We start from the raw sequence: 57,671 nt of genomic DNA, 5'->3' as shown, positions 1-57,671 counted from the left end.
CGGCACCGTGGCTCCCACGCTGACCATCTTCAGCGCCGGCGCAGGGCTGCCCGCCAACGGCGCGTTCAGCGTGCGGGAGCTGATCGCCGGCACGCGGCAGCGCGTGGACGCCAGCGGCGGTCAACTCACCTGGACGCCCACCCTGCCGGCCGCCGGCGTCGCCCTCTTTCGCCTCTGTCCGCTCGGCGATGTGGACGACACCTGCGCCGTAGATGTAGTGGATGTGCAGGCCGTCGCCAGCTTCTTCGGTCAGACCGTCCCGCCCGCGCCCCTCGCCTACGATTTCGATCAGGATGGCACCGTTGACCTGGACGATGTGATGTTAGCGGCCGGGCAGTGGGGCTGGTGAAAATATTCTCTCACGAATCGTAACTGCTCACCCTGCAGGCCGATTTGGACAGGATGAACAGGATGTACAGGATTCTTGCTCTGTGGTGTGCAAAACTATCGGCACGAGAGTTCGAATATCCTGTCAATCCTGTGAATCCTGTCTGAATTCCAGGCAGACCCAGCAGTTACCACGAATCGCTAAATTGGGGCGGTCGCTTCTCCACGAACGCGCTGAAGCCCTCCCGCGCGTCGCTGCTGCCCAACAGCGCCACCATCTCGTCCACTTCCAGCTTGAGACCGTCGGCCAGCGGCATTTTCAGCCCTTCGCAGATGGCCTTGACGCTGGCCCGGATCGCCAGGCCGCCTTTGGATGCAATTTTGACCGCCAGCGCCAGCGCCTCGTCCAGCACCTTGCCCGGTTCCACCACCTTGTTGACCAAGCCCAGCCGCTGCGCCTCGGCCGCGTCCAGCAGATCGCCCGTCAGGATGATCTCCATCGCCCTGGCTACGCCGATCTGCCGCGTCAGGCGCTGCGTGCCGCCCCAGCCGGGGATGATACCCAGGTTGATCTCCGGCTGGCCCAGCCGCGCCGCGCTGCTGACGATGCGCATGTGACAGGAGAGGAAAAGCTCCATCCCGCCGCCCAGACACACGCCGTTGACGGCCGCGATGACCGGCTTGCGGCTGGCTTCGATCATGGCAAAGGTCGCCTGCCCGAATTCGATCATCGCCCGGCCCTGCCCCTGCGCGCCGGCCGCGGCCAGCTACTTGATGTCCGCGCCGGCCACGAAAAAGCGCGTCCCCGCGCCGGTGATGATGATGACCTTTACCGCCGCATCCTCATGCACCTCCCAAAACGCCGCGTTCAAATCGCTCATCGTCTGCCCATTGAACGCATTCGCCGGCGGATGGTCAATCGTCAAAATCGCAATTCGCTCATGGATGTCTGTTTTTACAAATTGTCGCTCTGTCATGCACATTCCCCTTCTTTACAAACGCTGCTGAATGCTCAGAGATCAGAGATCACCACTTGCCACTCCTCACTTCGCGCCTTCGTGCCTTCGTGCCTTCGTGCCTTCGTGCCTTCGTGCCTTCGTGCCTTCGTGCCTTCGTGCCTTCGTGCCTTCGTGCCTTCGTGCTTCGCGCCCTTCGTAACCTTCGCGCCTTCGTGCCTTCGTGCCTTCGTGCTTCGCGCCCTTCGTAACCTTCGCGCCTTCGCGCTCCAAACGCCCTCACTCCCCCTACCTCCACGCCGGCCAGCGATCATCCCCCGGTCGTTTGACCACCACGCGCGGGGCGCGATCGCCGTCCACCTCCAGCGCGTAGAGATCATAATCGCCCAGGCTGTCGGGCTGCGCGGTGTACACCAGCCAGGCCCCGTCGGGCGACCAAGCCGGCAGTTCATCCGGGAAGCTGTTGCGCGTCAACCGGTACTGCTCGCGCCCGTTCGCGGCCATCACGTACAGCTCGAACTCCCCATCGTCCCGATCCGACATGAACGCGATGCGCCCACCGTCAGGACTCCACGCCGGCTCGATATTGCGCGCCCGGATCGTGGTCAGCGGTCGGGCTTCACCGCCCTCCGCGTCAACGACAAAGATGTTGGCGTACGGTTCGCCGCTGGCGAAGCGATGAAATACAATCTGTCTGCCATCCGGCGACCAGTCGGGGCCGCCTTCGTCCTGGGCCGCCGCGGCGTTGCCGGTCAACAGGCCGCGCAATCCACTCCCATCGCGGTTGATGACAAAGATCGTGCGGCTGCCCGTGCGGTCCGACACGAAGGCCAGGCGGGCGCCGTCGGGACTCCAGGTTGGTTCGCTGTCTGACTGATCGAGGCTGGCGCCTGAATCAATGGCCTGCGGCTCGGCAAGAGCGTCTGTGACCTCCAGCAGATAAAGCGCCGCGCCGCTCTGGCGAAAACCCTGCACCGCCAGCCGCCTGTGCTCAGGCGACCAGGCTGGCGCGCCTTCCAGCAGGTCGGTCGTGGCCGTGAGTTGACGCGGCGCGGCGCCGGCATCCTCCAGCAGCCAGATGTCATAGTTTTGACCGGTGCTCGCCATCCAGGCGATGGCGCCCAACCCGTCGGGTAGTGCCTTGGCGCAAGCCGTGAGGAAGAGGGCGGAAGAAGCGACCAGCAGAAGAACGAGCAGACGCGAGAGGCGCCGCGTCCACAACCGGCCCAAACGTGCAGGGTCCATGAAAGCGGCGCCTCCTTCGGAAATTGTTACCTGCCCATCTTGAACATCGTGAACAGCCGCGTGGCCAGCATGATGTCACCATCGAGCTGCAGCTTGCCGCTCATGAACGCGCTCATGCCGTTCAGGCGACCGGCGATCATATCCACATAGTCCTGGCTGTCCATCGTCAGCGTCAACGTCGGGTTCTCCAGCAGGCCCTCATTGACGGTACACGCGCCATCCGCGATGTGAATGCCCCAATCGCTGGCGCCCTCGCCGGTCAGGTGATACTGAATGGTCGCCTCAACCCCCTCAGCGGCCTCCGGAATGAATGCCGTCGGCATCGAAGCCATCATGCCACGTAGTTTTTCTTCCATGGTTGTTTTTCCCTCGTTTTCGTATTTCGACTCACGTCGTGACCGCTCACTGGGAGCGGCTCGCTATCTTACTGAAGATTCTCGAAAATGCCGGCTGCGCCCATGCCGCCGCCGATGCACATCGTCACCATGCCATAGCGGCTGCCGCGGCGCTGCATCTCGTGGATGATCTGCACCGTCAGCTTGGCGCCGCTGCAGCCCAGGGGATGCCCCAGCGCAATCGCACCGCCGTTGACATTGACCTTGTTCTCGTCAATGCCCAGCTCCCGCACCACTGCCAGCGACTGCGCGGCAAAGGCTTCGTTCAGTTCGATGAGATCCATGTCCTCCAGGTTGAGTCCGGTCAACTTCAGCACCTTGGGAATGGCCGCGATGGGACCGATGCCCATCACCTCCGGCGGCACGCCGCCCACTGCAAAGCCCACAAAGCGCACCAGCGGCTTCAGGCCCAGGCGCTCCGCCTCCTCCCGTTCCATCACCAGCACCACCGCCGCGCCGTCGCTCGTCTGGCTGGAGTTGCCCGCCGTCACCGTCCCCTTGACATGGAAAACCGGCCTGAGCTTGGCCAACGCCTCCAACGTGCTGTCGCCGCGCGGCCCCTCATCCGTGTCGAAAACAAAGCTGCGTGTCAGGCGCTTGCACGTTCCCATCTCGACCTCGACGATCTCGACCGGCACCGGCGTGATTTCATCCCTGAACCTGCCGCCCTGAATCGCGGCCGTCGCCCGTTGATGCGAGCGCAGCGCGAACGCATCCTGATCCGCGCGCGTGATCTTGAACTGGCGCGCCACGTTTTCCGCGGTAATGCCCATGCTGGTGTAGGCCGCGGGATGATTGCTCGCCAGCCACGGGTTCGCCATGAACTTGTTGCTGCTCATCGGCACCATGCTCATGCTCTCCACGCCGCCGGCCAGAATGGCCTTGCCCATACCGGTCATGATCTGCTGACTGGCGAGGGCAATGGTCTGCAAACCCGACGAGCAGAAGCGGTTGACGGTCTGTCCGGCCACATCGTGCGGCAGTCCGGCCCGCATCGCCGCGATGCGCGCCACGTTCATGCCCTGCTCCGCTTCTGGCATCGCGCAGCCCAGGATCACATCCTCAATCTGCGACGCTTCGACGGCCGGCGCCTGTCTCAGCACGTCCTGGATCACCCGCGCGGCCAGGTCGTCCGGTCGTGTGGTGCGTAGCGACCCTTTGCCCGATTTTCCCACTGCCGTGCGCGCGGCCGCCACAATGACTGCTTCTTTCATCATCATCATCATTCTATTCCCCTCGTTCGGCCTAGTTGCGCAGCGGCTTGCCCGTCTGCAACATATGGAAAATGCGCTCCAGCGTCTTCGGTTCACCCAACAGGGACAAGAACGCTTCACGTTCCAGGTCCAGGAAGTATTTCTCATCCACCCACTGCGGCTGGCTGATGTCGCCGCCGCACAGGACATAGGCCAACTTGCGCCCCACATGCGCATCGTACGCGCTGATGAAACCGCCCTCCTGCATCAGGTGGATGCCGATCATCAGGTTAGCCAGCGCGTCGCGCCCTGCCGCATAGCAGTTGCGCACGGGATGGTCCGCCTTGTAACCGGCCGACGCCATCGCCAGCACTTCGCGCTTGGCTTCGGCCAGCAGATAATCCTTGTTCATCACCACCACATCGTCCGGGCTGAGGAAGCCAATGCTGCGCGCTTCTTCGGCGCTCGTGCTCACGCGCGCCTGCCCAATGGTCATGAACGCGTTCTGCAGCCAGGGGCCGGGGAACGGATTGTCCACCTTCATGTGTGGCGATATCAGTCGTCGCACGATCTCTTTGCAGCCGCCGCCGGCCGGGACCAGGCCCACACCCACTTCCACCAGGCCCATGTAGGTCTCGGCCGCGGCCACCACGCGGTCGCCGGCCATGGCGACTTCCGCGCCGCCGCCCAACGCCAGCCCAAAAGGCACCGTCACCACCGGCTTGTTGGCTCGGCGTATTCGTTGCAGCGTCTCTTGCAGCCGGCTGACGGCCAGCTCCAGTTGCCCCCACTGCTTCATCTGCGCGCCCATGCCGATCGCGGCCAGGTTGGCGCCCACACAGAACTGCTCGCCCTGGTTGCCGATCACCATGCCTTCATAGTCGGTGCGCAGGCGGTCCATGCCCAGCTCAATCATCTTGGTGACGTCGTCGTCCAGCGCATTCATCTTGGAGTGAAACTCCACCAGCAGCACCCCGTCGCCCATATCCAGCAGACTGGCGCTTGGGTTGCGCTCGATCAGGCGGTGATGCCGGCGCTCCTTCCACATCGCCAGCGAAACCAGGTTCTCGTCCAGGTCATCCGCCTCGAACTGGCGCCGCAGGGGCCGGTAGTGGAACAGATAGTCGCCTTCGCGTGAGTAGAAGTGGCGATGCCCGCGCGCCACCATCTGCTTGACCCACGGCGCCACCTTCAGCCCGTCCGCCTCCATGCGCTTGACGGTCTCTGGCACCCCCAGGGCGTCCCAAATCTCGAACGGCCCCAGTTCCCAGTTGAAACCCCAGCGCAGCGCCTGGTCCACCGCTTCTACCGTCTCGCTGATCTCCGGCACCTGGTTGGCCGCGTAGGCCAACGTGCGGCTGAGAACGAACCAGATGAGCTGGCCGGCGCGGTCGTCCGCCGCGGCCAGGGCGCGCAGGCGTTCCGCCAGCGGTTTCGAGCGCTGTTCGCCCACACTCTTCCAGCGCGGCTTCTGCGGCTGCAGGTACTCAAAGGTTGTCGGATCGAGGTGCCAGAACTCCTTCACGCCCCCCGCGCCCGTCACCTGCTTGTAGAAGCCCTGGTTGGTCTTGTTGCCCAGCCAGTTGCGGCTCAACATCCCCTCGAACAGCGTCACCAGGCGCGTCGAAGCCAGCACCTCTCGCTCCGGATCGTCCGGCAGCAGCCCGTATAAATTCTTGCTCACATAATAGGCCACATCAATGCCGGCCAGGTCCGCCAGGCGAAACGTCCCCATCTTCGGCCGGCCGATCAGTTCACCCGTCAGCGCGTCCACTTCTTCCACCGTGTAGCCGTTGGCCAGCCCGTAGTCAATGGTGTAGGACGCCGCGATCTGCCCGATGCGGTTGGCAATGAAGTTGGGCGTGTCTTTGCACACCACCACCCCTTTGCCCAGGGTGCGCGCGCAAAAGTGCGTGATGAACTCCACCGCGCCGGGCAGGGAATCGGGCGTCGGAATCACTTCGATCAGTTTCATGTAGCGCGGCGGATTGAAGAAGTGCGTGCCCATGAAGTGCTGGCGGAAGTCCAGGCTGCACCCTTCGGCAATGGCATGGATGGGCAAGCCAGAGGTGTTGCTGGTCACCAGGCTGCCGGCGCGATTGTCCTCGCCCGGCTTACGGCGCACGGCATCAATGCGCGCCATCAAGGCCCGCTTCATCTCCAGCTTTTCTACGATCACCTCGATGATCCAGTCGGCCGTGGAGACCGCGGCCTCGAAGTCATCTTCCAGGTTGCCCAACTTGATCAGGTTGGCGGTTTCAGACGAAAACAGGTTATCGGGTTTTGTTTTCACCAGGCGGTCGAAGCCGGCCTGCACAATCCGGTTACGTGCTTTGGGGTTGGTCATCTCCGCCGGCTTCAGGTCCGGCGGCACAATGTCCAACAGCGTGACAGGAATGCCCGCGTTCGCCAGGTGGCCGGCGATGGCGGCGCCCATGGTGCCGGCGCCAATGACGACCGCGCGGTTGATTTCATAAGACATGCGTCAATCTCTCCTCTGCGCGCCTGCGCTACTTCAGTTCGCGCCGCGTGTAGCCCAGGATGCGCCGCGCCACAATCAGCGTGTTGATCTGGCCCGTGCCTTCGAAGATGTCGTTGATCTTCGCGTCGCGCATCCACTTTTCCACCAGGAACTCGTGCGAATAGCCCAGCGGCCCCAACAGTTCCACCGCCTTCTGCGTCACCCGCGTCACCACCAGGCCGGCCTTGGCCTTGGCCATCGCCGCCTCCAGGCTGTTCGACTGCCCCTGATCCATGTACGCGGCTGAGCGCACCGTCAGCAGCCAACCGGCCTGAATGTCCATTTCCATTTCCAGCAGGTCGCGCTGCACACTGGTGAGCTTGTACTTCGGCACGCCATAGGGCATGCTGATGCCCTCTTTCTTCAGGGTGTCGCGGGTAAACTCGAACGCCGCGCGCGCAATGCCGATCGCACTGGCGGCCACCCAGGGCCGTGACGAATCGAAAGTCTTCATGGCGCCCTTGAAGCCCTTGTCCTGCCCGTTGCCGTTGCCCTCGCCTGCTTTGGGCGCGTCCAGCGCCCCCAGGATGTTGTCATACGGGATGCGGCAGTCTTCGAAGACCAGGCTGACGGTGTCGCTGGCGCGGATGCCCAACTTGCGCTCTTTCTTCGCCACCGTCATGCCGGGCGTCCCGGCTTCCACCACGAACGGCTTCATCGTCGCGCGCCCGGCCGTTCGCCCAGCCGTCGCCCATACCACCACCAGGCCGTTGCTCTCCTGGGTCGCCAGCGCGCCGCTCGTGCAATAGATCTTTTCGCCGTTGAGCACCCACTCGTGGGTGGCCTCGTCCAGCCGTGCTGTGGTCTGAATGTTCGAAGTGTCCGAGCCGGCGTGTGGCTCGGTCATGGCCATGGCGCCCCATTTGGGCGCGCCCTCGGTGAAACGGCGCAAGAAGCGTTCTTTCTGCTCCGGCGTGCCCACCGCGTTGATCGCCGCGCCGCCCAGCGCGCTCGACGGTGTACACAGGTAGATGCCGGCATCGCCCCAGGACAGCGCCTCGATCATGTGGATCATCCTGACGTTGTCGTTTGACGCCTTTTTGGGCTTGTCTTCGGCCTTTGGCTGGCTGTCGCCGTTCTTGGCCGGGCGCGGCAAATAGCTGCGCTCGATTTGCTGCATGAACGGCCAGATGAACTGGATGTATTCGATCGGTCGCTCATGCTCATGTTCATCGAAGTAGCGCGACAAGCGACGCATGACTTGCTCGGCCGCCATCTGAGCCAACTTCGTCTGTTGGGCCACCTCTACTGGAACTGAGAATTCAATTGGCATTGGAGTCCTCCGTATCGTACTTGACGTGGGGTGAATGACGACGCGTCGTCGTTCACCTGTCTCAGATCATGGCTAAACCGGTCAGCGTTCCGAAGCCGCGGCCATTGCGCAGCCACATTTCCACCGGATGTTCTTTGACGTAGCCGTGTCCACCCAGCACCTGGACCGCGCCGTCGGTGACATTCATCACCATCTGATCGGCCTGCATGCGCGCCAGGTAAGCCTCACGTGTCGCATCCCGCCCCTGGTCGAGTTTCCAGGCCGCTTCCCAGGTCATCAGCCGGGTGGCATCAATCTCAATCGCCATGTTAGCCAGGATGAAGGCGATGGCCTGGCGCGAGGCAATCGGTTCGCCGAAAGCTTCGCGCTCTTTGGCATACTCACGCGCATAGTCGTAAGCGGCGCGTGCCTGCCCCACGGCCAGGGCGGACATCGCCACGTTGGTGTGGTTGAGCAGGTTGCCGAACTGGCACCCCTGCTCACCGCCCAGGCGGTTACTGGCCGGCACCCGCACACCTCTGAGCGTGACCCGGTACAGGGAAAGCGCGCTGAAACCCATGGTTTTCTCGCGCGCGCCGATGGTCAGCCCGGCGATCGGTGCATCCACCAGGAAGGCCTGCGTCTTGCCATCTTGCGCGGCGTAGACCAGCAGCAGGTCGGCGCGGTCGGCCAGCGGTACGAAGGCCTTGACGCCATCGAGGACATAAACGTCGCCGTCACGCGTGGCCGTTGTTTGCAGTTCATTCGGATCGAATTGGATACGCGGCTCGATGAGCGCGGCCGTGGCAGGGTAGAAGGTCGCGTCACAGAAACGAGGTAGATAGGCTGCTTTCTGCTCATCGGTGCCGCACAGTAGCAGCGGCGTGGTCACCAGGCTTGGCGCCAGCAGATGCAGACTGGTGGCAATGTCCCCCCAACCCAACTCTTCGGCAAAGAGGGCGCCTGTCACCGCTGACAGCGCGCCAAAACCGCCATACTGGTCAGGAATGGCGCTTGGAATCAGTCCCAGGTCCCAGCCGGTGGCGATGACATCATCAGGGATGGCGCCACGATCAACGGCTTTACGGTAAACCGCGCGCATGTTGCGGCTGGCAAAACGCTGAACGGTTTCGGTCAACATGCGCTGTTCATCTGTCAAGTCAAACGAGTACATGCTCTACGCACCTTGTTATTTGATTTTTTTCAAGCAGATCAATGGCGATCGAAAGGGAAGCTCAAATGTATGATACACCCTTTAACGCATCGCGTCAAATCAAACCGTTTTGTCAGTAGTTCCAGATGTACCCGGAATCGAGGCTTCAGCCGGCCTGCCACAGGGTTCTCTCCAGATGTCTTCAGCGACCACATTCGGAATTCCTGCCTTTGCGTTGAAAATAGCGCAAAAATGCCTTGCATGTGCTACAATCGGTTGCATCATGGCTATTATGATTCTACCACCCGATGTGGTGGGCAAAATCGCTGCCGGCGAAGTGGTCGAACGTCCGGCCTCGACAGCCAAAGAGCTGATCGAAAACAGCCTGGACGCCGGCGCGACGGATATCCGCGTGGAGATCCGTGAGGGTGGGCGGCGCCTCCTGCGGGTGATTGATAACGGCTGCGGCATTCCCCACGCCGAGGTGGAGTTGGCGGTCGCACGCCACGCCACCAGCAAGCTGCGCACAGCCGACGACTTGCAGCACATCACGACGCTGGGGTTTCGTGGCGAAGCCCTCAACAGCATTGCCGCTGTTTCACAGATGACCATTCTCACCCGCAGCGCCAGCGAAGAGACGGGCGCCCAGGTGCGTCTGGAAGGCGGACAGATCGTGGCGCGTGAAAGCCACGGCGCGCCCCCCGGTACGGTCATCACGGTGGAAAACCTTTTCTTCAACATGCCGGCCCGCCTCGCCTTTCTCCGTCAACCCCAAACCGAGGGTGGGCACATTGCGGAGATGATCGCCCGCTATGCCCAGGCCTTCCCCGAACGGCGCTTTAGCCTGCTGGCCGATGGCCGCCTGGTCTTTCAGTCAACCGGCAGCGGCGCCCTGACCGATGTCCTGGTCAAGGTTCACGGGCTGGATGTGGCGCGCGAGATGATCCCCGTCGGCGTTTTCGGAGAAAATCGCCCCCCCGTCGGCGTTTTCGGAGAAAATCGCCCCCCCGCCAGCCTGACGCCCACGGTTTGGGGCTACATCGGCCTGCCGTCGCAACACCGGGCCAACCGCAACCACATCACTTTTTTCCTCAACCGTCGTTGGATTCAGGACCGCACGCTCACTTACGCCGTGCTGGAGGCGTACCATACCTTTCTGCCGGTGGGCCGCTATCCCCTGGCCACGCTGCTGATCGAACTGGAACCGAGCCTGGTAGATGTCAATGTGCATCCGACGAAGGCCGAAGTGCGCTTTCGCGACCCGCGCGCGGTTTACCGGGCCGTGCAAAAAGCGGTGCATCAGGCTCTCATCGAACAGGCGCCGCTGCCCAGCGTCACCCTGCCCGCGCCGACCCCAGGCTGGGGCCAACCCGACGGCTGGGAGGAGCGCCGCCAGGCCTTGCTCAACGCCGGGCAGGCGCCTCAACAGCCTGAACTAGGCTTGCCGCGGTCCGCCCTTGCGCCGGCTCCGCTGCCGACGCCTGACGAGCAGGGGGTAGCGCCGTGGCCTGCCGAGCCGCCGACCGCCTCCGACCTACCGATGCTGCGGGTTATCGGCCAGGCCGGCGCGACCTACATCATCGCCGAGGGGCCTGATGGCCTCTATTTGATTGACCAACACGCCGCGCACGAACGCATCCTGTATGAAAAGATGACGGCAGAGATGCAACGCCATGCGGTGCCCAGCCAAGCCCTGTTGGAACCGATCACGTTCACACCGCTGGGTCACCATGCCGGCCTGCTGGCCGAATATGCGGCCGTGCTCAACGACCTGGGTTTTATTCTGGAGCCTTTTGGCGGTCACACCTATCTGGTGCGCAGCGTGCCGGCCATCATGCACCGCGCTGACCCTCATCAAGCCACGCAGGAGGTGCTGGAGGGCCTGGCACAGGAAGAAGACCTGGTCAATGACGCGCGCGAGGCGCGACTGGTGCGCATCATCTGTAAGCGGGCCGCGATCAAAGGGGGCCAAACGCTGTCCTTGATCGAAATGCGCGAGCTGATCCGCCAACTGGAGGCTTGTCAAAGCCCGCGCACCTGCCCGCACGGCCGCCCAACCATGATTGCGCTCAGCGCCGTGCAACTGGAAAAGTTCTTCGCCCGGCGTTGAATCCTGAACTTGCTATCTATTATGTGTGTGTTATACTGCAAGCGGGAATAGACTTCACTTTTCCGCTTAAGGAAACAAGCGCAATTCGTGCTCGCTTGCAGTACATAATCTTGTGCTGATTTTCCAACCATGAAACCCCAAAAGGAGTAAACAAAACTTGTCAGAACCATATCAAGTCGCTGTGGAAGCGATGGAGAACCGCCAGGCGCGAGTGACCATTACGATCCCCGAGGCGCTGGCCGACCCCGTTCTGCGCAAAACGGCCAGGCGCGTGGCGGGCGAGATTCGGATTGCCGGTTTCCGACCGGGCAAGGCCCCCTACGAGGTCATTGTGCGCCGCGTCGGCCGCGAGGCCCTGGTGCAAGAGTCTCTCGATGCGCTCTTCGATCTGGCCTACACAGACGCCATCGCGCAAAGCGAACTAGCGCCCAGTGGTCGGCCCAGTCTCTCCGACTACACCGCCGAGCCGATCTCGCTGACGCTGGTGGTGCCGCTGCAGCCGGTCGCTGACCTGGGCGACTACCGCTCGAATCTGCGCATCCCCATGCCGCAGGTCATAATAGCAGATGAAGATGTGGATAAACTGGTGGATGAGATGCGCGACCAGCGCAGCGCTTGGTCACCGGTTGACCGCCCGGCTCAGTTCGGTGACATGGTAACGGTGGACATCAGCGGTATGGCCGGCGAGGACCAGGTGATCCAGCGCGAAGGCTGGGACATAGAACTGAGTGACACCGATGATGGCCTGGTGCCTGGCCTGAATGCTGCGTTCGTCGGCATGGCGATCGGCGAGACCAAATCCTTCGTGTTGACCTACCCTGACAGTTCAACGTCGCAGTGGGCAGGGCACGCGGTAGAGTTCAACACCACGATGCAGGGGGTCAAGGCCAAGGTCGCGCCCACCGATGAGGAATTGGCCCAGGAAGCGGGCGACTTCCCTGATTATGCCGCACTGCGCGCCCATCTGCGCGGCAACCTGGAAGAGGAACGCCGTGGCCAGGCTGAGACAGACTACCGTCATGCCGTGCTGGAAGCCGTCGTCGCGAACGCGGTAACGCTCGACTTCCCGCTGCAGTTGGTCGAAGATGAGCAGGCGCGGATGCTCGAAGAGTACAAAGACGAATACCGCAACTTGGGCCTGGACTTCGAAAGCTATTTGCGCTATACCCAGCAGACGGCGGAGCAAGTGAGCGAGGGGCTGCGCCCTATGGCGGAGGGCCGCGTCAAACAAAAACTAGCTCTGGCCGCCACCGTGCGCGCCGAGAATGTACACCTGCATGCGGAGGATTTGGAGTCTGAGATCGAGTCCGTGGCACGCACCATGAAGGACGATCAGGCTGAAAGTTATCGCACGCTGATGCATTCAGAGGGTGGGCAGATGTACCTGCTGGAACAGTTGATCAACCGGCGTTCGCTGGATCGCCTGGTGGCCATTGCCCAGGGCAACCCGCTGCCGCCCGATGTGCATGACCAGGACGAGGGTCACGACGAGGGTCACGACGAGGGCCAGGACGAGGGCCATGACGAGGGTCATGACGAGGGTCACGACGAGGGTCATGACGAGGGTCACGACGAGGGTCATGACGAGGGTCATGGCGAGGGTCATGGCGATGAAGAAGATCACAAAGACCACGAAGAATAGAAGAAAGAAAAAAACCAGATGCTACCGCAATCCTTAATTCCGATGGTCATCGAACAATCGGGGCGCGGCGAACGTGCCTATGACATCTACTCCCTGCTGCTCAAGGAACGCATCATCTTCCTGGGCACCCCGGTCAACGACCAGGTGGCAAACCTGATCGTGGCGCAGTTGCTCTTCCTCAACCGGGAAGACCCGGAACGTGACATTCAATTGTATATCAACTCGCCGGGCGGACACATCTACCCCGGCCTGGCGATCTACGATACCATCCAGATGATCCAGGCGCCGGTTTCGACGGTGGCGGTGGGTTGGACGGCCAGCATGGCCACGGTGCTGCTGGCGGCAGGGCGCAAAGGCAAGCGTATGACGCTGCCCCATGCCACGATCCACATGCACCCGGCCGGCGGTGGCGCCCAGGGGTACGCGCCCGATGTGGAAATTCAGTTGAACGAGCTGATGCGTATGCAGCGCATGTTGCATGCCATCCTTGCCAACCACACCGGCCAACCGCCCGAGCGCATCGCGGCCGATTTCAACCGCGATCACTACTTCAGCGCGCAAGAGGCCGTGGCTTACGGCCTGGTGGATGCCGTGTTAGGCGAACCCCCGGCCGTGGTGCAGGCGGCAGTGGAGCTAAGCCAGAATGGTCAGTAAACCGGACAGCGTGTCCGTTTGCTCTTTTTGCGGTCGCAAGGCGAGCGAGGCGGCCCGGTTGATCGCCGGGCCTGAAGGCGTTTTCATTTGCGATGAGTGTGTGCGCCTGTGTCAGGAGATCCTGAACGAGGAGAACCTGAAGGCTGCGCCCACGGCGCCGCCACTTTTCGACCATATCATGTCGCCCAAAGAAATCGTGGCGCGTCTGGATGAATATGTGATCGGCCAGGACCGCGCCAAGAAGGTGCTGTCGGTGGCGGTTTACAATCACTACAAGCGCATCGCCAACGGCGGCGACACCAATGAGGTGGAACTGCAAAAGAGCAATATCCTGCTGATCGGGCCGACCGGCTCAGGCAAGACGCTGTTGGCGCAGACGCTGGCCCGTATCCTCGACGTGCCCTTCACGATTGCCGATGCCACCAGCCTGACCGAGGCGGGGTATGTGGGCGAAGACGTGGAAACCATTCTGTCCAGCCTGCTGCAGTCTGCCGAGTGGAACGTGGAGCGGGCACGCCTGGGCATCATCTACATTGACGAGATTGACAAGATCGCGCGCAAGTCGGGCGATAACCCGTCCATCACGCGTGATGTCTCCGGCGAAGGTGTGCAGCAGGCCCTGCTCAAGATCATCGAAGGCACTACGGCCAATGTGCCGCCGCACGGCGGGCGCAAGCATCCCAATCAGGAGTTCGTGCAGCTTGACACGCGCAACATCCTCTTCATCTGTGGCGGCGCCTTCACCGAGCTGGAGAAAGTCGTCGGGCAGCGCATCGGGATCAAGGGACAGTTAGGCTTCAGCCAGGGACACGGGGATTCCGCACTGCAGCGTGAAAAGGCACGCGCGATACTCCTGCGTCAGACCATCCCCGATGACCTGATGCGCTTCGGTTTGATCCCGGAATTCGTAGGGCGCCTGCCCGTCACCGTCAGCCTGGAACCGTTGGACGAGAAGGCTTTGATTGCCGTACTCACCCAACCCAAGAATGCGTTGGTCAAGCAGTTTCAGCGCCTTTTTGCGCTCGACAATGTGGAACTGGTCTTCACAACCGATGCACTGCAGACCGCCGCCAGCGCCGCGCTGAAGCACAAAACCGGTGCGCGTGGCCTGCGCAGCATCATCGAAGAGACGTTGCTCGACGTGATGTACGAAGTCCCATCACGCCCCGAGGCGGCGAAGTGCATCGTCAACGCCGACACCATCAGCCGGCGCACGCGGCCCCTCTTGCTGAACCAAACCGGCCAGGCCATCCGCTGGGGGTCAGATGCCGATCCCGATCATCTCGAATCAGCCGCCTGACAAGGCACGCACAACGCAAACTACTCCGCAAGGCCAAACGGAACGCATAGAACACAAAGGAACGGCAGATTAGCGGCGCCTTTGTGTTCTATGCGTTCTTTACGGCAAAAAATCGTCCGATTTGGAATGACGATCACCCAGCACCTAGGCGGGCAGCCAAAAAGTGAAGGTGCTTCCATGCCCAACGCTGCTCTCCAGGGTCAGCCGGCCACCATGAATCTGCGCAATCTCCTGGCAAATGGCTAATCCCAGGCCGGTGCCCGGGCGTTGACTGGCCCGGCCAGCCGCCCCACGGAAAAAGCGACCGAAGACCGCTGCCTGTTCCTCGGCGCTGATGCCAGGCCCATTATCGCGCACGCTGAGCGTCACCCAGGGCTTGTCATCGTTCACCTGGCGCCTGGTGATGATCTGGATCAGGCCCCCCGGCGGCGTGTAATAGATGGCATTGGTCAGCAGGTTGCTCAGAACCTGGATCAGCCGATGTGCATCGGCGTTGACCGTGGGCAAATCGGGCTGTAGACCGGTTTCCCAGCGATGACCGCGCTCGGCGATCAAGCCGGCGCGATGATTGACCCAGGACTGCACCAGTTCGTTCAAGTCCACGGTGGCCAGATTGGCCGGCGCTTTCTTCATGTCCAGGCGTGAAAGATCGAGCAGATCTTCGATCAGGGTTTGCAGTAATGCGGATTCTTTGTGCAGCGTTGCCAGGTATTGCGGCTGTTTCTCTGCCCGTCCTGTCTCCAACAGGCGCAGATAGAGCTTGATGTTGGCCAGCGGGGTACGGAGTTCGTGGGAGATATTGGACACGAACTCATTCTTCATGTGATCCAGTTCCTGCAGCTTGATATTGGCGGCGCGCAGCGCGGCGGTGCGCTCGCTGACGCGTTGTTCAAGCTCGCTGGCATAGTGCTGGGTGGTGTCCAGTAGTCGGGCATTTTCGACGACGACGGCCGCCTGGCTGGCGAAGATCGTCAGCGTTTGCACGTCGAAGTCGGTGAACCCGGCCTGGTCGGCGCTGCGCATCACGTTGATGACGCCGGTCGCTTGACCCTGCCACAGCAGCGGAGCGCCCATGGCCGCGCGAAACGAGTGCTCACTGGCATAGGCGGCCGCACGGTGCTCCCAGGCCGGATAATCGTTGACGATCAGCGGTTTTGCCGTGGCCGCCACCGTGCCGGCCACTCCTTCGCCAAATGGCAACACCAGGCCGGTGAAGTCCTGTTCGGTCTGATAGCTGACCAGGCATTGCAGTTGGCGACTGCCGGGCTGGCACAAGTAGAGATCGCCGCTGCTGGCATCCAGCAGGTTGGTGGCCTGTTCCACCAGTAATTTCAGCAGCGAAGAAAGATCGGTGGTGCGGGTCATGGCAAACAGGGTGGTGTAGAGACTTGCCAGGCGGCGGCGCTCGCTGATGTCATGGATCACCAGGACGCTGCCCCGGGTTTGCTGGCGCGTGTTGAGCAGCGGGGTCAGCCGCACCTCGTGGGTGAAAGTCGGGATGACCGGCAATGATGCCGAATCAGGCGCGACTACGTCCGGTCGGGCCGGCACACTGGCCTGCTGGTACTGCTGCAAGAGGTCCGGCCGGGCCGCCAGCACCTCTGTCACTGCACGGCCAACGATGGCAGCCGGTGTGACGCTGAGAAGGCGCCGAGCCGTGGGGTTGGCGTCTACCACGCGGTCGAGAGGATCGAGCACGATGATGCCGTCGGCGAGGTTTTCGATCACCATATCACGCGCCACGGGCACCAGGTCGAGGAAGCGAAAACGAAAGAGCGCCGCCATATTGAGGATGCCGGTCAGCGCAAGCCCAAACGTGGTCAGATCGAGGTGCGGAAGGGGCTGCACGCCGGTCAAGTAGAGAAAGCTGCCGATCCAGGGCGGGAAGGCAGAGAGCAGCACGACCGCGGCCTGCCAGCGGTGATCGCCGGACGCCCGGATGAAACGCCAGCCGAGCAACAGTGCGCCTGCAAGCAGCAACAGATAGGTGTACGCAATGAGGGCATAGAACAGCGGGCCATACTCGATGTCCAGCATGGGATAGGGTGTGTTGGTGTCAAGCTGCACCTGGATGTAGAAAAGCCTGTGCCAGTCGTTGGTCGCGATAGCCAGGAGCGATAGAATCGCGGCCAGGACCAGCGCGGCTGCAAACAGGTTGGGTACGCGGCGGTTGAAGCCAGCCTGGCGCAGCGTGAACAGCAGCCAGGCGCCCGGCACCAGGACGATGCCCAGGTATTCGAGCCTGGCCGCCCACAGCTTTTGCTCCATGCCTGGCAACAGCCATTCCAGGGCGTAGAGAATGGTCCACCAGGTGACCGCAAACATCAGGATGGCGAATGGCCGTGACCCGGGAGCCAGCGGTCGGCGCCAGGCCACCACGCCCACGAAAAGCGACAGGGCCGACGATAGGATGAGTAGTAAGATGACAGACCCAAGGTTCATGGCTTCTTCTCAACTGCGAGGGCATGGTACGCTCTATGACAAAACTCTTCAGAGAGGCAAGCACAAACGAGTCATCATAAGTATACACCCATTCCAGATAGCTGGCAATGCAATGATGACAGCAATTCCAAAAATGTAGCACACATTCAACCACAAAGAGCACAGAAAACACAAAGAAACGGCAGATCAGATGCAAATTGGCAGCTTCTTTGCGTTCTTTGTGATCTCTGTGGTCAAAAACTCGGCCACATTTTGGAATTGCTGCAATGATGACGCAGGGGGTCATGCCAAAGGTGTTGGTTCTCACGCGGGATTCTGACCTTTGGATTTGGAATTTTGCCGGAAAATCAGTTACAATGACTCTGACAATGTTGAGTTTTTAGCAGGAGCCTGTCCATGCCTGAGTCACCCTATGTCATGCTCTCTGTGGATGCCGCGCTGCGCCTGGTCCTGGCGCACGCGCCGCGGTTGACGCCGGTGCGCCTGCCCCTGCGTGCCCTGGGCGGTCGCGCCCTGGCGGAAGACATCGTGTCGGCCGAGGCCATACCGCCGTTTGCCGCCGCGGCCAAAGATGGCTATGCCGTCATCGCGGCCGACGGGCCAGGCTGGCGACGTCTGGTTGGCGAACAGATGGCCGGTTACGTGGGCAACGAACGGGTGACGCCGGGCGCCGTGGTGCGCATTACCACAGGCGCCCCCCTTCCGCCCGGCGCCGACGCCGTGGTGATGGTTGAGCAGACACAGGAGCAGGCTGGCCTGGTTGAGATCCAGACCGGCGTGGCGCCCCTGGCCGATGTGCGGCCGCCCGGCATTGACCTGGGGGTGGGTCAGCGCGTGCTCAGCCAGGGGCAACGCCTCGGCCCGGCTGAGATCGGCCTGCTGGCGAGCCTGGGCCTGCCCGACGCGCTTGTTTTCCCCGCGCCACGCGTCGCGGTCCTCTCCACCGGTGATGAACTGCGCTCACCGGGCGAGACCCTGGCGCCCGGTCAGATTCGCGACAGCAACCGTTTTAGTTTGATGGCAGCCGTTCAGGAAGCCGGCGGTGAGCCGCTCGACCTGGGCATTGCACGCGACCGCCAGGGGGACCTGGAAGCGTGTATTCGTGATGGCCTGCTCGCGGCCGACACCCTGGTGACCTCCGGCGGGGTCTCGATGGGCCAGCTCGATCTGCTGAAGCCGCTGCTGGAGATGCAGGGCACGGTCCATTTTGGGCGGGTCAACATGAAGCCGGGCAAGCCACTCACATTTGCCACCATTGCCGACAAGCCGGTGTTTGCCCTGCCCGGCTTTCCGGTCTCGTCGCTGGTAGCTTTCGAGCTGTTCGTGCGCCCAGCCCTCTTGCAGATGCAGGGACGCGCCGACCTGGCTCGCCTACAAGTGGCGGTGCGGCTGACTCATGCGGTGCATCATGATCCCCAGCGTTGGGAATTTGTGCGAGCCGTGGTGCGCCGCGAGGGGGACGCGCTGATTGCCACCACCACCGGCTCACAAAGTTCGGGCCGCCTGTTGTCCATGGTGGGCGCCAATGCTCTGCTGCAACTGGCGCCGGCCGGCAATGGTATACTGCCGGCCGGCGCGCTGGTGAGCGCGCTGTTGCTCAACTCCAATAGCCCCCGTTAGCCTTCCCCCCTCATTTTCCCCCCCTCATTTTCCGTCTTTTCCCCAGTCGAAGGACATCTTATGCCAGTTTGGCCTGATCTACGTAAAGTGATCGAACAACTGCGCGAGCTGGACGTTGGCGCGCTGCGTGGCGCAGCCGAAACCCCGCCGCGAGTCGTGGTGTTGGGCGCGGCCAACAGGCTGCGCGATGGCGTGATCGCCGCGCTACTGCAGGGGCCAGGCGGGCCGCTGCCGGCGCAGGCGTCCCTGGAGACGTTGAACTGGCCGGCGCTGCCCGAAGCCCTGGCGCCCTTGCGCGAGGCCGAACTGGTTCTGCTGTTGCCCAGCCCGGCGGCTTCCACGCGGCAGGTGGAGCAGGAGCTGATTGCGCGCTTGCAGCAGCGCCAGGTGGCCGTGGCGGTCATCAGGGAGTCGGGCGCCGAAGATGGCTGGTTCGGCGCGCCAGTGGTGCGCTTCGACGTGGCCCAGCCAGATGCATTTGGCCGGCAGATGGCCCTCGGTCTGGCAGCCACCGTGCCCATCGAGCGCTGGCCGGCCCTGGGGCGCCATCTACCCGGATTGCGCGATGGCCTGACCGAACGGCTGATTGCCACTACCGCCCAGAATAACGCCATTTATGCCCTGAGCACCGGGCTGGCTGAAGTGATCCCGGTCTTCGACATCCCCTTCAACGTGGCCGACATGGTCATCCTGACCAAGAACCAGGCCCTGCTGGCGTACAAGGTGGCGCTGCTCTATGGCCTCCCCGGTGAGCCGCAGCAGGCGCTGACCGAATTGGCCAGCGTGGTGGGCAGCGGGTTCTTGTGGCGACAGGTGGCGCGGCAGTTGGTGGGGCTGGTGCCGGTGTGGGGAATCATTCCCAAAACCGCAGTGGCCTATGCTGGCACCTATGTCACCGGTGAAGCGGTGCGGGTCTGGTGCGCCAGCGGGCGGCGCCTGGAACGCAAAGCTCTCAACCAACTCTATCACCAGGCGACGCTGCAGGGCAAAGCGCTGGCGCAGCGTCTCAGTCAGCGCCTGCCACAATCGCAGCGCGGGCTGACCTGGCCGAAACTGCGCCTGCCCTGGTCGCGGCGCGGCGCCTGAGCTTGGGAGGCTTTGGCATGAATCAGCCGTCGGGCGCGCCCGCGCTGTCACATCTGGACGCCGAAGGCACGGCGCGCATGGTGGACGTGGGCGCCAAACAGGAGTCGCAGCGCGAAGCCGTGGCTGCGGGTGAAGTGCGCATGGCGCCGGAGACGCTGCGCCTGCTGCGCGCCGGCAATGTGCCCAAAGGTGATGTGCTCGGCACGGCGCGCGTGGCCGGGATTTTGGCTGCCAAACGCACGGCTGAGCTGATTCCTCTGTGCCACCCGTTGCCGCTGACCTATATCGGCGTGGACTTCAGCTTCGACGAGGAGACGAGTCGCGTGCTCATTACCGCCACGGCGCGCTGTCAGGGCCAGACCGGGGTGGAAATGGAAGCGCTCACGGCCGTCAGCGTGGCGGCGCTGACCATCTACGACATGGCGAAGGCGCTGGAAAAGACGATGGTCATTGGAGAGATTCGTCTGCTGCGGAAGACGGGCGGTAGGAGTGGGGAATGGGAGAGGCCAGAGACCGGTGAAACGGGGGTTTAGTGTAGTGCCAGCATGGATGAGAACACCGTGGCGGTTCCTACGCATGGTCGTTTCGGGATGCTGAACCGCGAAGACGCCAGGAGCGCAAAGAACTTTTTTTCTTGGCGTCCTGGCGTTTTCGCGGTGGATTCCTGTTTGGTTCCGGCTTAGGACGTGCGGCGGCCAAAGAGAGAGCCGGCTGCTTCGAAGAGACCGCCCGCGGGAGCGATGCGTTTGTCATCGTTGGAGGCGACCAGGTCGGCCAGTTGGAAAATGGCGCGCGTCACGTTTTGCTTGGGGTGACTCACCACCACCGGCACACCGCGGTTGAGGCTGTACTGTACCAATTCGTGGTTAGCCGGCACTTTGACAGCGATCTTCTGATAGAGAATTTTCTCGATATCTGCCGGCTGCAGCTCATCGCTCGGGTTGAACTGATTGAGAACCACGATCAGGTTATCCAGGGTTTGGCCGTCGGACCGCGCCAGTTCCATGAGCAGCTTGGCGTTGCGACAGGTGGAAATTTCGGCCTGCACCAGCAGCACAATGACGTCGGCAATGTTGATGAACGTCTCGGTGAAGTCGTCAATCACCGCTTGCGTATCCACGATCAGGTAGTCACACATGTCTAACAGCGCACTGGCAACCTTGCGGACTGCGGCCGGTTGCACCGGCTGTGAGTCAGCCAGATGGGCAGGCGCCAGAATAACATCAACGCCGGCGCTGTGGGTTGCCATCACCGTCCGCACCAGTTCGGCGTCGAGCCGATCCACGCGTGCCAGCAGGTCCGCCAACGTTCGGGTCTGGCGCAGGTTGAGGGCCAGGTCAATATCACCCAATTGGCGGTTGCCGTCCAGGAGCATGATTTTGCGGCTGACAGTTTTGGTCAGAGCGAGCGCCAGGTTGGTGGCGGTGAAGGTGCGTCCGATGCCGCCTTTGGGGCCGCAGACGGTGATGATTTTACCGCGAGAGGCGGGGGGGGCGGCTTTGGGCTGGGTGAGGGCGCGGCGCTCCAGGAGCATGGTCACACGCACGACCATTTCACGCAGGTCAACAGGCTTGGTCAGGTACTCGTCGGCGCCGGCCTTGAGTCCCTCGATCTTGTCCGTCACCTGCGCCAGCGCGCTGAGCATGATGATGGGCAGGTGTACGAATTCCGGCTTGGCACGCAGATATTGAGCAACCTCGATGCCGTTCAGATCGGGCAGCATGACATCGAGAATGAGAAGATCAGGTTTTTCGGTTTCAGCTTTTTTGATGGCGTCGGTGCCGGTGCCGGCGGTGATAATTTCATGCCCCTCCGCCTTGAGTGCATATTCCATCAAGCGAACCAGATACGGTTCGTCGTCCACGATCAGTATTTTTGCTTTCATGGTCTGACGCTCTGAAGCCTCCATGGTTGAGTTGGTTTGGTGAATCGAGCATGATTGCAACCCTGGTTGCCAATGCCTGCAACACTAAAGACGTGACGACTACGGCAACGATACGGCTATTGTTCAAGATCGGAGACCGCGGCTGAAGCCTTCGCCGTAGTATACCGTAGCCGGGCTTGTATGACAATGTGCCGCCTGAGGTGGCCGCGTTGCCAGTTAGACGTCTCCGCAGCAGGATGGTATACTGCAAGCGGGCGCGAATTGCGCCTGTTTCCTTAGGCGGGAAAGTGAAGTCTATTCCCGCTTGCAGTATAGAATAAGCAAACCTGTGCGTGCAATCTTACGGTTATGAGGCCCATTATGCCCTACGCAGCGCCGACCGGCGCCAAAGACATTCTACCTGAAGAATGGCCCTTCTGGCGCCACATCGAACAAAACATCCAGCGCATCACCGCGCTCTACGGCTTCGAGCCGTTGGGCGTGCCGATCTTTGAATCCACGGCCCTCTTCACGCGTGGCGTCGGTGAAGGCTCCGACCTGGTGGTGCAGAAAGAGATGTACTCCTTCCAGGACAAGAGCGGCGACGAGCTGACCCTGCGGCCGGAGTTCACGGCCGGCATCATGCGCGCCTACGTCGAGAACGGCATGCATACGCGCCCGGCCCCGCTGCGCCTCTACGCGATCGGCCCCATCTTTCGCCAGGAGAAGCCGCAGGCCGGCCGCTACCGCATCCATCATCAGTTCAATGTCGAGGCACTGGGCGAGGAAGACCCGGTCATTGATGTCGAGGTGATGAGCATCGCCTGGGACTTGTACGACGCCCTGGGCTTCAAGGGCCTCTCGTTCATGATCAACAGCACCGGCTGTCGCGAGTGCCGACCGGCCTTTGTGCAGGCGCTGCGCGACTACTTCGCGCCGCTGGCTGAGCAACTGGGTGAAACCGACCGCACACGCCTGGCGCGCAACCCGCTGCGCCTGCTCGATTCCAAAGACCCGGCGATGGAGCGGCTGCTGGCTTCGGCGCCGGTGATTCATGATTTTCTGTGTGAGAGTTGTCGCACGCACTTCGCCACCCTGCGCCAGTATCTGGACCTGCTTGGGCGGCCGTACACCATCAACCCGCGGCTGGTGCGCGGGCTGGATTATTATGTCAAAACGGTGTTCGAGGTCTGGGCGCAGGACATTGGCGCGCAGGCGGCCGTCTGCGGCGGTGGGCGTTACGATGGGTTGATCGAAGCGTTGGGTGGGCCGGCCGTGCCGGGCGTCGGTTTTGGCTCCGGCATTGAGCGCATCATCCTGGCGCTGAAGGCGCAGGGCGTGCAGGCGCCGGCTCTGCCCTTGCCCCTGGTCATGCTGGTCTATCGTGGCCCGGCCGCCAAAGTGGAGGCCATCCGCCTGCTGCAGACCCTGCGCCAGGCCGGCATCGGCGCGCTGCTGCCCTACCGCGACAGCCTCAAGGCGCAACTCAAGCAGGCGGACCGGGCGCGGGCACGTTTTGCGCTGATCCTGGGCGATGACGAACTGGCCGCGGCCAGCGTCACCGTACGCGACCTGACCAGCAGCCAGCAGGTCAGCGTGCCGCGCAGTGAGGTGATTGCCTGGCTACGCGCCCACGGCGTATAGACAACCGCAAAAATTGAATTTGCCAACCCTACTGGCTGCGTTGGGGTCGGCGGCCCAGTTCTACCGCGATCTTCTGTTCCTGCCCATCACGCAGCACCGTCAGCGTCACCGTGTCACCAGGGCCTTTGTAGGTCTCCAGGTAGATCAGGAGATCGTCGAAACGCGCCACCGGCTGATCATCAATGGCCGTGATGAGATCGCCGCCGGCCATCTCCGGGCAGGTCAGCTTGTCAACCGCCTGCGAGCCGCCGCGCAGGCCGGCCTTGTCGCTCGGCCCGCCGTTGGCGACTTCATTGACATACGCGCCGCGCACTGCAGGATCAATCCCCAGCACGTCGGCGCAGAAGGGGCTGAAGGTGCTGCCGCTGATGCCCAGGTAGGCATGGCGATAGACGCCTTCGTTGATCAGCGCGGGCACCACGCGCTCGACAATGCTAATCGGAATGGAAAAACCAACGCCCGAATTGGCGCGCACGCCATTCGAAGTCTCGATCTGCGCGTTGACGCCAATCACTGCGCCGTCCATGTTGAGCAGAGGGCCACCGGAGTTGCCAGGGTTGATCGGCGCGTCGGTCTGGATCACGCTGGGAATGTTGAACTGCGTCAGCGAGGAGATGGAACGGCCAATGGCGCTCACCACCCCCACCGTCAGCGTGCCGTTATAGCCAAACGGATTGCCAATCGCGGCCACGCGCTGTCCCACCTGCACAGCGTCCATGCTGCCACGCGCCACCGGCACCAGGGCTGCCGTGGCGGGATCAACCTTCACAACCGCCAGGTCTGAATCAGGGTCGGCGCCGATCACTTCGGCCGTGGCCGACGTGCCATCTGAGAAAGTGATGCGCACCCCATCCTCGCCTTCAATCACGTGCGCATTGGTGACGATATGGCCTTCCGCGTCCCAGACGAAGCCTGATCCTTGACTGACCGGTACCAATTCATCGGGGTTCTCCGGCGTTGGAATGCCCATCCCCGGCGCCACCTGTTCGCCGGCCCGGCCCAAAACCGTGATGTTGACCACGGAAGGATTAACCCGTTCGTACAGGTTGGTCAGAAGTGCCGTTTCGATGTCTGCACCAGCCGGCGCCTGCACGGCTGTAGGCAGGACGGGCGCGGTTGGCGGGTTGGCCGGCGCCGACGGTTGCTTGGCCGGGGTCGCGGTGGCACGCGGTTGGGAGCGTGCCGGCGTCGCGGTGGCCGGCGCGACCTGGCGCGTGATCGCCGCGGTTGGCTGCAGGCCTTGTAGAAAGTCCGCCCGGTCCAGGCTTGGACGAACGGCAAACCAGGCGCCGACGGCACAGATGCAGAGCAAAAGCAATGCACCGGCCAGAACAATGATAGCAACGATCAGATTGCGTCTCGAATTCGACATGCAGATACCTCGTTTCTAAAGCAAAGATTCTGCGCAGAGTGTAACGCAGAATCACATCGGAAACAGAGCCGCGCCGCGATCAGTCGCGCCGGCGGCCGAACAAAATGTAGGCATAGTAGAGCAACGTCATAATCGCCTGCACGGCCGCTGCCACGTAGGTGAGAGCGGCGGCGTTCAACATGCGATTGACCCCATCCATCTCGCCGCGATCCAGGATATTCTCGGAGACCAGGACTTGCTTGGCGCGGCGGCTGGCATCCAGCTCGACCGGCAGGGTCACGACAGCAAAGAGGGCCACCGCTGCGAACAGGATCAAGCCAGCGAGCGCAATATAGTAGCCCAGCGAGCCTTCGACCTGGCCGCCCAGGAAGAAGCCAACCATGAAGATGATCGGGCCGAGCCAGGAGCCAAGCTGCACCGTCGGCACCATCTGTGTGCGAATTTGCAACGGCCAGTAGCCTTTGGCGTGCTGCAAGGCATGCCCGCTTTCGTGCGCGGCCACGCCAACGGCCGCAATCGAACTGTTGCGGTAGACATCGGGCGACAGGCGCAGGGTGCGGCTGCGCGGGTCATAATGATCGGTCAGCATGCCCTGCGTCTCCTCCACGGTCACGTCGAAGAGACCAAAGCTGCGCAAGATCGAGCTGGCCGCTTGCGCGCCGGTCAGGCCGCCATTGGTGCGCACCTGCGAATACTTACTGAACGCGCCTTTCACCATGGCCTGCGCAACAAGGCCCAGGATCAGCGCCGGTAATGTAAACAGGAAATAGAGTGGATTCCAAAACCACATTTTCGACTCCTTCAAGCCCCTCTGTGCTGCAAAACATGGGTCAACAAGCGCGCGTATTATATCACAGACTTGCCGGTTTCGGAAGTCGGAAAAGAATTCGCAGCAGTTCCAAATGTAGCCTGGTTTTTTACCACAGAGATCACAAAGAACGCAGAGAAGTTGCCGATTTGCGTCTGATCTGCCGTTTCTTTGTGTTCTCTGCGTTCTTTGCGGTTGAATGTGTGCTACATTTGGAACTGCTGAAGAATTCGGAAGCCTGCAAAGCAGACCTCCGAATTCTCAGAAGGTTAGACCGGCCTGAACTCGCCTTCGACTACATCTTCGTCGCTGCGCCGGTCGCCCTGGTCATAGCCGTCGGCGCCGGTTGGGCCGTGACCGTTCGTGGGACCGCCGCCAGCCTGGCTGTACATCTGCTGTGAAAGCGCATAGCTGGCCTGCTGTAGCTGCTCGCTGGCCTGGCGAATGGCGGCCGTATCCTCGCCCTCCTTCAGCTTACGCAGCGCGGTCACTTGCTCCTCGATGCGCCTCCGATCGGCAGAAGGCACCTTGTCGCCCAGATCGCGCAGCGCCTTTTCCACCGTGTAGATCAGGGCATCGGCATTGTTGCGCGCCTCGATCAGTTCCTTGCGTCGCTTGTCGGTGGTTGCATTGCGTTCCGCCTCACGCACCATGCGCTCCACATCATCCTTCTTCAGATTTGTAGAGGCCGTGATGCGGATGGATTGCTCGCTGCCCGTAGCTTTGTCCTTAGCCGCCACATGCAGGATGCCGTTCGCATCAATGTCGAAGGTCACCTCCACCTGCGGCAGACCACGCGGCGCAGGCGGCAGCCCTTCCAGGTTGAACATCCCCAGGCTGATATTGTCGCTTGCCAGGGGGCGTTCGCCCTGCAGCACGTGAATCGTCACGGCCGTTTGCCCATCCTCTGCCGTGCTGAAAACCTGACTCTTCTTGATCGGAATCGTCGAGTTGCGCTCGATGACCGGCGTCATGACGCTGCCCAGTGTCTCGACGCCCAGGCTCAGCGGCGTCACGTCGAGCAGCAGCACATCCTTGACCGCGCCGCCCAGAACGCCGCCCTGCAACGCCGCACCGATGGCAACCACCTCGTCCGGGTTGACCCCCTTGTGCGGCTCCTTGCCATTCGTCAACCTGCGCACCAGGTCCTGGATCATCGGCATACGCGTCGCGCCGCCCACCAGCACCACTTCCTTCAAGTCCTGCGCTTGCAGGCGTGCATCCTCCAGCGCCTGCTTGAACGGCTTGACGCAGCGCTCCACCAGGTCGGCCGTCAACTGTTCGAAGCGGGCACGCGTCAGGCGAATCTGCAGATGTTTTGGCCCGGCCGAGTCTGCGGTGATGAACGGCAGATTGATGTCCGTCTCCATCACGCTCGACAGTTCGATCTTGGCCTTCTCGCTCGCTTCCTTGAGACGTTGCAGCGCCTGGCGGTCCTGGCGCAGGTCAATCCCATTCTCCTTGCGAAACTCATCGGCCACATGAGCGATGATGCGCTGATCCCAATCATCGCCGCCCAAGTGGGTGTCCCCATTGGTGGACTTGACCTCGATCACGCCTTCGCCCACTTCCAGCACCGACACATCGAAGGTGCCGCCGCCCAGGTCGAAGACCAGGATCGTCTCATTGGTCTTCTTGTCCAGGCCATAGGCCAGCGCCGCGGCCGTCGGTTCATTGATGATGCGCTTGACATCGAGACCGGCAATCTTGCCGGCGTCCTTCGTGGCCTGGCGCTGTGCGTCGTTGAAATAGGCCGGCACCGTAATCACCGCCTCGGTCACCGGCTCGCCCAGGTAGGTCTCCGCGTCTGTCTTGAGCTTCTGCAGAATCATGGCCGAGATTTCCTGCGGCGTATGCGTCTTGCCGTTGATGGGCAGACGCACCCGCGCATCGCCCGCCGGGCCTTCGATGACAGGATAGGGCGCCATTTTCTGCTCGCTCTGCGTCTCCGCCACGCGGCGTCCCATAAAACGTTTGATCGAAAAAACAGTGTTTTCCGGATTTACCACCGCCTGGCGTTTGGCCGTCTGCCCAACCAGGCGCTCCCCGGTCTTAGTGAACGCCACCACCGACGGAGTGGTGCGGCCGCCCTCCGCGTTCGGGATCACCGTCACGTCGCCGCCTTCTACCACGGCAATACAAGAATTCGTCGTTCCCAGGTCAATGCCTACAATTTTTCCCATCGCTTTCCTCCACTGATGCCATGTCTATGTGAACTCAGCAACCAGCCTTTGCCTGCACCTGATTTCCGTGCTTGCATGACAAAAAGGGCACGTTGTCCGGGGGCGTGTCCAGACTACGTGCTCTATTCTAGTCGTCTTGTGTTAGATTTGCGCTAGCGCAGTGTTAGGAAAGTGTTAGAGGCGTTGACAAAGCGCGAGGCGTCGCCCAGGCCAATTCAGGCCGGATCGCCGTCAAGCCTGAAAAGGGTCAGGGCGTCGGTCGGTGCTGTCACCTGCTCCAGCCAGGTCAACCAGGTCAGGGCCTCGTCGGCAGAGTCGCGGCACATCTCTGGCATGGGGCGCAGCCGTGTGCAGACCAATGGCCGCGTGGGCAGGCCAAACAACAGGCAGCGGTTATCGGCCGTCAACTGCACACAGCGCACCCCGGCCGGCTTGCCGCTGGGCATACCAGGAATCGGGGATGAAATCGAAAGGGCGATGCAACAGGCCCCGCAACCCACGCGACAATCCATCGGTTCAGGCTTCTTCCAGGATATTGCGGTCGTCAAGAAATTCGACAGGCTCTCCGTCGGCGCCATTTTCCCACAGGAGCGAAAAAAACCAGACACCACTCTCACCAATCGTGAAACTTGCCGGCGCCCACACTCGCATCATTTGCGTGATGAATCCACCTCGGCCATCAGGGACTTCAACTTCGGCACGCGGCTCATCGAATTCTGGCTCATAGGTAACTTCCCATCCCCACATGCGGCCCTGATACGATTTGCCGCCGCGATGGAGCTGCACAGCCAGCGCCCTCACATCATCGAGATCGGGAACTGACACAGGAACAATGACAGAACGAGACCGTCCATTGCGCGAACGTGTGTTGATCGTAACAAGTGGTGTATTCATCTGAAGACTCATATCCTCTTTCGCGAAGGATGACCGGCATTGTTGTTACGTACCTTTCAACTTCCCTATTACCGAACCTCACTGCCATTCTGCAGAAAAGATTGATTCGAACCTAGAACGCACCTGTATTATATCACTGCGCTCCTGTTCCTTCAATAGCGCCTGCCAGCGCGGGCGACCGCAAGGGTGCGCCCCTACAAATTGAGAAAATACGGGAAGGAGCGTGACAGCACGGAAACAGGCATGGCCGGCCCCGATTTCGCCGCACCCGCCGGTCATGTGCTACAATTGGGGCCATGACCACGCCATACACGCGTCAACTGACTTTCGATGAACTGGCCCATGCGCCCGATCAGGGTCTCATGGTGAATGCCCCGTTTCCTGAGGAGTTCGCCAACGCGCTGGCCGAAGTCGAGGCGTTCAACAAGCACCTCTTTCGCCCCAACACCTATTTGCACAAATGGTGGGCGCGGCGCTGCGGCTCCACCTTTCGCACCATCCTCAAGCAGTTCGTCAGCGACCCTCAACGCCGAGACTACTACGCGCCAGGCGGTCTGGCAGGCAAGGTCGTGCTCGACCCCATGATGGGCGGGGGAACCACGCTGCATGAGGCGCTGCGACTGGGCGCCAGTGTGATCGGCGCCGATGTTGATCCCATTCCCATTGTCCAGGCGCGCGCGTCGTTGACGCAGGCGCCGCTCAACGAACTACGCGCGGCCTTCCATGCTTTCTTTCACGATCTACACCGGTTGACCGGCTCCTATTATCAAACCGAATGTCCAGAGTGCGCACAGACGGTGGATTCGCAGTTTACCCTGTACGGTCTACGCAAGCAATGTGCTTGTGGTGACGTGGTTCAGGTTGATCAATTCGACCTGCGCCATGAGGCTGGGCGCGTGATTCGCATCTGGCCCGAAACATGGGCTGTTAGTGACGACACTGCATCGCCGGCCGGCGCAGCCAGCCCGGTGCGCCTCGTCACCAAGGACGATGCTGCTTGCACCACCTGCGGCCAGAAATACGCCGAACGGTTCGATCTGCCCTTCTACGCACGTTACGCGCCTATCGCCATTGCCGGCCAATGCCCTGAGCACGGATTCTTCTTTCGGTCGCCCGCTGAAGCCGATTTGACCAGGCTGCGGTCGGCAGACGCGTTACGCTGCCAGCTCGATTTCAGCCCGTTGTGCGCTTTCGACATTGCTCCTGGTCCAAAATCTAGTGATTTGTTGACACGCCAGGTGCGTTCCTACCTCGACCTCTTCTCGTCGCGCCAACTCCTCTACCTGTATCATGCCGTCCGACTGGTGCAGGGCTATCGAGATGTCGTCAGACTCAATCTGGCCCTGTTGATCTCGACCTCGCTTGAGTTCAACGCCATGCTGTGCGGTTACAAAGGTTGGTTCAAGAACCGGCCGGGCGCAATTCGCCATGTGTTTGGTCTGCATGCCTATGTGTTTCAATACACGGCGGCCGAGAACAATCCGGTCAATGGACGGCGAGCCTCGGGAAATCTGCAGGCCCTCTTTCGTGACCGCATCGAGCGCGGGCGACAATGGGCGCTGGCGCCTGTCGAACGCAAATTGGACGCCAATCGTCAATGGCAGCAGGTCAAAATCGTGGGCGAAGTAGATGGCGGCATCGAAGTAACAGACGAGTCATCCCTGCAGAACAGCGAGCAAGCATTCTGGCTGATCCACGGCGACTCACGCCGCCTGCCCCTAAAAGATCACGGGGTGGACCTGATTGTCACCGACCCTCCCTATTACGACAGTGTTCAGTACAGCGACCTGGCGGCCTTTTTTCGCGTCTGGCTGGCGCGGCTGCTGCCAACCGAAGCCAATTGGACTTACGACACAGCCCACAGCGCAGTGGCATCAACGGCAGCCAATGGGGACACCAGTTTCATGGCAATTCTGGGCGGCATTCTGCGTGAATGCGCTCGCGTCCTCAAACCAGGGACCGGTCGGCTGGTTTTCACGTTTCATCACTGGGACCCCAACGCCTGGGCGGAGCTGACCCTGGCTCTACGTCAGGCTGGATTTTGCCTCGTCAACGCACACGTGGTGTTTTCCGAAAATCCTATCTCCGCACACATCGCCAATCTCAACGCGCTCAAACACGATACCATTCTCACCTTTACGCTGCGCACCGATTCCACACCGGCACACTGGCCCCCCCTGACTCAGATAGATACCCTCGACAGCGAGACGTTCTGTCGCGGCTGCAGCGCGGCCATCGGTTGGCTGCTGGAGCAGGACTGGTCACCCGAACAAATCAGGGCAACGTGGAGACAGCTCATTCCAAACCGGTAATTTCAATCATTACGGTACGCGTGCGACCATGGTCACCGTAGCCTGCGCCGTCGGCATGATGATGATCTCGTTGATATTGACGTGGTCGGGGCGGGTGGCGCAGTAGACGACGGCGTCCGCCACATCGTCCGGGGTCAAGGGGGTCAGTCCCTGGTAGACTTTGGCCGCACGAGTCTCGTCGCCGTGGAAGCGCACCTGGCTGAATTCTGTCTCCACCATGCCGGGGTCCACCGTACTTACCCGCACGCCCGTGCCCAGCAGGTCTATGCGCATGCCCTGCGTCAGCGCGTTCACCGCGTGTTTGGTCGCACTGTAGACATTCCCGCTCGGATAAACCTGGTGCCCGGCGATGGAACCGATGTTGATGACATGTCCAGAGCGGCGCGCCACCATGCCCGGAATGACGGCCCGGCTGACGTAGAGCAGGCCCTTGATGTTGGTGTCAATCATCTCTTCCCAATCGGCCAGCTTGCCTTCGTGCAGCTTGTCCAGCCCGCGGCTGAGGCCCGCGTTGTTGACGAGGATGTCCACGACGGCCCAGGCCGCGGGCAAACCGCCGATGGCGGCCTCGACAGCCGGCTGGTCACGCACATCCAGTTGGATCGTATGCACTTCGACCCCATGCTGGGCGTAGATGGCCGCGGCCAACTTCTGCAGCCGGTCGAGCCGCCGCGCAGCCAGCAGCAGCCGCGCCTCAAGGCCGGCGAACGCGTGTGCGCACGCCGCGCCAATGCCGCTGCTGGCGCCGGTGATGAGAACCGTCTTGCCGTTCAGTGAACGCATGATGAGACTCCTGAGTCAAGGATGATAAAACGTCTTGCGGCAGACATTATAGGCGAGAGCGGGCGAGAGCAAAAAAGTGTGCTATGCACCGGTCGCGGTTCAGTCCAAACGGCAGGTTGTGGTACAATAGCCGCGGAGCGGGGAACGCGCTCAAGAAAAGCCGCGGGCCTGTCCGCAAGGGATGCAGGGATGCAGCGCGGCCAGCGGTCAGGCTCCAGGAAGGTGATTGTGTCGAAACCAAATGTGCGTCAGTTAGTCATGATTATTCTCGGCGTATTGCCGCTGCTGGCCCTTGACCAGTTCAGCAAACGCCTGGCGATCACCCAACTAAAGGGAACGCCCGGCGTGGCCTTCATTCCGGGCTATTGGGATTTTCAGTACGTCGAAAACCGGGAATCGGCCTTCAATCTGACCGGCTGGATTCCGGAAACGATTCGCACGCCGCTCATCGTGGCTGTCAGCCTGACGACGCTGGCCGTCATCGCCTGGTATGTCCTGGCTGCGCCACGGCGACCGCTGATGCTGGCCGCGTTCACCGCCATTGCCACCGGCGCCGTGGGTAACAACCTGCTGGATCGGCTCATGTACGGCTTCGTGGTAGATTTCATTCACTGGCACATTGGCGACACGTTCGACTGGCCGGTCTTCAATGTGGCCGACAGCCTGGTGGTCGTGGGAGTTGGACTGCTGCTGCTCGACACCTGGCTGACACGCGACGATGTGCCGGCGGAGTCCAGCCCGGTGAATCAGCCCCAGGAGTTAGGGGCGCCATGACCCACCGCGGCTGGCTGCGTGCGTTCACGCTCCTGGCTCTGTTGATCGTCCTGATCCTCTTCATCATCTTCCAGGGAATCGAGACCCAATTGAAAGCCGCCGGGGCTGCCGGCGGCATCATCGAGCTGGAACTGGCTTTTTCAGCGGAGCGCGCCGCGACCCTCATTCAGGCCTGGCCGGCCGGCGGCAGTGACCTGGCCCGCCGGGCGCTGTGGCTCGATTTCCTCTTCATCGTGGGCTATGCCGGCGGCCTGACCGCGCTGCTCGTGCAGTTGGCGGCCAGCCCGCGCTTGACCTCGTGGGCGCCCGCCCTGCGCCGCCTGACGCCGCTGCCGCTGATCGCCGGCGCGCTCGATATCCTCGAAAACATCTGCCTGCTCGCCGTAGTGGCGACCATGCCATCGGCTGGCCCGCTGTCTCTCCTGGCCGGCGTGTTCGCCAGCGTCAAGTTTGCATTGGTTGGGATAGCGCTGCTCGCCGTGCTGCTGGCCGGGGCATGGTCGCTGCGCCGGAAATCCCGAACCGGTGCGAGAGGTTGACCAGCCAGGGCAGCGCGGTCACGCCGGAGACGTGACCTACGGGCCGCGGCTGCGCCGGAAATCCCGAACCGGTGCGAGAGGTTGACCAGCCAGGGCGAGAGGTTGACCAGCCAGGGCAGCGCCGTCACGCCGGAGACGTGACCTACGGGCCGCGGGCTGGTTCTACATTAAAGGGGCGCCCACCATGCCGCCGAACCACCAGGCCAGCAGCGTGACCACACCGATGATCAGGGCCGGTTCCTGGAAAGGCCCGGTGGTATCGCCCTGAAATCGGCGCGAGTCGGATTGGCGCAATTGGCGGATCAGGACAAAGGGCGCCAGCACAAAAGCCACGACCATCACCCGCACCGGCACGATGCCCAACGCCACACAGGCCACCAGCAGGGCCAGGGCCAGCACAATCATGCCGTAGACCAAAATATGGGCAAATCGTTCGCCGGCCAGCCCCACGGTGTTGACAAAGCCCGCCTGGCGATCACATTCGAGATCGCGCAGTTGGTTGAAAAGCTGGCCGTACAACGAGACGGCGACGACAAACCCACACGGCAGCAGCCAGCGCCAGCCGCTCACATCGAAGGTGAAATAAGCGCACAGGAATTGCAGCGCGGCCAGGAGAAGCACGTGCGAAGCCAGGTCCGCGCCCGGAATGGCCTTCAGGCGCACCGCGCGCCAGGAATACAACAGGCCGAGCAAGAGACACAGAACGCCCAGCACGAAAGGACGCCAGCCGGCCACGGCATAGAATGCCGCCGACCCCATAGCCACCAGAAAACAGGCAATATAGGCGGTCCGCGGCGCCACATGACCGGCCGAGATGGGGTTACGATGTACTTTCTTGGCGTCGCGTGCGTCATCATCCGCATCTTCGACATCGTTGATCATGAAGGCAAACGCCACAGCCAACAGGTTACCCAGCAGCGTGGCTACAAGAGGAATCGAGAACTGAAAAGCGCCGGCGACATTGAATCCAAAAAAAGTCGTCACCAGAACGAAGGCAAGAAACTCATCGACGCGCGTCAGGCGCCAGGCCAGGGTGGCCCGGCGGGTAAAAGAAGAGACCATAAATTTTTCCTTTCCGAGACAAGATTGAACTAAGCAGCGGGAGTCAAGCAGCGGGAGTTAAACGATGAAGCTTTACAGGGTCAGATGTCCGGACACCAGCGACACGTCAACGATATCAATGTCGCCATCGCCCGTGCCGCCGTTGTCTACGTCGAAGTTGGGGTCATAGCTGCCATTCTGCGCAAAATCGTTCCAGGCGCGAGCCACGCGGGTGATATCCAACACATCGGTGGCCCCATCGCAGTCAGTGTCCGACCAGGCGTCGCTGAAGGGCGCCAGGTAGCCGCCGATAATGGCGCGGCAGACCGGGCAGAAGACGCCGCTGGCCGGCTCGCTGCGGATGCGCAGCATCAGACAGTCGTTGGTCGCCCGGTACCACTCGTTGTAGGTGCAGCCAGGAATACAACTCGTGCCGGGCATCCCATTCCAACGGGGGCAACTGGCATTGTCGTCACAATTTGCACGCAGGGGATTGCCTCCATTGTTGGGACCAAAACTGTACTCATCGCCGAGCAGGGCGAAACTGTGGCTGAACTCATGAATGGCAACTTGCGGTCCGTACTGCGGGAAGCGATGGTAGGCGACGGCAAAGTTCACGCTGCCCGAACCGCCATACTCGTTATTGTTGACCAACACGATAATTTTATCATGGGGGGCCTGGCTGGCGAGGGGCAAGATGATGTTACCGTTACAGCAGATCAGGCGCGGGGTGCCAAAGCAGTTGTAGTTACACTCCAGATCGGTCGTGCTCGCAATCGCGCGCACGTTGATCACATTCGGGCGCGCGCTGTACGGTTCCACCTGGCGGAAGTAGTTTGCCATATAGGACACATCGGAGCGAAACATGTCCAGGCTGGCGGTCGTCGTGTAATCATCGCCCAGGAAGAGCAGGTCCAGGCAGTTGTCGCCACAGCAAGGGGTCGAAATGTCTTCCCAGATCGTCGTAGGGGATTCGCCTGCGCGTTGCACCCGGTCATGCAGCCCTGTCTCGCGCAGCAACAACGTGCCGTTCAGATCGTAGATTTCGATGCCATCGGCGCCGGGTAGATCGGGCGCCGTCACAACTGTTTCCAGGACGGCTGGCATCACCACCGGATGTGGAGCTTCCGGCTCATCTGCCCAGGGCGCACCCCAGACGGTCCGGCCCAGGGCAAACTGCTGCGTCGCCAACGCGTTTCCCCTGGCGTCAAGCAAAAGCAGCGTGTAGAGGTCATTCGTGTCCACCGGGCTGCCATTGTCTGGCATGAAACCGGTGCGGCCCTCGATGGCCGTCAGTCTGAACTGACCCGCCTCCACGTGCAGGCTGAATAGCAGAATCGGTTGTGAACTGCTGGCTGCGGCCAACGCCCCCCATCCCAGCAGAAGGCCCAACGCCAGCAGCAGGCTGGCGCCTAACTGGGGGCCAAACCGGCGCCAGGAGACGTGCGCATCATGGGCAAGCATGGCAGTACCTCCACAAGGAATGGGGACAGGCGGGCGGCAATCACAACGCCTGCATTATAACCATCGGTAGAGAAACCCCAAAATCAGCCCCGATTGCCTCCGGCGCCCCCGATTGCACCCAAAAAAAGACCCCCCGCAACAGCGAGAGGTCATGAGGTGGAGCTGAGGGGACTCGAACCCCTGACACCTACACTGCCAGCGTAGTGCTCTCCCAACTGAGCTACAGCCCCGAAACTTACAAAACCGATGATTCCGAACAGTGGAGCTAAGGGGATTCGAACCCCTGACCTCATCAGTGCGATTGATGCGCTCTCCCAACTGAGCTACAGCCCCAAGTCAGGGCAGAGTATACCTGCCAGGCCTGTTTTTGTCAAGCTGTCAGTTGACAAAGTTTCTGCTTGCCTGTATGCTACGCTGGCCGGGCGGTCTCCAGTGCCCGGCGCGCTCACGGTTATGTGGACCATACGTCAGGCTCTATTTCTCCAGGAGGTAATCATGGCTCCATCGAGCATCACGACCACGGGCGGCGTGCGCCGATCCTTGCATATTGCGGTTGACAAGTATCGCCATGCCGGGCCGTTTCTGCCCAATCTGGCAGGCTGCGAAAATGACATTCGCGCGATGCGTCAACTGCTGACCAGCCGCTTCGGCTTCGAAGAACGCAACGCCGTTTTGCTCATCAACGAGCAGGCCACCCGCCAGGCCATCACGGCCGCCTGGCATGGCTTGACCGAACAGACGCAGGCCGGCGATACCGTCTTCATCCAGTACAGCGGCCACGGATCGCAGATGCGCGACGTGCATGGCGATGAAGAAGACGGCATGGATGAGACTATCCTGCCCCACGACACCCGTGACCCAGGCCGCCAGGTGTTCGACATCACCGACGATGAGATCAAGGAGTGGGTGGATGCGCTGCTGGCAAAAACCGACAACGTGGTGCTCCTGTTCGACTGCTGCCACTCGGCCAGCGCCACACGCCAGGTGGGCGCGCCGACGGTGCCCACGCGGCGCGCGGACCCTGATCCGCGCGACCCGCCGCCCGCCGCGGCCGGCGCCCGCAGCGTGGACGTGGTTGAACACGGCCCAAGCGGTTGGTTTCCGCCCAACGAGCGCCTGGTGTTCATGGCCGGCTGCCGCGACAATGAAGAGTCCAACGAACACCGCGCGCCTGAGGGCGGGCGCTACGGCGCGCTGACCTATTTCCTGATGCAGTCCATGCAGTCCGCCGCGGCCGACGCCACGTTCCGCGATGTCTTCGAGTCGGTGACGGCCGAGGTTTCCTCGCGCTACCGCCAGAATCCGCAGATCGAAGGCGCACTGGATCGGCCGCTCTTCGCGCGTGAATTCTCCGGTCAGCAGCCCTTCTTCTACGTCAATCGGGTGGATGCCGCCAACCGCCTGGTCGAGATTGGCGCGGGAGCTGCCCACGGCATGAGAACGGGATCGCAGATCGCCCTGTTTCGGCCGCGTACACGCCGTTTCGACAAGGACAGCAACCGCCTGGCGACGGCCACGATCGTCCAGGTAGGCGGCATCAGCAGCCAGGCGTGGCTGCCAGATGATGTAGACCCGAATAGCGTGCCCCTGCGTGCGCGCAGCGTGGAACTGGTGCGCAATTCGGGCGATCAACGCCTGCGTGTGGCGCTGACGGCCGAGGCCGGCCAGGAAGCGGTGTTGGCCGGGCTGCAGGACGCGCTGCCCGCTTCCGGTCGTCTGCGCATCACCGATGAAGGTGAAGGGGCCGGAACCGATGCGCAAGTCCTGGTGCAGGCACAGGCCATCAGCCTGATCTTCCCTGACGGCCGCCTGATGATGCAGCCGGTCCCGGCGCAAGCGCCCAACCTTGAAAGCGACGTCCAATCTCGTCTGGAGGCGGTCGCCCGTTTCCAGAACGTCCTGCACATCGAAAACCCCAACTCCGGCCTGGTCAATGCCCTGGAGATCCGCTTCGAACGCCAGGCGGCGGCCGGCGCCAACAGCGGTCAGACGCTGGCGCCGCAGCAGGGCGGGCAACTGGTGGTCAGGGAGCGCGAGCCGTACTTGATGCGCTTCACCAACCGTGGCGCGACGACGGTTTATGTCACCGTGCTGGCCCTGAGCGCCGATTGGCGGATTCACAAACTCTATCCAGTACTTGAAAACGACTTCCCGCCCCTGGCGCCCGGCAAGAGTCATGCACTCCGGTTCGACGAGGGCAGTCTCATGACCGAACTGCCCTATGTCGCCAACGAAGCCACCGACTTCTTCAAGTTCTTCGTCACCAGCCAGCCCACCGACTTCTCCGTGTTGACGCAGGCCGCAAGCCGTGATCCGGATCTCGACCACGCGTCTTCCTTGCAGCGCTTGCTCTGGCAAGCGGCAGTGAAGCCCGGCAGCAAGTCGGCGACGTCCGTCTATGCGCAGGCGGCCGATGATTGGGCCACCGTGACGGCAGGCCTGACGGTGCGGCGCGAGGGCGCGGCCGGGCTGCCGGCCACCACCCTGGCGCCTGGCTTCAGCAGTGCGCTGCTCAGGGGCACCGGCGTGGTCCTGCGCAAGGCGCCCGATGTCAGCGCCACGCTGAACCCCGGCGAATGGCGGCCGGGCCTCGGCGCGGGCGAAACCGCCTTGCCGCCGCCCAACCTGCTGGCCGATTTGCCGGGCATCGAGCCGTACCGTTTCGCGCCCCCGCCAGGCGCAGCGCGGCGCAGCGCGGGTGCAGCGCAGGGTGCAGCCTATGTGGACCTGGCCGCGCAGGGCGGCGCGCTCAGCTTCGATGTGCCGGTCGAGGAGGGAACGCAAGCCATCATCGCCATCGCCACCGACGGTATGGCTTACTATCCGGTCGGTCAGATGGGCGCGACCCCTGACGCGATGGAGGACATGCCTGGCCTGGTGGGCGTGCGCGCCGGCACTCGCGGCGTTGGCCTGCCGATGCAGTCGCTGCAGATTGACTGGCTGCCCCCAAGTCCCACGACGCGCGGGGTGGGGCGCACCCTTCGCCTCTATCTGTACAAGATCAGCGGCCAGGAGATTCCCGACATCGGCCTGCGCCACGCGCAGGTCAACGCGGCCGGTGAGGTAGAGTACACGCCGATCAAGGATGGCGATCTGGAAGGGGTCTCTAAGGTGGCCCTCTTTGTCCACGGCTTCACCTCAGACTCACGTTGGATGGTGCAAGGCCCGGCGCAGTGGCTGAATTCGGAGGGGTTGGACTACCGCATCATCACGTTCGATTACGAGACGTTCAACACCTCGGTCTCTGACAACGCCAAGACCCTGCAGCAGGCGCTGGTCAAAGCAGGGTTCCGACCGGAGGATGGGCGCCAGCTCGATCTGTATGTCCACAGCCTCGGCTCACTGGTGTCGCGCACCATGATCGAAAAATGGGGCGGCGCGGCGTTTGTGGATCGCCTGGTGATGGCGGGGCCGCCCAACGCCGGCACGCCGCTGGTCAAGTACGGCAAGCAGGCCATCACCTGGCTGGGCAGCGTGCTGCTCAACAGTGCGGCGCCCACCGTTCCCGCGCTCATCGGCAGTTGGTTCCTGAAGCAGGCGCTGCAGCGGGCCATCTCCACGGGGGACATGGAGCCAGATTCGCCCCTGCTGAGCGAAATCAACGGGCTGACGCAGCCGGACCATGTGCCCTACCTGGTGCTGGCCGGCCGCAATGAGGAGCGGCCCGTTTCACCCAATGCCACATGGAAGCAAATTGCGCTCAAGACATTGGGCGATGTGGTGGATTTGGGGTTGGACGTGCTCTTCCAGGGACAAAACGACCTGGCAGTCGGGGTCAAGAGCGCGCGCGGGGTGCGCGGGGGCGATTACCCGGCGCTGCGCGTCGTGGAGATGACCTGTAATCACTTCGGCTACTTCGGTTCGCCCCAGGGTCAGGAAGCCATCCTGCGCTGGCTGGCGCCCTGATTCTTTCACAGGACAGACGACAGCAGCCACGAATTCATTCGGCGGGCGGCTTAGCCAAACAGGGAGAAAGGAACCGCGAAGACGCCAAGAGCGCCAAGAAAAAATCTCAAATCTTCACGACCTGTTGAATCCTTGCCGCCTGTACGAAAAATCAACCGCGAAGATGCCGAGAGCGCCGAGAAGAAACCCTAAATCTTCGCGACCTTCGCGTCTTCGCGGTTGAATCCTTGTTGGCGCCGGATGGATGGCTTGAGCAGTTTCCGGCGGTTGAGATTAGAGATAGTCACGCAACTGGCGCGCCCGGCTGGGGTGGCGCAGGCGATTGAGGGCTTCGGCCTCGATCTGGCGGATGCGCTCACGCGTGAGGCCAAACTTGTTGCCCACTTCTTCCAACGTATAGGTGCGACCGTTGTCCAGGCCGTAGCGCAGACGCAAGATGCGCGCCTCACGCGGCGTCAGGGTTTCCAGCAGTTCCTCTAATTTCTCACGCAGCAGGCTGTTGCCCGCCACATCGGGCGGCGAGGGTGAGTCTTCATCCTCGATGAAGTTGCCCAGCGTGCTCTCTTCCTCTTCGCCCACCGGCTGTTCCAGCGACACCGGGTGACGCGAGATGCGCAGCATCCAGCGTACCTGCAGCGAGTCCAGCCCCATGGACTCGGCGATCTCTTCGGGCTGCGCCGGGCGGCCAAGTTTTTGCTCAAGCTGACGTGCCGTGCGGTACAACTGGCGGATGCGGTCGCCCATGTGTACCGGTAGGCGAATGGTGCGGCCCTGGTCGGCCAGCGCACGGGTGATGGCCTGTCGGATCCACCAGGTGGCGTAGGTGCTGAGCTTGTGGCCGCGCTCCGGCTCGAATTTGTCCACTGCGCGCATCAGGCCCAGGTTGCCCTCCTGGATCAAATCGGCAAAGGGCACGCCCTGGCCCATGTAGCGCTTAGCCACACTGACGACCAGGCGCGTATTGGCACGAATCAAATGCTCGCGCGCAGCCTCACCCTGGCGCGAGAGTTCGAGCAGGCGATCGGTCTCCGGCGGCCCCCCGTTACGCAGACGGCGGCGCGCCAGGCGTCCTTCGGCCAGTTGCTTGGCCAGGGCCATCTCATGTTCGGGCGTGAGCAAGGGCACTCGCCCCATCTCGCGCAGGTAGAGCGTCAGCGGATCATCGGTCGGCATCTCGCTGAGATCGAGATCAATGCCCACCGCCAGCAACTGGATGGGGTCAATCTCCTCAACGCTGACCTCGTCCGGCGGCGGGCCAATTTCGGCCTGGGCCGCTCCTGCATCGGGGTAGATTTCGATACCCAATTCTTGCAGGCGCGCGAATAAATCTTCCAGGGCTTCGATCTGGTCTTCCGCCTGTGGCCAGATAGCCAAAATATCATCGAACAGCAAGTAGCCACGGGATTGTGCCAACCCCTGTAACTGAGCCAGCGCCTGCCCGACTTCGAGCGTCGTGGCCTGAGCCTCTGTTCCATTGGTGGCGGCTGTGTCCCCGCGAACAGCCAATGCCTTCAATAGGCACCTCCCATCTAACGTTGCGTAAATCTACAAGCAGTATAACATACGGCTTGTCCAACGTCAACAGTCAAATCTGACAATTCAGAACTGAAAGTCTACCAGCCGCTGATCTTGAACAGGCTAAATTCGCCCGTATACGGTTCACCTGCCACGTCAACCTGGCTGACCACTGCGGCGGCCGGGCCATAATGACACCAGGACACCACAGAGGCAACCGCGGCAGCCTCGCCCTCGAACACGGCCTCGACTGCACCGTCAGCGCAGTTGCGCACCCAGCCGGTGACGCCGGCCGCCTGCGCCTGTCGCCGCGTGGACTGGCGAAAAAAGACGCCCTGCACCACGCCACGAATCCACACATGCATACGAATGAACTGCATCGTCAAGACGCCCTCCCGCCGGCAGCGGTCACTGTGGTGGGGGCGGGTCATGCTGGGATCATCAACCGCCCGCATCTGGCGTTGGACCAACCAGGTACACAGCGCGCCAGGGCTGATATTTGCTCACGAACTTGTCCTGCCGCAGCACCTGCTCGCCCTGTTTGATGACGCGCGTCACCACCACGTCGCGTCCGTCCACGGCCCAATCCACCTGTTTTTTGACGCCAGGCGCCAGCGACGGATCAACCTGGTAGAGCGGCGGCTCAGGTTTGCGCACGTTGCTGGTCTCAGGTCCAATCCGTTCCACCGTGCGGTTGGGTTTGGTTCCGTAAAAATTGAAGGTCAGCCGTCCCTGCGTCAAATCCAGCTCCGGTTGGATTAACACGTAGGCGCCGGTGTCGTTACGAAAACGGAAATCTACGCTCGGCGTGAAGATAGTCGCATCCATGCCTGGCTCGCCATACCAACCGACCACGTACCCATGCGCCCAACGCTCGACGATGGGCATGCCGCCCCAGAATGCGGCCCGGAAGACCGTGGTGGAAACCTGGCAGATGCCGCCGCCGATGCCGACCGCGGTGCGGTCGCCCCAGATGACCAGCGCATCCTCGTAGCCATTGGCGGCCGACACATCGCCCACGATGCGATTGAAGGAGAAGATGCCGTTGGGCGGCACGACGACCCCCTCGAACTGGCGGGCGCCTTGCGTGATGTTGGCAACACGGGCGGCGCTGGAGCCTTTGAATGTGGTGGCGCCGCTGGCGATCAGTTCACGAATGCCCATTCGATCCAGGTCACGCATATCCACGGCCGGCTTGACCACCTGCAAAGGGAGATCAATCTGAGCGCGGCCCGTGCTGAGCGCGGCCAGCGTGCGCGTCACCGTTTCAGCCACGTCCAACACACGGCCGGGTTGGCTGGGGGACAAGACGCTCAAGCGCCCGGCGGTTGGATCAATCGGATCAAAATGGAGACGCGCGTCGCGCGTCGCCCGCGCCAGGCTGGCGGCCAGGGATTGGGCGTAAGCGCGCACGGCGGCTTCATCCACCTGCAGCGTCAGGCTGATGCCGCCGGACGCCGAAGGTTGAGGAATGATGTGCAGCCAGCCGGCCAACTGCACCGGATCGAGCGCAAACTGCTGCGGCGCTTCATCCTGGGCCGCGTCGCCGGCGTAGGCCAGAAGCAGCGGCGTGCGCAGCAGGCGCCGCGCTTGATCCGCCACCGCCTCGACATCATGTACGAGCGGCGGAAGTTCATGCACCACCACGTCAACCGTACCTGATTCGCCTTGCGCCAACTGCGCCTGCACCGCGGCCCATGTGGCCTGCAGATCGGTATCGCGCCCCGCCTGGGCAACGGTCGTCACCACCTGCAGCCCGTGGATCGTCACCGTCGCGTCGCGCGCCGGCCGATCAATGGACTGGGCCACGCGCTGAAGAAGATCGGCCGCCTGCACCTCGCCTACGGTCAACGCCGGGGCCAGGTTGGCGCCTGCGCGTGCAAGCCGCCACTGTGCGGCCAGTGAATCCAGCGGGTTGGCCTGGCGCCCCAGTTCATAGGCGCGCTGAGCCGTGGCCTGTGCATCCACCTGCAGGCCCAGGTCGGCGCTGGCAAGCGGCCAGGCCTGTCCCGCGTAGCGCAAGAGGATGGTCGGCCCCTGAAAAGGCGTCAACTGTTCCTGCAGCCGCGCCGCGGCCTGCTCACGCGTCAGTTCGCTCAGATCCACGCCGGCCACACGCACCCCGGCAAAGACGCGGTTGGCAAAGCGCAACTGCACCGCGGTGATGGCGGTCAGCAGCAGCAGGGCGCTCAATCCCAGGCAGAGACCAAAGAAAAGCACGATGCTGGGGCGCCGGCGAGGCGGTATCCGCCCACGTAGGGATGCATGGCGGGGCAGCGGCGGTGTGGACTGGCGTCTGGGCGCAGTAGATGTCGTTGTCATGATCGAATGATAACATCATTCACGCCAGACGACAAGCCAGCAAATCCAAATGGTCCCGGAATCGAGGCTTCAGCCGGTCTGCCACAGGGTTCTCAAGTGCCCAATAACCGGCTAAAGCCTTCATTCCAGATGTCTTCAGCGACCACATTTGGGATTCCTGGACAAAGTTGGCGGCGCTGGACGTATCGGGGTCTGAATGATATAATCGCCCGGCTTACGGCAATCATCTCACGCACGCAAGGGCAGCATGGACCAGATCGAACGACAAATCACAGTGAACGGCGAAATGTTCGCCTGCCTGAATGCCATTTCGGGCGCGCGCCAACCGGCAACGCCTGTGATGCAAGCGGTCAGCCTGGGGTTGGGGCAGGCCGGGAGGCGCGGGTCATGAGCGCCATCACCTTGCCCGGCGCTGCGATCCTGGTCACCGGCGCCAACGGCTTCATCGGCGGGCACCTGTGCGAGCATTTGCAGCAGGCCGGCGCGCAGGTGCGCGGGCTGGTGCGCTCGCTGCCACGCGCGGCCTGGCTGGCCGACCAGGGCATCAGCCTGATCGAAGGCGGCCTGGACGACCCGGCAGTGCTGGCGCGGGCCGTTGATGGCTGCGCGGCCGTGATTCACACCGCGGCCTGGACCGGCGTCCCCGATGATCCGGCGCTGGGCGAGGCGGTCAATGTAACCGGCGCCGAAGCGGTGCTGCAAGCAGCGCTGACAGCCGGCGTGGCCCGTGTGATTCACTTCAGCAGCGTGGCGGTTTATGGGGTCAACGCCAGCCCGCTCATTGACGAAACCGCGGCCACGCCCCTGGTAGGGCAGGCTTATCCGGATAGCAAAATTCGCGCCGAAGCCGTGGTGCGACGCCTGGCCGCGGCCGGCCTGGACACCGTCATCGTACGGCCGGCCAGCACCTACGGCCCGCGCGGCACAGCCTGGACAGTCGGCCCGGTGGAGCAGATCAAGAGCGGGCGCCTGCGCCTGCTGGCCGGCGGCCGCGGGCTGGTCAACCTGGGCTACATTGACAACGTGGTGCAGGGCACGCTGCAGGCGCTGACCGCGGCCGCGGCGGCCGGTCAGACTTACAACCTGTGCGACGGCCAGGCCATTCCTTTTCATGAGTTCTACGGCTATTACGCCCGCATGATGGGGATTTCCCGCCTGCCCAGTGTACCGGCATGGGCGGGGAAGCTGGTGATCTCACCGCCGGGCCGTTGGACGCGGCGACTGCTGGGCCGGCAGGCGGCCGGGCGCTGGTCGCTGCACTATCTGCAGAACAGCAGCCGCTTCGCCATCACAAAGGCGCAGCGTGAACTGGGCTATGCACCCACGATTGATGTGGCCGAAGGGATGCGGCGTACGGAAGCCTGGCTGCGTCAGGCCGGTGTGATTTGAGTCAGAACGGAGGACGCCTAAACGGAGGACGTCTATAATGAAAGTGCATTTTTCGCCACGCTGCGCCCCATGGCGGGCGGCAAGACGGTGGACTTTGACCTGCCGGCGGGCACGACGATCCGCAGCCTGGTGGAAGCCATCGTGACTCGTTTTCCGCCCATGCGCCAGGAGCTGTTGGACGCAGACGGTAATCTCTATCTGCATGTGCATGTCTTCGTCAACGGCCGCGACACCCATTTCCTGCCGTTGGGCATGGACACGCCCTTGTCGCTGAGCGATGTGCTGAATGTCTTCCCGGCCGTAGGCGGTGGCGCATGGTGACAGAAACACGCGACTTGCGCGGCATCCCCCTGTGGCTGGTGCGCGAATACCTGGTGGAATTGGGCGGCGCCGCGCAATCAGAGCAGCACGTCATCGGACCAGGCTGGGAAGTACATCTGAGTCAACTGGCCGACTTCCAGATCGGATCGCTGCGCATCGGCGAGATACGCATGGAAGTGACCGGCCAGGCTGACATCATGCCAGAACTCAAGGCGCGCCTCGACCGCAAACTCATCCGCGCGGGGGGGTAAGCCCAATCATCCAAACAAGTTTTGGGAACAACTGAATGCGAATGATGACGGGCAAAAAGGGGGGCGCGTCAGCCGGGATGGCTGACGCGCCCCTGTTCGTTGTCATGACCGCTGCCGGCAGGCGGCAGAAGTCTTAGAGAATCCCCAATTCCTGCAGCTTGGCCTCAGGCACGACGCCGTTGACCCAGCCGCGCATCTTGTAGTATTCCACCAGCATCAGGTCCAGCTCGCAGACATGGCCCTCGGAGCCGGGCATGGTGGACGCTTCATGCGTGAAGCGCGTCGGCAGGGCATCGCTGCCCTCGCGGAAACCGTTCAGGTTGTTGTAGTAGCGCTCCAGGTTGTAGATGCGCTCGCCTGTCTTGAGCACGTCGTCCGCGGAAAACGGCCGGCCCGTGAAGGTGCTGTATTGCGCCGCATACTCCTCGGCGCCTTCGGCAAAAGACGAGAACTTGCACAGATCCAGGCTGTCGGTGAAGGCAAACAGGTCTTGCAGAATGCGCAGCATGTCGCCCTTGCCTTCCCAGGCCAGCGGGTCCATCTTCCACGGAATCAGGCCCAACTCCACGGCCGGCGTGTAGCCACGCAGGTGGCAGGCGCCGCGGTTGCTGGTGGCATAGCCAATGCCCATGCCCTTGAGGCCGCGCGGATCGTAGGCCGGGATGCCCTGGCCCTTGCAGGTCATCGCCAGCTCGTCATGGCCGAAGTAGGCGGCGATGGCGTTGGCGCCATCCGCCATGACGCTGCCGAGACCTTCGCGGAAGGCGATCTTGCGTGCCCATTCCGCCATGCCGGCCACGTCGCCCCAGGCCAGTCGGCCATCCCCATTGGTGTAACCGCGCTCGGAGGCTTCCATGTACACAGAAAGCGGATGCCCCGATTCGATGGCGTCCATGCCGTAGTCGTTGCACAGGTCAATCATCTTGGCCACGCCGGCCGCGTCGTTATTGCCGCAGTTGGCGCCCATGGACCAGGCCGGTTCGTACTCCAGGCTCTCCATGTGCAACCCCAGCCAGGGGCCGCTGGTGATTTCCACTTCCTTCTTGCAGGCCACCGGGCAAGCATGGCAGGTGGGGTCATTCACCAGGATGTGCTCCTTGACCCACTCACCGCTGATCAACTCGCCATTTTCGCCAAAGGAGGTCAGCTTGCTGTTGAACGCCGGCAACGCGCCCATCGTGTTGCTGATGTTCATCAGCACGTTGGTGCCATAAACCGAGAGGCCGCCCTTGCGCGGACTGGTGACATTCTTCTCGTCCATGATGGTGGCCAGCGCGCGGTCATGGGCGCCCTTCCACGCCTCTTTGTCCGCAGGGCGCGGCCGATCCTGGTACTTGCCGCGAATGACAACGGCCTTCAGGTGTTTGCTGCCGCCCACGCAGCCGGTGCCGCCGCGGCCGGAGGCGCGGTCATTCTCATTGATCCAGCAGCCAAACCTGACCAGGTTCTCGCCGGCCGGGCCGATGGCAATCACGCTCAGGGTCTTAGGCTCGCCATAGCGCTCCTGCATGATCTTGACCGTCTCATGCACACCCTTGCCCCACAGGTCACTGGCATCGTGCAGCGTTACTTCGCCGTTTTCGATATAGGCGTAGACCGGGGTGGCAGCCATGCCCTTGAAGACCAGGCCATCGAAACCGGCCCACTTGAGGCGCGCAGCCGACCAGCCGCCATGATGCGAATCGGTGACGGTGCCGGTCAGCGGTGACTTGGTGACGATAGCCATGCGACCGCTCATGTTGGCGTCGGTGCCGGTCAGCGGGCCATTCATGAAGCACAGGATGTTGTCCGGGGACAAGGCGTCCACCTGCGGACCGTTGTCGAAGACGTACTTGACACCGAGACCACGCGCACCGATGTACTTGAGCGCATCTTCTTCAGCGATCGGCCGATAATCCACCTGGCCGGCGGTCAGGTCCACCCATGCTACACGGTTTGTGTAACCCATCAAACTCATACCCACCTCCTTGTTGGTACTGACAGAGATTCAGCAACTACGATCATCGTAGCTGCGCCTAACCGGACTTAGAAGAAACAAAAGGCCGTTATGCAAAATTTGCATAACGGCCAGGAAAACGCTGCTGTGTTGTGGTGCCGAGAAGAACGGTCGCATCGCCGGCTGCGCCGGCGCGTGGTGAGAGCAACAGGCATAGGATGCCGCCCCCAAAGGATAGAGATCGAAAACTTGGGATAGCTTGATTATACGTCAGATAGCCTGGGAACGCAAGATCGAACGTTTGCGGCTCTGATCGGTCTCACTCGCCGGCGGGGGCGATCGTTTCCCACAGCGCGCGAATCGGCACTGCGAACAAGCCAGGCCCAAAACCTACACTGGCTTCTCCATCGTACAGGACGACCCCGACGACAAAACGTTCACCCGCATCCGCTTGCAGCTTCCTCAGACCACGAAAATCTGTCTCTGTCACGGTGGCAGCCGCCTTGACTTCGATCCCGGCAACGGCGCGTACACCTTGTTCCAGGACAAGATCTACCTCAGCGCCGTCCTTATCGCGAAAGTGGTAGAAAGACAGGGCGGTCTCGTGCCAGCTCGCCTGCCGTCGCAACTCCTGAAAGACGAACGTCTCCAGCAATTGAGTGGGTTCGGCCAAATGAAACCTTTGGGTTCGGCCAAATGAAACCTTTGGGTTCGGCCAAATGAAAACTTTGGGTTCGGCCAAATGAAACCTTTGGGTTCGGCCAAATGAAACCTTTGGGTTCGGCCAAATGAAAACTTTGGGTTCGGCCAAATGAAACCTTTGGGTTCGGCCAAATGAAACCTTTGGGTTCGGCCAAATGAAAATATACCATTTGGTATAGTAACCATATGGTATAAGCGCCTGCTGCCACAGATCAGCGCGGGGAGGCCAGGTCTGGCGAAGCCGCGCTCCACCAGACCTGGCGAAAGACCAGCGCAATCAGGTAAGACGGGTTGGCCGCAGTCGCTGACCGGCGTCTATTCCGGTTTGATGCCCAGCAGCAAGTCCATCACGTCGAAGGCCGCAAATCCTGCTGGATACCACTCCGGGTCCGGTTTGAGCCAGTTGTCCATGGCGATTACGGCAAGTCCGTCATCGGGCGCAAACTGGATGTGGGTATTGACGCCGTCGCCGGCGCCCGCATGGCCGGCTAGCCGGTGGCCGGCCTTCTCGCCGACGTACCATCCCAGCCCGTACTCCCCAACGTACGGTCCATACCAGGGGCCGAGAGCATCCATCCAGGGGGTGCTGGCAACCGATGTCCACATGGCGTCAATGCTCTCAGGCTGCAGCAAACGCCTGCCGTTCAGCTCGCCCTTGTTCAGCATGAGCCGGGCCCACCTGGTCATGTCGTCACAGCTCGACCAGAGGCCGGCGGCCGGAACATCTCTGGGGTCAACGAAATGCTCCATCGCGGCGGCGCTGCCATCTTCGGCGGAGATGTACCCGGTCACATACAGGTCGGGATCGACCTCGTCCATCACAAAGGTGGAATTCGCCATGCCAAGCGGCTCCAGCCAGCGCTGGTGCATGTAGCTCTCGAACGGCTCGCCAATCACCTTGACGATGATGGCGCCCAGCATCGAGTAACCCCAGCCACTGTAGTTCCATGCTTCGCCGGGCGCCGAGATCAACTGCTCATCCCTCAGGCTGCGCACGGCTTGTTCGAGCGGATCAATCGTCGGGTCGAGCGGGGCATCCCAAGGGATCGGCACGTCAGGCAGGCCGGACATATGGCTGAGCAGCATGCGCACCGTGATATCCTTGTAGCGCGGGTCGGCCATGGTGAAGTACGGCAGATAGGCAGTAACCGGCTTGTCGAGGTCAATCTTGCCTGGCTCCACCAACTGCATGACGGCCATCGCGGTCAGCGACTTGGAGATGGAAGCCTGGGTAGAAACGGATTGGGGGGTCATCGGCCGGTTGCTTGCAACGTTGGCAAGCCCAAAACCCTTGTTGTAGACCACCTGGCCATCTTTGACGATGCAAAGCTCGAAGCCGGGCACCGGGTAGTCTGTCATCGCTTTCTTGACGATTGTTTCGATCTTGGCAGTCGTGGCATCGTCAAGTACCGCTTTCTCTACTTGGGCGAGGAACTTCGTGAGGAGTTCCACGACAAGGTCCGTTTGCATGAAGGCCGTCACGTGATCGTGGCCTGGCAGTGATGCGAATGTGGCGTTGGGCAGCTTGTTGGTCGCAGCCTTCAATGCAGTATGGTCTTCATCATACACGCCGGCAAACAGAAGTATGGGCATCGTCATATCCGGTAGATCAGGGGCGAAGTTTTCGGCGCTAAAGGCTTGTAGGTCAGCGATTACAGCCTGAAAATCGGTGGCAGCATAAAGTTGATAGGCTTTGGTCTCGGAGAATCCGTAGCTACCAAAAACACTTGCTGCGTCGCGCCCGTATTGTGAATGAGTGAGCGTGCGATCGCGCTCAATATCGGCGCTGGGATCGAAATTCTCAGGGGCTTCGCCGCCGATGATCAGTGACGAAAGACGATCAGGGAAATACTTGGCTACAGCCCAACCCACCGTACCGCCCAAGGAGTAGCCAAAGTAATGCGCCTTGTCAACGCCCAACTTGTCGAGTACAGCGACGATGTCGCCGGCTTGTTTTTCCAGGACATAGGCAGCCGGATCGTGGGGCTTATCGCTCTGGCCATGACCTCGGGCATCAATGAGGATGAGGCGATAGTTCGCTTTGAGTGCATCGGCATAGCCGACAACCCGCCAATCTTGGAGGCTGCCGGTCAACCAATGCACCAGGACCAAGGGCGGGCCCTCGCCCTCGACCTCATAGTGAATCCGCACGCCGTTGTTTTCCACGAAGCCGGAGAGCACGTCAGATGGCTGTTTCTCCAAACCTGGCGCTGCCGGCGTTGCAGGTGGCGCCTGAACGGTTGCGGTGGGAACCACGCTGACGGTAGGTTCAAGGGTCGCCGTCGGTGGAACGGGCGTCGGTGCGGCGGTGAGCGGCACCGGCGTCGCCGTCGGCGCGACGGCCGAGCCGGCGCAAGCGACCAGCAGCGCGGCGATCAACAGGACGCTGAACGTCATAGGTAGATGTTTCCAGGGTCTCATAATATGCTCCTCTGAAGTTCCAGACTGACAAACTTGCGGCCGCCAGCTTCTCCATCTCGCAGGCAGCGCACATCGGTCTTAACAGTCGGCGCTATGGTTGCTCCTCGCCCACCAGGTGAGCCGACATGAAGTTCACGACGGGCGTGAACAAGAAGTCGCAGTGCCCGCCATTGACTTCTTCCAGGTACTCGTGCTCGACACCGCGGTCGCTCAGGAGCTTGTCAAAATCACGGGCCAGCTCAGGATTGTCGTGCTGGCCGTGGAAGATCAAGATCCCACTCAACTGCTGCGACTGCGTGAGATAGCGATCAAGGTCGTGGATCGGATCCACGGCGGCGATCTTGTCAAATACCTCAGGCACGATCTTGACCTTCCCATCTACCAGAGCCAAAGGCATGTCCAGGTAGAACGGCGGTTTCGCCGGATTGGCTGCGGCACCCGCGGCCTCGCTAAACATAATCTGAATCTCCCACGACAATTTCCATAAACTGGCGAAATCCTTAGGCAAACCCGTGAAATATCGTAAGCCGGTGTCCCATATGGGATCGCGTGCCCAATCGTATGTGCCCGACACAGGCGCGGTGACGCTAAATACGCCCGGATACTTCAGCGCCAGATGTATCGCGCCGTCGCCGCCCATGGAGCAGCCGCTGATGCCGCGGCTGGTACGGTCAGGGATCGTGCGATAGGTGGCGTCAATCAGATCCACCAACTCCTGAGTGAGGTAAGTCTCGTAGTCGCCAATGGTCGGCGAGCTCAAGAAAAAACTGCCGCTGAATTTGTTGTGAGCATCGGGAAAAACGAAGATCATCTCCTGCAGGCCGCCCGCGGACAGGGCAATTTGGTATGCTGATTTGAAGACGCCTAACAGGGTGTTGGCATGGCCCGTGTACCAGTGGAGCACGTATACCACGGGATAGCGTTTGTCGCTGGTGGCGTAGCTGGACGGCAGCAGGACGTAGAATTCGCGGGTGGTCGGGTCGCCCAGGAGGTTGCCGGCCAGCGCCTGGCTGGTGATCTCCCCCTTCTTCGTCTCCACCTTGCCCGGGGTTGCTGTGGGTGGCACTGGTGTTGGTGGTACCGGCGTGGCCGTCGGCGGTACTGGCGTGGCCGTGGGTGGAACAGGTGTCGCCGTCGGCACGGCGGCCGGGCCGGCTGGCAGGCGGCGAGCAATGCTGCCAGCACCAGAATGACAAAACTGCGATTGAAACGTAACATCGTTAGCACTCCTTCCAGTTGTCATGGATCGAAATTGCCTATCGGTTGGGTGATCCGGGGTGGATCACCCAACCGATCGCCTGAGCATTTATTTGTCGATGCCCTGTTGGGCATAAGCCACATCAGCCGCTGCCAACCAGGTTTGGATGTTAGGGCTGTGGGGTCGGCTTTGCTTCGGCACCCAACAGCACTTCTGCGATGCCGTTGCCGATGTCATACGCATAGAGTGAGCCCACATCAGGGTCGAAGAGGTTGACCAGTGCAATCACGGCAAGGCCTTCGTCCGGGAACAGGCCCAGATGGGACTGGGAGCCGAAATCGGCGCCATAGTTGCCGATGATGCGGTGTCCCTTGAACTCACCTACCCACCAGCCCAATCCGTAGCTGGTAACCTGTGGGCCGAAATTCTCCGCCCATGAGCTGGTGGCCTGAGGCGCCCACATCTTGTCATAGGCTGACGCCGGCAGCACCCGCGTTCCATCCAGTGTACCCTGGTTCAGGTTGGCAACCGCAAAGCGGGCCATGTCATTCACGCTGGAATAGAACGCCCCAGACGGCGCATGGGCGCGGGTGTACGGGTAGAAGTCAATCGTCTTGGCATTGCCGTTCTTATCGGGCATATGGGGCGCCACCAACCTGACCGGGTCCAGGTCGCTCAGCAGGTACGAGGAATTCTCCATGCCCAAGGGCGTAAGCACGTTGGCCTGCAGATAGTCCTCGAACGCCTGGCCGGACACCTGGGCGACCACATCGCCCAGGATATCGAAGCCGGTATTGCTGTAGGCCCACTCCTTACCGGGCCGGAAGGTCAGGGATTTGTCGCTGAGGCTGCGGACGTAGTCATCCAGGGCAGCCTTGTCGTTCCGCAAGTTCTTATCCTGATACTCTGCCAGCCAATTGATGGGGTCAGGCATACCGGCTGTGTGCGACAGCAAGCGGCGGATGGTGACTTCTCCCACGTCGGGATCCGTCAGAGTGAAGTAAGGCAAATACTTCGTTACGGGCGCATCCAGGTCAATCTTGCCGTCCGCGACCAACTGCATGATCGCTATCGCCGTTGGCGTTTTGGCAACTGAGCTCATTTGGAAGACTGAGTCTGGCGTCACCGGCGCGTCACTGCCCAGTTTACCGACGCCAAACCCGCTGGCGTAGACCAGCTCACCATCCTTGACAATGCCCACCGCTGCGCCTGGCACTTTGCCCTTCGCCATGATCTCCTTGACCAGCGCCTCGATCTTGGCCACGGTGGCGTCGTCTAGCTTGGCTGTAGGTGCCGCGCCGTAGCCCGTCGTCTCGTACTTGATGCCGGGAAAATCGACTTTCTCCGGCGCCAGCGCCTTGGCCGCCTCAGCGTCGCCCTTCAGCTCGACCAGCAGGAAGGCGGTGGCGAAGTGGTTGATCAGGTCGTGGGCGCGGTCCATGTCCCATACCGGATCGGTGCAGAACATAGGAAAGCCCAACGCCACGATACTAGGTGAGTCAGCACAACTGCTGAAGAACATCAGAGCCTCGCCGTAGTCGAAGACCACCTTGGCCTTTCGTTCGGCGCCGACGCTCTCGTAGGGTACATCCACCTCAAACGTTCGATCGGCGGCCACCGCGCCCGATCCAACCATAAACATGACCGGCACGTCGACAGACTCCATGCCGTCGCTTCCAAATGGCGTCGTATATCCTGACAGCGGAACGACTGCTCGGACACGCTCATCAACCGTGGAAGGCCAAAGCCCCTGTGGCGTTTCTTCCAAACCTGCCAAGGCCGTAAACTTCTCGATACAGGCCTCCACGCTCAGTTCTGCCTCATCTGGGTTATCCGCACACCAGGCGCGCAGGCCGTTCAGGTCCCAACGCGCCCCGGCAACGGCAAGCGCTGCCTCGCCACCCATGGACCAACCAGCGACACCGACACCTGTTGTGTTGATCATGCCTGCCAGATCGCCACCTGCAGCCGCGAGGCTTTCGGCGAAATCGATCTCACGCGTGACCTCCTGTGGCCGGCGGATCATAGCCTCCGCTGCCGCGGGATTGAACGCCGTACTCCAGTTGTCCTCATGGTCGGCAGATATGATCACAAACCCGCGGGAGGCCAAATGCTCCGTGAAATAAGGGATCTCCTGGCCGAAGGACCAGGTCGCGTGGCTGTAGACCACCAGTGGATAGGGTGCGCCACTGGTATCGGGAGGCGCATCCAGTTGGGCGTGGCCGAAGACCGAGAACGCTGGAATCTCGCCCGGCGCAAACTGCAGCTCGTAGACCATCTCGGCAGTCGCACCGTCGGATTTCTGGGCCGGATACCAGACACTGACCGTGAGATCGCGGTCGGTCTCCGCAGAGGCCGGTATGGTGAAGTAGCGAACCCCTACGGCATAGGGGCCGTCGATGGCGTACTCTGGCGCATCGAAGCGGATGCCGTGCGGCGGCTCCGGCTCAGCCGCGACGGTCGCTTCCGCCGTCGAGACAGGTGCCGGCTCGGGCGTGGGCGGAAGGGGCGTCGGTGTCGGTGGGATTGGGGTGATTGTCGGCGCCGCCGGCGGCGTGGCGGTCGGGCCGGCGCAAGCGACCAGCAGCGCGGCGATCAACAGGACGCTGAACGTCATAGGTAGATGTTTCCAGGGTCTCATAATATGCTCCTCTGAAGTTCCAGACTGACAAACTTGCGGCCGCCAGCTTCTCCATCTCGCAGGCAGCGCACATCGGTCTTAACAGTCGCCGCTATGGTTGCTCCTCGCCCACCAGGTGAGCCGACATGAAGGTCACCACGGGCGTGAACAAGAAGTCGCAGTGCCCCCCTTTGATCTCAAGGTACTCGTGCTCGACGCCGCGGTCGCTCAGGAGCTTGTCAAAATCACGGGCCAGTTCCACTGGCACAAGGTTGTCACCTTCGCCGTGCAAGATCAAGATCGCATTCAGGCGCTCCGGCTGTGACAGGTAGCGGTCGAGATCGTGGACGGGATCCACTCCGATCATCTTTTCGACCACCTCAGGCACGATCTGAGCCTCACCATTCACCAGAGCGACAGGTATATCCAGGTAGAACGGGGGCTTGTCAGGATTGGCAGCGGCAGCTGCGACCCAGGACAGGAGATACTTGATCTCCCAGTTTTTGGTCAGGTCAGAAAAATTCTTAGGTGGGATCTTCAGAACCTCCGTCGCGCGCTTCAGCACCAAATCGCCTGAAAAATCGTATTCGCCGGAGGCTGGCGCTGCGACACTGAATACGTTCGGGTGCTTCAACGCCAGGCCCATCGATCCATCGCCGCCCATAGAACAGCCGGTGATGCCGCGACTGACACGGTCGGGCAGGGTGCGATAGGTGGCGTCGATATGGGCCACGAGTTCCTGAGTCAGGTAGGTCTCGTAGTCGCCGATGGTTGGCGAACTCAGATACTGGCTTCCGCCAAATCGGTTGTTAGCATCAGGAAAAACGAAGATCATCTCCTGCAAGTCGCCCGCGGACAGGGCAATTTGGTATGCTGATTTGAAGGCGCCCAGCAGGGTGTTGGCATGGCCCGTGTACCAGTGGAGCACGTATACCACGGGATAGCGTTTGTCGCTGGTGGCGTAGCTGGACGGCAGCAGGACGTAGAATTCGCGGGTGGTCGGGTCGCCCAGGAGGTTGCCGGCCAGCGCCTGGCTGGTGATCTCCCCCTTCTTCGCCTCAATCTTGCCTGGGGTTGCTGTGGGCAGCACTGGTGTTGGTGGTACCGGCGTGGCCGTCGGCGGTACTGGCGTGGCCGTGGGCGGAACAGGTGTCGCCGTCGGCACGGCGGCCGGGCCGGCGCAGGCGGCGAGCAATGCTGCCAGCACCAGAATGACAAAACTGCGATTGAAACGTAACATCGTTAGCACTCCTTCCAGTTGTCATGGATCGAAATTGCCTATCGGTTGGGTGATCCGGGGTGGATCACCCAACCGATCTCCTGGGCATTTATTTGTCGATACCCAACAAGGCATAAGTCACATCAGCCGCAGCCATCCAGGCTGGGTAGATGGCATCGGTGCCCCAGTTAGCCAGCACCGTCACGCCCAGGTTGTCGTCGGGGGCGAGCTGAAAGCCGGTGGTCTGGCCCGCACCCCCACCGGGATGGCCAGCCAGGAAATGACCGCCATCTTCCGCCACGCCCCAGCCTAACCCATATTGGCCGGCCCACGCACCGAAGAACTGGTCGAGACCGGTCGGCGCCTCTACCTTCCAGAGGATATCGTAGGTCTCAGGCTTGAGGATGCGCGCGCTGTCCAATTCGCCCCGGTTCAGGTTAACCTGCATCCAGCGCGTCATGTCCTCGCAGGTGGAATAGAGACCGCCTGCCGGTAGGTCTATGCCCTTGGTGTGGGTCACCGGCTTTGCCTTCACGATAGCGTCTTCACCGGTTGTGTGTTCGCCAACCAGGGCATCGGGCGGGATCGCCGCCGCATCGAAGGTCGAGTGCGTCATCTTGAGTGGCTCCAAGATGTTCTGGACGACATACTGGTCATAGGGCAAGCCTGACACCTTGCCGATGAGATCGCCCAAGATGCTGAAGTTGACCGAGGCATACTGCCATGTTTCGCCGGGCGCCGCTGTCAGCTTGTCATCGCTCAGGGACCGCACGTACCACTCGAGCGCTGCGTCCACTGCGGTTGGCTCCACACTTTCCGGCAGAGTTGCCGTGACTGCTTCGTCCGTCAACCCCGACGTGTGCGAAGCGAGCATGCGCACAGTAATGTTCTTGTAGCGCGGGTCGGCCATCTCGAAGTAGGGGAGATAGGCCGTGACCGGCTTGTCCAGGTCTACCTTGCCTTGCTCGACGAGTTGCATCAACGCAACGCCAGTGAAGGATTTCGTAGTCGAGGCAATGGCGAAGACCGATTGGGGCGTCACCAGCCGATCACCACCCAACTCCGCAACGCCGAAGCCCTTGCTGTAGACCTGGTTACCGTCCATGACCACGCACATGGCGTAGCCGGGAACGCCGTTGGGCTGCATTTGGTCATTTAGTATGCCCTCGAGCTTGGCCACGGTGGCGTCGTCTAGCTTAGCCGTAGGAGCCGCGCCATAGCCGGCCGCTTCGTACTTGATGCCCGGGAACGTCACATTCTCCGGCGCCAGCGCCTTGGCCGCATCGGCGTCGCCTTTCAGTTCGGCCAGCAGGAAGGCGGTGGTGAAGTGGTTGATCAGGTCGTGGGCGCGGTCCATGTCCCATACCGGATCGGTGCAGAACATAGGAAAGCCCAACGCCACGATACTAGGTGAGTCAGCACAACGGCTGAAGAATATCAGATGCTCGCCATAGTCGAAGACCACCTTGGCCTTGCTTCCGGAGACAACACTTTCGTAGGGGCTAGCCATCTCAAAGCCTCCGTCAACGGATGTCTCACCGGATCCTATCAGAAACATGACCGGCACATTCACAGGCTGCATGCCTTCTTTGCCGAAGGGGATGGTGGATGGCGCCATGGCTACGACGGCGCCAACACGCTCGTCACTCCAGTCCGGCCAAAGCCCCGCAGGCGTCTCGTCAAGACCTGCGAAGGCGGCAAGCTCCGCTTCGCGACCGACCAGGTCTGGGCACGCTGTCGGGTTGAGCTCAGCAGTGTCCGGATTTTCCTTACACCAGGCGGCCGCATTAGCCAGGTTCAAGCGCGCACCGGCTGCAGCAAGGGCAGTCATGGCCCCCTGGGACCAACCTGCAACACCGACCTGGTTCGTGTTGATTAAGCCGGGCAGTAATCCGCCATCGGCGGAGAGATGCTCGGCATAATCGATCTGGCGTGTGATCTCCTGCGGTCGCCGAAAATATGCCTGCGGCGCAATGGGGCCAAATGCCGTGCTCCAGTTATCCTCATGGTCGCTGGATATGACCACCAACCCGCGCGAGGCCAAATGCTCGGCAAAATAGGGAGTCTCCTGACCAAACGACCAATGGGAGTGGCTGTAGACCACCAGTGGGTAGGGTGCGCCGCTATCGTCGGGAAGCGCATCCAGTTGGGCATGACCAAAGACCGAGAACGCGGGAATCTCGCCGGGCGCAAACTGCTGCTCGTAGACCATCTCGGCAGTCGCACCGTCGGATTTCTGGGCCGAATACCAGACACTGACCGTGAGGTCGCGGTCGTTCTCCGCTGTGGCTGGTATG

General features: G+C 61.9%; 42 protein-coding genes, 2 tRNA genes and 1 pseudogene (2 of these 45 cut by a window edge). 16 read left to right on the top strand and 29 right to left on the bottom strand.

What is annotated here, in order from left to right:
• Positions 1–349, top strand: the final stretch of a protein-coding gene (locus IPM84_12425) for a hypothetical protein (protein MBK9093552.1). The gene continues 2,585 nt to the left of window position 1, outside the view; only the last 349 of its 2,934 coding nucleotides appear in the window; its start codon lies beyond the left edge, outside the window; it ends in the stop codon at positions 347–349.
• 166 nt (positions 350–515) lie between these two features.
• Here IPM84_12425 and IPM84_12420 read toward each other — a convergent pair.
• From IPM84_12420 to IPM84_12390, 7 genes and pseudogenes are all read right to left on the bottom strand, one after another.
• Positions 516–1,310, bottom strand: a pseudogene (locus IPM84_12420) (enoyl-CoA hydratase/isomerase family protein).
• Positions 1,311–1,571: 261 nt separating this feature from the next.
• A complete protein-coding gene (locus IPM84_12415) occupies positions 1,572–2,528 on the bottom strand; it encodes a PD40 domain-containing protein (protein ID MBK9093551.1) in 957 nt (318 codons plus the stop codon).
• A 26-nt stretch (positions 2,529–2,554) separates the two neighbouring features.
• The gene (locus tag IPM84_12410) at positions 2,555–2,884 is read right to left on the bottom strand and encodes an SCP2 sterol-binding domain-containing protein (GenBank protein MBK9093550.1); all 330 of its coding nucleotides are present in this window, start codon (positions 2,882–2,884) and stop codon (positions 2,555–2,557) included.
• A 68-nt stretch (positions 2,885–2,952) separates the two neighbouring features.
• Positions 2,953–4,137 (bottom strand): acetyl-CoA C-acyltransferase, encoded by a 1,185-nt coding sequence (locus IPM84_12405; GenBank protein MBK9093549.1) that lies wholly within the window; start codon positions 4,135–4,137, stop codon positions 2,953–2,955.
• A gap of 31 nt (positions 4,138–4,168) precedes the next feature.
• Positions 4,169–6,598 (bottom strand): enoyl-CoA hydratase/isomerase family protein, encoded by a 2,430-nt coding sequence (locus IPM84_12400; GenBank protein MBK9093548.1) that lies wholly within the window; start codon positions 6,596–6,598, stop codon positions 4,169–4,171.
• 28 nt (positions 6,599–6,626) lie between these two features.
• Entirely contained in the window at positions 6,627–7,910 is a 1,284-nt protein-coding gene (locus IPM84_12395; protein MBK9093547.1) for an acyl-CoA dehydrogenase family protein, read from the bottom strand.
• Between the two features lie 61 nt (positions 7,911–7,971).
• Entirely contained in the window at positions 7,972–9,063 is a 1,092-nt protein-coding gene (locus tag IPM84_12390; protein ID MBK9093546.1) for an acyl-CoA dehydrogenase family protein, read from the bottom strand.
• A 262-nt stretch (positions 9,064–9,325) separates the two neighbouring features.
• On the opposite strand from IPM84_12390, the gene mutL reads away from it, so the two are divergent.
• From mutL to clpX, 4 genes are all read left to right on the top strand, one after another.
• The gene (gene mutL, locus IPM84_12385; GenBank protein ID MBK9093545.1) at positions 9,326–11,152 is read left to right on the top strand and encodes a DNA mismatch repair endonuclease MutL; all 1,827 of its coding nucleotides are present in this window, start codon (positions 9,326–9,328) and stop codon (positions 11,150–11,152) included.
• A gap of 157 nt (positions 11,153–11,309) precedes the next feature.
• Positions 11,310–12,794 carry a trigger factor gene (gene tig / locus IPM84_12380; protein ID MBK9093544.1) on the top strand — a complete coding sequence of 495 codons (1,485 nt, stop codon included), beginning with the start codon at positions 11,310–11,312 and terminating at the stop codon, positions 12,792–12,794.
• Between the two features lie 18 nt (positions 12,795–12,812).
• Positions 12,813–13,448, top strand: a complete 636-nt coding sequence (locus tag IPM84_12375; protein MBK9093543.1) for an ATP-dependent Clp protease proteolytic subunit — start codon at positions 12,813–12,815, stop codon at positions 13,446–13,448.
• Positions 13,438–14,748 carry an ATP-dependent Clp protease ATP-binding subunit ClpX gene (gene clpX, locus IPM84_12370; protein ID MBK9093542.1) on the top strand — a complete coding sequence of 437 codons (1,311 nt, stop codon included), beginning with the start codon at positions 13,438–13,440 and terminating at the stop codon, positions 14,746–14,748. Before IPM84_12375 ends, clpX begins: the two co-directional genes overlap by 11 nt.
• Before the next feature lie 144 nt (positions 14,749–14,892).
• Here the strand turns inward: clpX and IPM84_12365 are convergent, their stop codons facing one another.
• The gene (locus IPM84_12365) at positions 14,893–17,190 is read right to left on the bottom strand and encodes a GAF domain-containing protein (GenBank protein ID MBK9093541.1); all 2,298 of its coding nucleotides are present in this window, start codon (positions 17,188–17,190) and stop codon (positions 14,893–14,895) included.
• Between the two features lie 396 nt (positions 17,191–17,586).
• Between IPM84_12365 and IPM84_12360 the strand changes: the two genes are divergently transcribed.
• The 3 genes from IPM84_12360 to moaC are packed head-to-tail and all read left to right on the top strand — an operon-like array spanning position 17,587 to position 20,429.
• Positions 17,587–18,810 (top strand): molybdopterin molybdotransferase MoeA, encoded by a 1,224-nt coding sequence (locus IPM84_12360; GenBank protein MBK9093540.1) that lies wholly within the window; start codon positions 17,587–17,589, stop codon positions 18,808–18,810.
• A gap of 60 nt (positions 18,811–18,870) precedes the next feature.
• Complete coding sequence (locus IPM84_12355) at positions 18,871–19,896, top strand: hypothetical protein (GenBank protein ID MBK9093539.1); 1,026 nt, start codon at positions 18,871–18,873, stop codon at positions 19,894–19,896.
• Positions 19,897–19,913: 17 nt separating this feature from the next.
• Positions 19,914–20,429, top strand: coding sequence for a cyclic pyranopterin monophosphate synthase MoaC (gene moaC, locus IPM84_12350; GenBank protein ID MBK9093538.1), 516 nt, complete (start codon positions 19,914–19,916; stop codon positions 20,427–20,429).
• Between the two features lie 146 nt (positions 20,430–20,575).
• Here the strand turns inward: moaC and IPM84_12345 are convergent, their stop codons facing one another.
• Positions 20,576–21,781, bottom strand: coding sequence for a response regulator (locus IPM84_12345; GenBank protein ID MBK9093537.1), 1,206 nt, complete (start codon positions 21,779–21,781; stop codon positions 20,576–20,578).
• 360 nt (positions 21,782–22,141) lie between these two features.
• On the opposite strand from IPM84_12345, the gene IPM84_12340 reads away from it, so the two are divergent.
• On the top strand, positions 22,142–23,404 hold the full coding sequence (locus IPM84_12340) for a histidine--tRNA ligase (protein MBK9093536.1): 1,263 nt from the start codon (positions 22,142–22,144) through the stop codon (positions 23,402–23,404).
• A 28-nt stretch (positions 23,405–23,432) separates the two neighbouring features.
• Here IPM84_12340 and IPM84_12335 read toward each other — a convergent pair whose 3' ends face one another.
• The 5 genes from IPM84_12335 to IPM84_12315 all read right to left on the bottom strand — a co-directional run bounded on the left by IPM84_12335 (position 23,433) and on the right by IPM84_12315 (position 28,661).
• Positions 23,433–24,776 carry a trypsin-like peptidase domain-containing protein gene (locus tag IPM84_12335; protein ID MBK9093535.1) on the bottom strand — a complete coding sequence of 448 codons (1,344 nt, stop codon included), beginning with the start codon at positions 24,774–24,776 and terminating at the stop codon, positions 23,433–23,435.
• Positions 24,777–24,855: 79 nt separating this feature from the next.
• Positions 24,856–25,566 (bottom strand): zinc metallopeptidase, encoded by a 711-nt coding sequence (locus IPM84_12330; protein MBK9093534.1) that lies wholly within the window; start codon positions 25,564–25,566, stop codon positions 24,856–24,858.
• A 287-nt stretch (positions 25,567–25,853) separates the two neighbouring features.
• Positions 25,854–27,767, bottom strand: a complete 1,914-nt coding sequence (gene dnaK / locus IPM84_12325) for a molecular chaperone DnaK (protein ID MBK9093533.1) — start codon at positions 27,765–27,767, stop codon at positions 25,854–25,856.
• 215 nt (positions 27,768–27,982) lie between these two features.
• On the bottom strand, positions 27,983–28,279 hold the full coding sequence (locus IPM84_12320; protein MBK9093532.1) for a YkgJ family cysteine cluster protein: 297 nt from the start codon (positions 28,277–28,279) through the stop codon (positions 27,983–27,985).
• Positions 28,280–28,283: 4 nt separating this feature from the next.
• Positions 28,284–28,661 carry a hypothetical protein gene (locus IPM84_12315; GenBank protein MBK9093531.1) on the bottom strand — a complete coding sequence of 126 codons (378 nt, stop codon included), beginning with the start codon at positions 28,659–28,661 and terminating at the stop codon, positions 28,284–28,286.
• Between the two features lie 296 nt (positions 28,662–28,957).
• On the opposite strand from IPM84_12315, the gene IPM84_12310 reads away from it, so the two are divergent.
• The gene (locus IPM84_12310; protein MBK9093530.1) at positions 28,958–30,973 is read left to right on the top strand and encodes a hypothetical protein; all 2,016 of its coding nucleotides are present in this window, start codon (positions 28,958–28,960) and stop codon (positions 30,971–30,973) included.
• 9 nt (positions 30,974–30,982) lie between these two features.
• Here IPM84_12310 and IPM84_12305 read toward each other — a convergent pair whose 3' ends face one another.
• Positions 30,983–31,756 (bottom strand): SDR family NAD(P)-dependent oxidoreductase, encoded by a 774-nt coding sequence (locus IPM84_12305; protein MBK9093529.1) that lies wholly within the window; start codon positions 31,754–31,756, stop codon positions 30,983–30,985.
• 228 nt (positions 31,757–31,984) lie between these two features.
• Here IPM84_12305 and lspA point away from each other — a divergent pair, with 228 nt between their 5' ends.
• Positions 31,985–32,530 (top strand): signal peptidase II, encoded by a 546-nt coding sequence (gene lspA, locus IPM84_12300; protein ID MBK9093528.1) that lies wholly within the window; start codon positions 31,985–31,987, stop codon positions 32,528–32,530.
• Positions 32,527–33,069 carry a hypothetical protein gene (locus tag IPM84_12295; protein ID MBK9093527.1) on the top strand — a complete coding sequence of 181 codons (543 nt, stop codon included), beginning with the start codon at positions 32,527–32,529 and terminating at the stop codon, positions 33,067–33,069. The genes lspA and IPM84_12295 overlap by 4 nt, the downstream gene beginning before the upstream one ends.
• Before the next feature lie 162 nt (positions 33,070–33,231).
• Here IPM84_12295 and IPM84_12290 read toward each other — a convergent pair whose 3' ends face one another.
• The 4 genes from IPM84_12290 to IPM84_12275 all read right to left on the bottom strand — a co-directional run bounded on the left by IPM84_12290 (position 33,232) and on the right by IPM84_12275 (position 35,907).
• Positions 33,232–34,131, bottom strand: coding sequence for a UbiA family prenyltransferase (locus tag IPM84_12290; GenBank protein ID MBK9093526.1), 900 nt, complete (start codon positions 34,129–34,131; stop codon positions 33,232–33,234).
• Positions 34,132–34,203: 72 nt separating this feature from the next.
• Positions 34,204–35,574: a hypothetical protein gene (locus IPM84_12285; GenBank protein ID MBK9093525.1), complete on the bottom strand. Its 1,371-nt coding sequence runs from the start codon at positions 35,572–35,574 to the stop codon at positions 34,204–34,206.
• A 157-nt stretch (positions 35,575–35,731) separates the two neighbouring features.
• A tRNA-Ala gene (locus tag IPM84_12280) sits at positions 35,732–35,804 on the bottom strand.
• A 30-nt stretch (positions 35,805–35,834) separates the two neighbouring features.
• Positions 35,835–35,907, bottom strand: a tRNA-Ala gene (locus tag IPM84_12275).
• Positions 35,908–36,069: 162 nt separating this feature from the next.
• On the opposite strand from IPM84_12275, the gene IPM84_12270 reads away from it, so the two are divergent.
• Entirely contained in the window at positions 36,070–39,480 is a 3,411-nt protein-coding gene (locus IPM84_12270) for a caspase family protein (GenBank protein ID MBK9093524.1), read from the top strand.
• Positions 39,481–39,753: 273 nt separating this feature from the next.
• Here the strand turns inward: IPM84_12270 and IPM84_12265 are convergent, their stop codons facing one another.
• The 3 genes from IPM84_12265 to IPM84_12255 all read right to left on the bottom strand — a co-directional run bounded on the left by IPM84_12265 (position 39,754) and on the right by IPM84_12255 (position 43,317).
• Entirely contained in the window at positions 39,754–40,911 is a 1,158-nt protein-coding gene (locus IPM84_12265) for a sigma-70 family RNA polymerase sigma factor (protein MBK9093523.1), read from the bottom strand.
• Positions 40,912–41,093: 182 nt separating this feature from the next.
• The gene (locus IPM84_12260) at positions 41,094–41,375 is read right to left on the bottom strand and encodes an acylphosphatase (GenBank protein ID MBK9093522.1); all 282 of its coding nucleotides are present in this window, start codon (positions 41,373–41,375) and stop codon (positions 41,094–41,096) included.
• Between the two features lie 61 nt (positions 41,376–41,436).
• On the bottom strand, positions 41,437–43,317 hold the full coding sequence (locus tag IPM84_12255) for a VanW family protein (GenBank protein ID MBK9093521.1): 1,881 nt from the start codon (positions 43,315–43,317) through the stop codon (positions 41,437–41,439).
• Between the two features lie 387 nt (positions 43,318–43,704).
• Between IPM84_12255 and IPM84_12250 the strand changes: the two genes are divergently transcribed.
• The 3 genes from IPM84_12250 (at position 43,705) to IPM84_12240 (ending at position 45,278) form a co-directional block, all read left to right on the top strand.
• On the top strand, positions 43,705–44,706 hold the full coding sequence (locus tag IPM84_12250; GenBank protein MBK9093520.1) for an NAD-dependent epimerase/dehydratase family protein: 1,002 nt from the start codon (positions 43,705–43,707) through the stop codon (positions 44,704–44,706).
• Positions 44,707–44,775: 69 nt separating this feature from the next.
• Positions 44,776–45,027, top strand: a complete 252-nt coding sequence (locus IPM84_12245) for a MoaD family protein (GenBank protein MBK9093519.1) — start codon at positions 44,776–44,778, stop codon at positions 45,025–45,027.
• Complete coding sequence (locus IPM84_12240; GenBank protein ID MBK9093518.1) at positions 45,021–45,278, top strand: DUF1952 domain-containing protein; 258 nt, start codon at positions 45,021–45,023, stop codon at positions 45,276–45,278. The genes IPM84_12245 and IPM84_12240 overlap by 7 nt, the downstream gene beginning before the upstream one ends.
• 133 nt (positions 45,279–45,411) lie before the next feature.
• Here the strand turns inward: IPM84_12240 and IPM84_12235 are convergent, their stop codons facing one another.
• The 7 genes from IPM84_12235 to IPM84_12205 form a co-directional block, all read right to left on the bottom strand.
• Positions 45,412–47,235, bottom strand: a complete 1,824-nt coding sequence (locus IPM84_12235) for an aldehyde ferredoxin oxidoreductase family protein (protein MBK9093517.1) — start codon at positions 47,233–47,235, stop codon at positions 45,412–45,414.
• A 298-nt stretch (positions 47,236–47,533) separates the two neighbouring features.
• Positions 47,534–48,193: an ATP-binding protein gene (locus IPM84_12230; protein ID MBK9093516.1), complete on the bottom strand. Its 660-nt coding sequence runs from the start codon at positions 48,191–48,193 to the stop codon at positions 47,534–47,536.
• Positions 48,194–48,231: 38 nt separating this feature from the next.
• Positions 48,232–50,313 (bottom strand): alpha/beta fold hydrolase, encoded by a 2,082-nt coding sequence (locus IPM84_12225; GenBank protein ID MBK9093515.1) that lies wholly within the window; start codon positions 50,311–50,313, stop codon positions 48,232–48,234.
• A gap of 115 nt (positions 50,314–50,428) precedes the next feature.
• Positions 50,429–51,580, bottom strand: a complete 1,152-nt coding sequence (locus IPM84_12220) for a hypothetical protein (protein MBK9093514.1) — start codon at positions 51,578–51,580, stop codon at positions 50,429–50,431.
• A gap of 124 nt (positions 51,581–51,704) precedes the next feature.
• The gene (locus tag IPM84_12215) at positions 51,705–54,134 is read right to left on the bottom strand and encodes a serine hydrolase (GenBank protein MBK9093513.1); all 2,430 of its coding nucleotides are present in this window, start codon (positions 54,132–54,134) and stop codon (positions 51,705–51,707) included.
• A 133-nt stretch (positions 54,135–54,267) separates the two neighbouring features.
• Positions 54,268–55,395 carry a hypothetical protein gene (locus tag IPM84_12210; protein MBK9093512.1) on the bottom strand — a complete coding sequence of 376 codons (1,128 nt, stop codon included), beginning with the start codon at positions 55,393–55,395 and terminating at the stop codon, positions 54,268–54,270.
• Between the two features lie 88 nt (positions 55,396–55,483).
• On the bottom strand, positions 55,484–57,671 hold the 3' portion of the coding sequence (locus tag IPM84_12205; GenBank protein ID MBK9093511.1) for a serine hydrolase. 287 nt of this gene lie beyond the right edge of the window; only the last 2,188 of its 2,475 coding nucleotides appear in the window; the start codon falls outside the window, past its right edge; the stop codon is at positions 55,484–55,486.

The sequence above is a fragment of the Candidatus Amarolinea dominans genome, assembly GCA_016719785.1.
In the GTDB taxonomy this organism is placed as follows: Bacteria; Chloroflexota; Anaerolineae; order SSC4; family Amarolineaceae; genus Amarolinea; species Amarolinea dominans.
This window is presented reverse-complemented; position numbering and strand designations above follow the sequence as displayed.

Bases quoted from the DNA above. Each gene is read 5' to 3' on its own strand.
- IPM84_12415 (MBK9093551.1), bottom strand. From the start codon at position 2,528: ATGGACCCTGCACGTTTGGGCCGGTTGTGGACGCGGCGCCTCTCGCGT.
- IPM84_12410 (MBK9093550.1), bottom strand. From the start codon at position 2,884: ATGGAAGAAAAACTACGTGGCATGATGGCTTCGATGCCGACGGCATTC.
- IPM84_12405 (MBK9093549.1), bottom strand. From the start codon at position 4,137: ATGAAAGAAGCAGTCATTGTGGCGGCCGCGCGCACGGCAGTGGGAAAA.
- IPM84_12400 (MBK9093548.1), bottom strand. From the start codon at position 6,598: ATGTCTTATGAAATCAACCGCGCGGTCGTCATTGGCGCCGGCACCATG.
- IPM84_12395 (MBK9093547.1), bottom strand. From the start codon at position 7,910: ATGCCAATTGAATTCTCAGTTCCAGTAGAGGTGGCCCAACAGACGAAG.
- IPM84_12390 (MBK9093546.1), bottom strand. From the start codon at position 9,063: ATGTACTCGTTTGACTTGACAGATGAACAGCGCATGTTGACCGAAACC.
- mutL (MBK9093545.1), top strand. From the start codon at position 9,326: ATGGCTATTATGATTCTACCACCCGATGTGGTGGGCAAAATCGCTGCC.
- IPM84_12375 (MBK9093543.1), top strand. From the start codon at position 12,813: ATGCTACCGCAATCCTTAATTCCGATGGTCATCGAACAATCGGGGCGC.
- clpX (MBK9093542.1), top strand. From the start codon at position 13,438: ATGGTCAGTAAACCGGACAGCGTGTCCGTTTGCTCTTTTTGCGGTCGC.
- IPM84_12365 (MBK9093541.1), bottom strand. From the start codon at position 17,190: ATGAACCTTGGGTCTGTCATCTTACTACTCATCCTATCGTCGGCCCTG.
- IPM84_12360 (MBK9093540.1), top strand. From the start codon at position 17,587: ATGCCTGAGTCACCCTATGTCATGCTCTCTGTGGATGCCGCGCTGCGC.
- IPM84_12355 (MBK9093539.1), top strand. From the start codon at position 18,871: ATGCCAGTTTGGCCTGATCTACGTAAAGTGATCGAACAACTGCGCGAG.
- moaC (MBK9093538.1), top strand. From the start codon at position 19,914: ATGAATCAGCCGTCGGGCGCGCCCGCGCTGTCACATCTGGACGCCGAA.
- IPM84_12345 (MBK9093537.1), bottom strand. From the start codon at position 21,781: ATGAAAGCAAAAATACTGATCGTGGACGACGAACCGTATCTGGTTCGC.
- IPM84_12340 (MBK9093536.1), top strand. From the start codon at position 22,142: ATGCCCTACGCAGCGCCGACCGGCGCCAAAGACATTCTACCTGAAGAA.
- IPM84_12335 (MBK9093535.1), bottom strand. From the start codon at position 24,776: ATGTCGAATTCGAGACGCAATCTGATCGTTGCTATCATTGTTCTGGCC.
- IPM84_12330 (MBK9093534.1), bottom strand. From the start codon at position 25,566: ATGTGGTTTTGGAATCCACTCTATTTCCTGTTTACATTACCGGCGCTG.
- dnaK (MBK9093533.1), bottom strand. From the start codon at position 27,767: ATGGGAAAAATTGTAGGCATTGACCTGGGAACGACGAATTCTTGTATT.
- IPM84_12320 (MBK9093532.1), bottom strand. From the start codon at position 28,279: ATGGATTGTCGCGTGGGTTGCGGGGCCTGTTGCATCGCCCTTTCGATT.
- IPM84_12315 (MBK9093531.1), bottom strand. From the start codon at position 28,661: ATGAATACACCACTTGTTACGATCAACACACGTTCGCGCAATGGACGG.
- IPM84_12310 (MBK9093530.1), top strand. From the start codon at position 28,958: ATGACCACGCCATACACGCGTCAACTGACTTTCGATGAACTGGCCCAT.
- IPM84_12305 (MBK9093529.1), bottom strand. From the start codon at position 31,756: ATGCGTTCACTGAACGGCAAGACGGTTCTCATCACCGGCGCCAGCAGC.
- IPM84_12295 (MBK9093527.1), top strand. From the start codon at position 32,527: ATGACCCACCGCGGCTGGCTGCGTGCGTTCACGCTCCTGGCTCTGTTG.
- IPM84_12290 (MBK9093526.1), bottom strand. From the start codon at position 34,131: ATGGTCTCTTCTTTTACCCGCCGGGCCACCCTGGCCTGGCGCCTGACG.
- IPM84_12285 (MBK9093525.1), bottom strand. From the start codon at position 35,574: ATGCTTGCCCATGATGCGCACGTCTCCTGGCGCCGGTTTGGCCCCCAG.
- IPM84_12270 (MBK9093524.1), top strand. From the start codon at position 36,070: ATGGCTCCATCGAGCATCACGACCACGGGCGGCGTGCGCCGATCCTTG.
- IPM84_12260 (MBK9093522.1), bottom strand. From the start codon at position 41,375: ATGCAGTTCATTCGTATGCATGTGTGGATTCGTGGCGTGGTGCAGGGC.
- IPM84_12255 (MBK9093521.1), bottom strand. From the start codon at position 43,317: ATGACAACGACATCTACTGCGCCCAGACGCCAGTCCACACCGCCGCTG.
- IPM84_12250 (MBK9093520.1), top strand. From the start codon at position 43,705: ATGAGCGCCATCACCTTGCCCGGCGCTGCGATCCTGGTCACCGGCGCC.
- IPM84_12245 (MBK9093519.1), top strand. From the start codon at position 44,776: ATGGCGGGCGGCAAGACGGTGGACTTTGACCTGCCGGCGGGCACGACG.
- IPM84_12240 (MBK9093518.1), top strand. From the start codon at position 45,021: ATGGTGACAGAAACACGCGACTTGCGCGGCATCCCCCTGTGGCTGGTG.
- IPM84_12235 (MBK9093517.1), bottom strand. From the start codon at position 47,235: ATGAGTTTGATGGGTTACACAAACCGTGTAGCATGGGTGGACCTGACC.
- IPM84_12225 (MBK9093515.1), bottom strand. From the start codon at position 50,313: ATGACGTTCAGCGTCCTGTTGATCGCCGCGCTGCTGGTCGCTTGCGCC.
- IPM84_12220 (MBK9093514.1), bottom strand. From the start codon at position 51,580: ATGACAACTGGAAGGAGTGCTAACGATGTTACGTTTCAATCGCAGTTT.
- IPM84_12210 (MBK9093512.1), bottom strand. From the start codon at position 55,395: ATGTTACGTTTCAATCGCAGTTTTGTCATTCTGGTGCTGGCAGCATTG.